Source organism: Aeromonas sp. 6P, assembly GCF_051919525.1.
Taxonomy (GTDB): Bacteria; Pseudomonadota; Gammaproteobacteria; order Enterobacterales; family Aeromonadaceae; genus Aeromonas; species Aeromonas veronii.
The window spans coordinates 2,601,052-2,658,722 of the sequence record NZ_JBQBEO010000002.1 but is presented as its reverse complement, the minus strand read 5'-3'; the positions used below and the strand labels follow the sequence as shown (position 1 = coordinate 2,658,722).

The window sequence follows — 57,671 nt, the reverse complement described above, 5'->3', positions numbered from 1 at the left end:
GGCGAAACGCGTGGCGGTTGAGTAGCTGAGTCAGCTCGTCGGTGGTGGCCAGGTTGCTGAGCTCGGTCAGCTGGCGATGAGCGCTCTGCTCGGCGCTTTCGAACTGCTCCAGCAGCTGTTGCAGCACCTCCCGGGAGGCGGGCTGATCGAGTTGTGAGGGGTCCCGCCCCCTGATCGCCTTGACCCAGGTGAGCTCCTGATGCTGGAGCATGCCATCCATGGTGCGGATGGCCAGCATCAACAGCAGGATCATGCCAAGCAGTGTGGTGGCCAGAATAATGGCCAAAGTGAGCGGTGTGCTCTGCAGGGCTAACCAAACTGCTTGCAGGAGCAGCAGGGGTATGGTCACTATGGTGGCGATCAGAAAGAGGGTACGTCCGAGCTTGTGAACCATCTTGTCATCCTTGAAGTGGCTGCTTTGTGGGGGAATTTTAACCAAGCTGGCGGAGCAAAGCATGCTATTCCTCGCAACTCGGTGAAAAGGGTCAATTGAGATCGGTTAAATGTGAGTGAAACCACTTTCACAGGTGCCGAAACAGGCGAAGATGAGTTGAAAATAGATCAAACAAGGCAGAGGTAAATCATGTTGTTAGAGCCCGAAAATAGTGCCAAAGCACGACAATTATTGAACCAGAGTATGGCACTGGTGCTGGCGGGTGGACGTGGTAGTCGCCTGAAGCAGTTGACTGACAACCGCGCCAAGCCTGCCGTCCATTTCGGTGGCAAATTCCGGATCATTGATTTTGTGCTCTCCAACTGTATCAACTCGGGGATCCGCCGCGTTGGTGTAGTCACCCAATACAAATCTCACAGCCTGCTGCGTCACCTGCAATCGGGCTGGTCCTTCCTGCGTTACCAGATGAACGAATTCATCGACCTGCTCCCTGCCCAGCAACGGGTGGACGAGGTGCACTGGTATCGCGGCACCGCCGATGCCATCTATCAGAACGTCGATATCATCCGTGACTACGGCCCCAAATACCTGGTGGTGCTGGCGGGGGATCACATCTACAAGATGGATTACGCAGCCATGCTGCTCGACCATGTGCGCCTTGGCGCCAAGGTGACTGTGGCTTGTATCGAGGTGCCGCGGGCCGAGGCATCCGCCTTCGGGATCATGGATATCGACGAGCAGCGCAAGATCCGCGCCTTCGTCGAAAAACCGGCCAATCCGCCCGCCATGCCGGGTTGCGAAGATCGCTCGCTGGCCTCCATGGGGATCTATATCTTCGAGGCGGAGTACCTCTACCAACTGCTGGAGGAGGATATTCACAATCAGGACTCCAAACACGACTTCGGGATGGATGTGATCCCCCGCATCGTGGAGGAGGGGATGGCATTTGCTCACCCCTTCAACATGTCCTGTGTCGGGGCGCGCGAGGGGCAAAAGCCCTACTGGCGTGACGTGGGTACGCTGGACTCTTTCTGGGAAGCGAACATGGATCTCGCCTCCGTGCTGCCCGAGCTCGATATCTACGATCAGAACTGGCCCATCTGGACCAGCCAGACCCTGACGCCACCGGCCAAGTTTGTGCAGGACCGCAACGGTCAGCATGGCATGACCATCAACTCCATGTTCTCGGGCGGTACCATCGTCAGCGGGTCGTTCGTGCTCAACTCGGTGCTCTTTACCAATGTGCGGGTGCACTCCTTCTGCACCCTGGATCAGGCCATCATCTTCCCCGGGGTCGAGATCGGCGCCGGTTGCCGTCTGCGCCGTGTGGTGGTGGACAAGGGATGTGTGCTGCCCGATGGGCTGGTGGTGGGCGAGAATGCCGATGAAGATAACCGCCGCTTCTACCGCTCCGAGCAGGGGATTGTACTGGTGACCAAGGAGATGCTGGACAAGCTGGTTTGAGGAAGGCCCTTGAAACTGTGTCAGACGCTGTAATGCAAAGGGAGCCAAGTTGGCTCCCTTTTTCATGCTGGTGAATGGCGAGGATTATTCGCTAACCACCGCTTTGGCGGCCATCACCATGGCGATGCCGTGCTTGCCACCTGCGGCGGTCACTTGCGGTACGCCATCTTCGTCGGTGTCGCTGCCGGCACCTTCGATGATGTTCTCGCCGGAGTCACCGATCCACTCGGCCATTTGCATGCCACCGTTGACGGTGCCACGGAACCAGCTGACGTACTGACCGGTCAGCTTCGCCAGCTCCAGCTCGGGCGCCTTCTCGGCCCCTTCGTTGCGCAGGTTCAGCATGGCAGAGCGCAGGGCGCCGGAGATGGCTGCTTGGGTCCAGGGGGTGTATTCACCCTGTTTACCCGCCAGCCAGGTGCCCGCTTTGGCATTGAAGTAGGCCTTGTCGACGGCGATGAACAGTTCGCGCGCCGCGGTGCGGTACTTGGCATCCGAGGTCGCCAGGAAGGCGGCGGTTAGGCCGCGGATGGCGGCAAACTGCGCGTCGATGGAGTGGCCGGCATCGAGCTTGCCATCTAGCGTGATGCCGTCATGCACCAGACCATTTTTGCCCTTGAGGTTGGCAAGGATGAAATCGGCCTGTTTGCGGATCAAGTCGAGCGCCTCTTGACCCTGCTGGGTCTTGAGGTTCAGCTCGCCATTGTCACCGGCGGCGTAACCGACCGGCAGCGCATCCTGAGCGCGCTGGAAGATCTGCAGGGCGACCAGTGCGTAAGCAGCGTCAAAGGTGGTGACGTGCTTGCCCTGTTTGCCTGCCTGCCAGCTGTCGACCAGGGTACCAGCCTTGGCATCAAAGTGCAGGGCCGCCAGGTTCTTGAAGGTGAGGTTGGAGAGATTGATCGCCAGCGAGAAGGCATCGCTGCCCGCGACCGCTTTGCCCAGGTCATTGGTCTTGTTGGCAGCCGGTGCGGCGGCAAACGGCGCGCCGTCAAACACGGCGTGGAAGGCCGGGTTCTGGTTGGTGTTGGCGCTGCGCTGATCGCTGAAGGCATAGAACTCGGAGAGCGGCCACAGCATCATCCAGGCATCGCGCAGCTGAGCGGAGCCATCCACCACCTCCAGCTTGCCGATGGCACCGGCATCGTTGTTGCTGGTTTCGGTCACTTTCACCTGATGGGGGAAGTAGACAACGCCCTTGGCCGGATCGTACTGCGGGGTGATCTTGGCGCCCAGTTGCTTGCCATCGAAGCCAAGCTGGTTCTGCATGATGGCCAGCTTGTCGATGGATTGCTCGGTCAGCATCATGCCGTTGAAGCCATCGGCGGCAGAGACGCCCAGCTTGTGCTTGCCATCCTGATCCATGGTGGCGGAGGCGGCTTCTACCTCTTCATCGGTCTCGGCTACGTGCATGCCGCCGAGGAAGTCCTGCGACCACATCACCTCTTTGAGCAGGATGCCGCCTACCGCTGCGGGCACCAGCAGGTTGTCACTGCCGCTCCAGCGCAGGGTGCTGTAGTCACGGAAGTAGGCGGGCACCTGGGTCTTGACGGTTTTCTCGGTCCCTTTGGCGGTCTTGATGGTGATCTGGTCGCCATTGACCGGGGTGGCGTTGACGGCCTGGGCAAACTCCGGATTGGCGGAGGCGTAGGGCAGGGAGAGGGGATACATGCCCTGCGGCACTTCATCCGCCGGGAAGCCAACGGCATCGGCCATGGCCAACACCCGTTGCCCCAGAGATGCCATGGTGCCGCCACGGGCCAGGTTTTGCGGCCCGTTCACCAGATGCGGGCCCATGCCGGATTGGTAGTTGAGGGCGTACATCGCCTCTTCGGAGTATTCGTAGGATTCGATGCCGGCAGCGAAGTCGAACGAGGTCGGCTCATCGGCACGGTTGGCATCCAGCACATCCAGATCCAACCCCAGCGCTTCGGCCAGCGGCTCACCGGAGAGCTCGAATTCGGTATAGGCCAGCATGTTGGCGGCGGTATTGAATGTCTTGTCTTCGACTTTGACGGCAGCGTGTGCGGCGCCGCTGATCAGTGCGCAGGCAATCGCCTGAACCAGTACGGTTTTTCTCATGTCCCTTCTCACCATTGGTTTTATTATTGACGCTTCTCATAACGAATCTAAATGAGAATGGTCTGCATTATGCTGTGTTGCAGGGGACTTGAGAAGTAAAAAACCGCCCCATTCGGCTGCACGTTAAACCGGATGTGCGCTGTCGAAGAGGACGGTTATCTGTTTATTGCGATGAAAGTGCCAGTGCGGCGGCGATCAGAGCACCTTGAACGGGATCACCAGACGGCCCGGCTCTACCTTGAGGGCTTCTACCTTCTCTTTGATCCTGGCTTCGTTCTTTCGGCTGCTGTCGAGACGATAGACCGGGGTTTGCGACAGGAACAGGGAGAGCGACTGATTGAAGGTGGGCAGGATGGGGGTCAATGCGGCACCTATGTTGGCCGGATCGGTCTGAACCGAGACCAGTTCGAGATCACGCAGGTAGATAGCGCCCTGATCGGCCACATAGTCCGGGCGGGCACTCAGGGCAAAGCGGATCTTCATCTGCTGGCTGCCAAGGGGACTGCTCACCTGCAGGTCGCCAGCGGCATCCAGCTCGATGCGATCCGGTTGCTTGCGGCCGATACGGCTCTGCATCTCATCCAGACGGATCTTGCTCGACATGATGCCGGGGATCCCCAGCTGTTTTTCAAAAGAGACCTGCTCTTTGAGGTACTGGTTGATTTCGGCCTCGCTGACGTTGTACTGGGTCAGGGAGCAGGCCCCCAGCAGCAGGGCGAGGGGGAGTAACAACAGCTGTTTCAACATGATGGATTCCGCGTGGGCAAATTTGATGGCGCTATCTTACGCGATAATGGGCGTGGAATGAGAGCCTCATACCGTGGGAAAGCACGGGGTTGCTGCATTCCCGGTTGTTTTTTGGCAACCGTCGGGTTCATCATCGACGGGTTAACTGAGTAGGACAGAGCTGTTGGCAACGGGAGTTGGCCCACGCCTGAGCAAAGCGTGAGTAGAGCACAAGAAGAGAGCGAGGAGAGGGCAATGGAGCGGATGGACAAGGTTGGCCGCAGGGTGCTGCTGTGGTTTGGCTGCATGATGGGACTCTGGAGCTCGTCGCTGTGGGCCGATGTGAAAGTGATCCCGGTCTTCGAGGCGCAGGCGGCTGTGCAGACCCTCAAGGAGATCTATCCCCAGCTTGGGGTGAGTGCCATGGGCAACCAGCTGGTGCTGAGCGGAACGCCAGCCCAGTTGCAGGAGGCCGAAGCCACGTTGGCCCAGATCAACCAGCCGCCGCAAAGCCTGCTTATCGAGTGGCGGGTCGATGGGGCCGCCAGCGGCCAGCAACTGGGGGGCTCAATCAGTCGCGACGAGGCCAAAAGGCAGTGGCTGCTCGATGGCAATGCAGAGCAGTATCAACGCAGCCAGAACGACAGCTGGCAGGTGCGTGGGCTTTCGGGTCGCCCCGTGCTGTTGCAGATGGGCTCCTATCAGCCGGTGACCTTCTATCAATGGAACGGGGGCGCCGTGGTGGGGATGATGCCGCTGGTGAACGGCCTCTATGCCACGGCCACCTTGATTGGCGATCGGGTGCAGATTGCGCTGAGCAGCGAGCAGGCGAGGCTGGAGCAGGGCACCATCAGCACGGGACAGAGTGCCACCGAAGTGAGCGGGGCCCCGGGCCAGTGGCTGACGGTGGGGGAACTTTCGACCAGTTCAGCAGATCAGGGGAGCCGCCTTGGCACCCAGCTACAGGTAGGGCGAGGCAGCCAGAGCGAGCGCCAGACCCTGCAGATCCGGGTCACTCGTCAATAGGTGTCAGCCCCGTCAGTGGGGCTGATCTGCGGCATATTCCCGCAGTTGGCGACTGCGCAGCAGATACCATAGTGACCAGAGGCTGGCGACCAGCACCAGTGCGGTGGGCCAGCTGAATGACCACTTCTGCAGATTGAGGCTGTGCAACTGCATCAGCAGGCCGCTGACGGCAGAGCAGAGCAGCAGCAGCGGGCTGTGGCGCCGGAGTCTGGCGCGAATGCTCTGGGTCTGCTGATAGGTGCCCCCGCAGGCGAGCAACGCCAGCATGGCGGGCACGTCGGTCAGCAGGCTGATGTAGAGGGTGATCTTGTCCGGATAAAAGAGGGTCAGGATCTCGCTGCCGCTCTCGCGGGTCACTCCCGCCATCAGAAAGAGCCAGACCGAGCGGGTCAGCAACAGGGCGATGGGCCAGAACCAGAGGGGCGGGCGCAACTGGCCGTGATCGTCATATCGGTGTTCGGGGTAGAGGGTCATGGTTGCCCGTTATCCACTTGAATTGAGTGATGAAGGGGATATGGGGCGACGAAGCGTCCTTTGCAAGGCGTTGGGTGTGGCGCAAATTAATCGGGGGGCCATGCCCCCCAATCCGTTTCTTCAGATATCGCAGCGCGCGTCGGCGGCGTTACAGCCAGCCTTTGCGCTTGAAGAAGAGGCCGGTACCGAGCGATGACATCACCATCAGCACCAGTGACATGGGATAACCATACTCCCAGGCGAGCTCCGGCATGCGGCCGAAGTTCATGCCGTAGATACTGGCGATCAGGGTCGGCGGCAGGAAGATCACGGCGGCTACCGAGAAGATCTTGATCACCTTGTTCTGCTCCAGATTGGTCACCCCCATGGAGGCCTCCAGCTGGAAGTTGATCTTGTCGAACAGGAACTGGGTGTGGGGCAAGAGAGACTCCACGTCGTGCAGCATCTCGTCGATCCACTTGTTCTGCTCAAGGCTCATGCGCTGGCGCAGGCTGCGTTTGAGGAAACGCAGGGCGCGGCGGGTATCGTGCAGAGAGAGACGGATCTGGCCGTTGGCCTCTTCCTGTGCCATCAACTCTTTCAGCATGGGGTTGATCTGATCCGGCTCGAAGATCTGATCGGCGGTGTTTTCCAAGGTCTTGTAACCATCTTCGATAAGGTCGGAGAGGTACTCCACCTTGAGGTTCTGCACCTCCAGCAGGATGTCGAGGGCATCCTCCACCTCCAGCCGATCCTGGCGCATATAGTGGCGCAGCAGGCGCACCAGCCCGATGTCATCTTCACGAATGCTGATCAGCAGGTTGTTGCGCAGGGTAAAGGAGACGTGGACACCCTTGGTGTCACGACCGATCCGCTGGGGAAACAGGGAGTGAATGTGCAGACCATCGGTATCCCAGTAAAAACGGGCGGATGCTTCGATGTCGTCGAGCTCTTCCTTGTCGGGGACCTCTTCCAGGAACAGGCCCGTCAACCATTCTCGCTCTGCCGTGTCCGGCTTGTAGGCATCCAGCCAGACCGTGTTGTCAGGTACTATGTCGTCAGGCCCGAGCGTGACTATGTCCAGCACCTTGTTGTTGAGAATGTAGGCGGTGATCATCTGTCCCCCCTTAAAAAGTCATGGGTAATCAGGGATGGTTGCACAGGTCATGCGACCTTAGATCGCTGCAGAAGGCGATCCCGTGGATAAGCAGATCGGGCCGATGGAAAACCTGAATGCGGCGAACTATACAGGGGCGGGCCGCGCTTGTCAGGGGCTATTCATCAGGGATTCAGCCTGTTTGTTCAAAAAAACAGCGAGGTCGGATCACCTGAGCGGCTATGCGGGGCAGAACCCGGCCTTTGGCTGGAGGAGGGCTAGCTGGGGCTGCTTGCTGCCGCTGCCCCGCTTCATCACATGTTCGGATAATTGGGCCCGGAGCCCCCCTGTGGTGGCGTCCAGACGATGTTTTGGTGAGTATCTTTGATGTCACCGCATCTTGGCATCGCCGTTCGATCACATATTCGGATAGTTGGGCCCGGAGCCCCCCTGTGGTGGTGTCCAGACGATGTTTTGGGACTGGGTATCTTTGATGTCACCGCGTCTTGGTATCGCCGTACTTCATCACATATTCGGATAATTGGGTCCGGAGCCCCCCTGTGGCGGCGTCCAGATAATGTTTTGACTGGGATCTTTAATGTCACAGGTCTTGCAGTGAATGCAGTTGGCGGCATTGATCTGCAGTTTGGCCGCACCTTCCATTTCCAGTACTTCAAACACCCCGGCCGGGCAGTAGCGTTGGGCGGGTTCGGCCCAGGTGGGCAGATTGACCTCGACCGGAATGCGCTCGTCCTGCAGCTTGAGGTGACAAGGCTGATCCTCGTCGTGACTGGTGTTGGCCAGATACACAGACGAGAGTTTGTCAAAGCTCAGCTTGCCATCGGGTTTGGGATAATGGATGGGCTCGCAGCGGCTGGCCACGCGCAGCTGACGGTAATCGTGAGCCTTATCGAGCAGCTTGAAGGGCGAGTTTGCGCCAAACAGCCGTTGCTCCAGCCAGTTGAAGGCACCGCCCAACCAGGGACCATAGCGATGAAGCGCCGCGCCGAAGTTGCGCGCCGCCTTGAGTTCGCGGGCCAGCCAGCTCTGGTGCAGCTCGTCACCATACTGGGCCAGATCCCGGCCCCCTTCATCACCACCTCGCAGCGCCATCGCGACGGTTTTTGCCGCCAGCATGCCGGACTTCATGGCGGTGTGGATCCCCTTGATGCGGGAAAAGTCGAGAGTGCCCGCATCGCAGCCGATCAGCAGGCCGCCCGGGAAGTGCATGCGGGGCAGGGCGTGCCAGCCCCCCTTGGTGATGGCGCGTGCGCCATAGCTGATGCGCTCCCCATCTTGCAACACGCCAGCGATAAGCGGGTGATGTTTGAGGCGCTGGAATTCGTCAAACGGGCTGAGCCAGGGATTCTGGTAGTTGAGATCGACGATCAGCCCGACCGCCACCTGATCCCCCTCCATGTGATAGAGATAGAAGCCACCGTGGCTATTGCCGCCCCCCTGCTTGCCAAGGGGCCAGCCACTACCGTGCAGCACCTGTCCTGCTTTGCCTTGGCCAGCAGGCAGTTGCCACAGCTCCTTGAAACCGATGGCATAGTGCTGGGGCTGGGCAGGGCTTGCCAGGTTGAAGTCGGCGATCAGCTGCTTGCCGAGATGACCTCGGGCACCCTCGGCAAAGAGGGTGTAGCGGCCGAGCAGCGCCATGCCGGGCACATGATCAGCTTTTGGATTGCCCGCCCGATCCAGCCCCAGATCGCCGGTGATGACCCCCTTGACCCGGCCCGCTTCCATGATAAGTTCGCTGGCGGTAAATCCCGGGTATATTTCGATTCCCAGTTTTTCCGCCTGTTGGCCAAGCCAGCGGCAGAGATTGCCGAGGCTGACGATGTGACAGCCCTCATTGTGCATCCGGGGCGGCACCGCCCAGGCGGGGAGTTGCAGGGAGTGTTGCTCGCTTTGCAGCAGATGAACCTGATCGTCGCTGACCGGCACGCCGAGCGGCGCTTGCTGCCAGCCATCCGGCAGCAGTTCTTGCAAGGCGACGGGATCAAACAGGGCGCCGGAGAGCAGATGGGCGCCAATTTCCGCCCCTTTCTCCAGAAGACAGACGGAGAGAGTGGCATCCTGCTGTTTCAGGGCGATGGCTGCACTGAGCCCCGCCGGACCGCCGCCGACGATGACGACATCAAATTCCATTGCTTCCCGTTCCATCTTGCCTCTGCGCTCTGGTTGGCCTAGGGTAATGCTGGTAGTTTACGTAAACGTAAAGCGGTTGTAAGCAAAACTGAGCAAGAAAAAGCAAAAAATCAGGGAAGAGCGTACTGCAACAAACGCAGAGGCACACTAATGAATTCAATCCAAAGAGACGAGGCATGACCCCATGAAGCTGCTGGTCGCGATCAAACGGGTAGTCGACTACAACGTCAAGATCCGGGTGAAGGGAGACGGTTCCGACGTGGAGCTGGCCAATGTGAAGATGGGGATCAACCCCTTTTGTGAAATTGCGGTGGAGGAGGGGGTCAGGCTGCGGGAAGCGGGTATCGCCAGCGAGCTGGTGGTGGTGACCTTTGGCCCTGACGCTGCCGCCGAGCAACTGCGCCATGGGCTGGCGCTGGGGGCGGATCGGGCGCTGCACTATATAACCGGTGAGAGTGTCACCGATGAGACGCTCACCCCGCTGACTGTCGCCCGCGCCTTGCACAAGGTGTGTGAGCAGGAGCTGCCGGATCTGGTGCTGCTCGGCAAGCAATCCATCGATTCAGACAACAATCAGGTGGCCCAGATGCTGGCTGCCCTCAATGAGTGGCCGCTGGCGACCTGCGCGTCAGCCCTCAAGGTGGAAGCGGGGGAACTGCTGGTGACCCGCGAAATCGACGGTGGCCTCGAGACCCTGGGCATGCCGTTGCCTGCGGTGGTGAGCGCCGATCTGCGTTTGAATGAACCGCGCTTTGCTTCGTTGCCCAACATCATGAAGGCCAAGCGCAAGCCGCTTGATAGCGCCCCGTTCTCGACACTCGCCGTTGAGGTGGCCAATCAGACCCGCTTGCTAGGGGTGATGGCACCGCCAGCCCGCAGCGCCGGGATCAAGGTGGGCTCGGTGGACGAGCTGGTGGACAAACTCAAACACGAAGCGAAGGTGCTGCCATGAGCGTGCTGATCATTGCCGAACATCATCAGGGCCATCTGGCCGACAACGTGGCACAACTGGTCACCGCCGCCGGATCCATCGGCGGTCAAGTTGACCTGCTGTTACTGGGTCAGGGGCTGACCGAGGCGGGTGAACAGGCGGCTGCCCTTGGCGGTGTCGACAAGGTGTTGCTTGCCGAACATCCCCGCTTGGCCGACGGGCTGCTGGATGGGGTGGACAAGCTGCTGGCCAGCTGGTGCGAAGGTTACAGCCACTGCCTGATGGCGGCGAGTGCCATGGGCAAGGCGCTGCTGCCACAGGTGGCGGCCCGGCTCGGGGTGGAGATGCTCTCCGAGGTGACGGCTATCGAGAGTAGCGACACCTTCCTGCGCCCCATTTATGCGGGCAATGCCATTGCCAGAGTGGCAAGCTCGGCACCCGTCAAGGTGATGACAGTGCGGGCCACCGCGTTTGCCAAGGCGGCGACAGGCGGGCAGGCTCTCATCGAACGCTTGGCCGTGCCCGAATTCGCTGGTCGTACCCGGTTGGTCGAGCGCCGCGCGGTGCGCTCCAGCAGGCCCGAACTGACCGCCGCCCGGGTGGTGGTCTCCGGTGGTCGGGCTCTGGGGTCCAAGGCGCAGTTTGCCCTGATTGAGGCGCTGGCCGACAAGCTGGGTGGGGCGGTGGGGGCATCGCGGGCCGCCGTTGATGCAGGATATGTCGCCAACGATCTGCAGGTGGGGCAGACCGGCAAGGTGGTGGCGCCCGAGCTCTATATCGCGGTCGGCATTTCGGGCGCCATCCAGCATCTGGCGGGGATGAAGGAGTCGAAGGTGATCGTGGCCATCAACAAGGACAGCGACGCCCCCATCTTTCAAGTGGCGGACTACGGGCTGGTGGGGGATCTCTTCACTCTGCTGCCGGAGCTCACCGCCAAACTGTAAATTTGTCAGAAACGGCACCGCAGTGGTCGTTTATGCGCTCTGCCCGCCATTTCTGTGCATGTTCCCTGCAAGCCCTGACCCGTTCAGGGCTTTTTCTCCTGCAAGGGGGTCGCAGAGTGACGGTAAAAGGCTGAGCCAGCTCCCAAAAAGCCTTTGATCCGCTGGCTGCTCTTGTGTAAAACCTGACAAGTCATCGATTACTCTCATCCACTCACGGAAAGCGTCATGAGCAAACAGATTTACAACTTCTGCGCCGGCCCCGCCATGCTGCCGGTTGAAGTCATGGAGCGCGCCCAGCGCGAATTTTGTAATTTTCAGGGGCTGGGAGCCTCGGTCATGGAGCTTTCCCATCGCGGCAAGCCCTACATGGCGGTTGCCGAGAAGGCCGAAGCGGATCTGCGCGAACTGCTGGCGGTGCCGGACAACTACAAGGTGCTCTTCATGCACGGTGGCGGCCGCGGTCAGTTCTCCGCTGTGCCCATGAACCTGCTGGGCGGGGCCAACAAGAAGGCGGACTTCCTGCTGACCGGTGTCTGGTCCCAGAGCGCGGTGGATGAAGCCAAAAAGTATGGCGATATCCAGACCTTCCAGGGGGTTGCCAAGAACGAGCAGGGGATCTCTCACCTGTTGCCGACCCCGGCGTTTCGCGCCGATGCGGCTTATGTTCACTACTGCCCGAACGAAACCATTGACGGCATCGAGATGTTTGACATCCCGGCCACTGGCGAGGTGCCGCTGGTGGCGGATCTCTCCTCCACCATTCTCTCCCGTCCTCTCGATGTGAGCCGCTTTGGCATCATCTATGCTGGTGCCCAGAAGAATATCGGGCCGTCCGGGCTTGCCATCGCCATCGTGCGCGATGACCTGCTGGATCAGGCCCGCGCTGATGTACCGTCGATTTTTGACTACCAGCTCACCGCCAAGAACGACTCCATGTTCAACACGCCGCCCACCTACGCCTGGTATCTGGCCGGTCTGGTGTTCGAGTGGCTCAAGGAACAGGGTGGCCTCGAGGCGATGGAAGCGCGCAACAAGGAGAAGGCCGACTTCCTCTACGACTATCTCGATCAGTCGAGCTTCTATGGCAATCAGGTGGATGTCAGCTGCCGTTCGCGGATGAACATCCCGTTCCAGCTGAAAAATGCCGAGCTGGACAAGCAGTTCCTGGCCGAATCGGAAGCCGCTGGCCTGCTGGCCCTCAAAGGGCACCGCATCGTCGGTGGCATGCGCGCCAGCATCTACAACGCCATGCCGCTGGAGGGAGTGAAGGCCCTGGTGAGCTTTATGGATGGCTTTGCCAAGCGCAACGGCTGAGAACAGAGCCCCTATGTGTTTGCTGGTGGCCTCTCGTGACAACCAGTGAGCCGCTTCCAGCTATTGCAGTGATTCAAGACGCCGGGGATACCCCGGCGTCTTTTTTTCAACAGAACCAGCGCGCTGGCGTTTGCCGTGCGATTTCCCCTGAAAGTGCCCTTGCCGAGCGGGACGCAGGCTGTTAACGTCCGGACAGGCGTTTATTTTTGAGATAGCACAGGAAGTCTATGAATTCGTTGCGTTTGGAACCCATTTCTCGTGTAGCCGGTGAGGTCAATCTGCCCGGATCCAAGAGTGTCTCTAACCGTGCGCTGCTGCTGGCGGCGCTGGCTCGTGGCACCACCCGTCTGACCAACCTGCTCGACAGCGATGACATTCGTCATATGCTGGCTGCGCTGACCCAGCTCGGGGTCAAGTACAAGCTCTCCGCCGACAAGACCGAGTGTACGGTGCAGGGCCAGGGCCGCAGCTTTGCGGTAAAAGAGCCGGTCAATCTGTTCCTCGGCAACGCCGGTACTGCGATGCGACCGCTCTGCGCCGCGCTATGCCTCGGCTCCGGTGAATATACCCTGGGTGGCGAGCCGCGCATGGAAGAGCGTCCCATCGGCCATCTGGTGGATGCTCTACGTGAGGCGGGTGCCCATATCCAGTACCTGAAACACGATGGTTATCCGCCGCTGGTGGTGGATGCCAAGGGGCTGTGGGGCGGTGACGTGCACGTCGATGGCTCCGTCTCCAGCCAGTTCCTGACCGCGTTTTTGATGGCGGCGCCAATGGCGGCCGGTGATACCCGGATCCACATCAAGGGGGAGCTGGTTTCCAAGCCCTACATCGACATCACCCTGCACATCATGAAGCAGTTCGGGGTGGTCATCGAGCACGACAACTACAAGCTGTTCTACATCAAGGGCAACCAGACCTACATCAGCCCGGGTGATTTTCTGGTGGAAGGGGATGCCTCCAGCGCCTCCTACTTCCTCGCGGCGGGTGCCATCAAGGGCAAGGTACGGGTCACCGGTATCGGCAAGCACAGCATTCAGGGTGATATTCACTTCGCCGATGTGCTGGAGAAGATGGGCGCGCGCATCACCTGGGGCGATGATTTCATCGAGGCGGAGCAGGCGCCGCTGCACGGAGTGGATATGGACATGAACCATATTCCCGATGCGGCCATGACCATCGCCGTTGCCGCGCTGTTTGCCGAGGGGCCGACCTCCATTCGCAATATCTACAACTGGCGGGTGAAGGAGACCGATCGTCTGCACGCCATGGCGACCGAGCTGCGCAAGCTGGGCGTCGAAGTGGAGGAGGGGCATGACTTTATCACCGTGACCCCGCCGACCCAGCTCAAGCATGCCGAGATCGATACCTACAACGATCACCGTATCGCCATGTGCTTCTCGCTGGTGGCGTTGTCGGATACCCCGGTCACCATCAATGATCCCAAGTGCACGTCGAAGACCTTCCCGGATTACTTCGACAAGCTGGCCAGTATCAGCCAGCGTGGCTGATCACTGACAAACCCGTCATCACCGACGCTTCGGGCCCGCGCTGAGCGGGCCTTTTTGCCTTCCTCACCAGCATCGTCATTTCGCTTAGCATCATTTCAATAACTTGCAAGATTGCCATATAAAATAGTTTTGTAATTGCTGTAATTTCCTATTTACACATGCGCGGTCGCGGGCTATGTTGAGATTTCCTAATCGCAGTCATCTAGCAGGAAGCCTTGTCATGCAGCATCAAACCGACGACGTTCGTATCAGTGAAATCAAAGAGTTATTACCCCCGGTTGCGGTGCTTGAGAAGTTTCCGGCTACCGAGGTGGCCTCGTCCACCGTTTTTGAATCCCGTCAGGCCATTCACAATATCCTGGCTGGCGAAGATGATCGTCTGCTGGTGGTGATTGGCCCTTGCTCCATCCATGATCCGGTTGCCGCGCTGGAGTACGGCAAGCGCCTCAAGGCGTTGCGCGACGAGCTGAAAGGTCAGCTGGAGATCGTGATGCGGGTCTACTTCGAAAAACCGCGCACCACAGTGGGCTGGAAGGGGCTGATCAACGATCCGTACCTCGACAATAGCTGCAAGATCAACGACGGTCTGCGCATTGGTCGCAAGCTGTTGCTGGATCTCAACGACATGGGGCTGCCGACTGCCTCCGAGTTCCTCGACATGATCACCCCGCAATATGTGGCGGATCTGATGAGCTGGGGCGCGATCGGTGCCCGTACCACCGAATCCCAGGTACACCGCGAGCTAGCCTCCGGCCTCTCCTGTCCGGTGGGCTTCAAGAACGGCACTGACGGCACCATCAAGGTCGCCATCGATGCCATCGGGGCTGCCAGTGCGCCGCACCACTTCCTGTCGGTCACCAAATACGGTCACTCCGCCATCGTGGCGACCCGTGGCAACCCGGATTGTCACATCATCCTGCGTGGTGGTCGTGAGCCGAACTACAGCGCCGCACATGTCAGCGAAGTTGTGAAGGGGCTGGAGAAGGCTGGTCTGCCACAGAAGGTGATGATCGACTTTAGTCACGCCAACAGCAGCAAACAGTTCAAGAACCAGATGGTGGTGGCTGAAGATGTAGCCGATCAGCTGCGTGCCGGCAGCAAGGCGGTGTTTGGTGTGATGGTGGAGAGCCATCTGGTAGAAGGCCGTCAGGATCTGGTGGAAGGGTGTGAACTCACCGTCGGTCAGAGCATCACCGATGCCTGCATCGGTTGGGCTGATACCGAAGTGTTGCTGCGCAACCTGGCGGATGCAGTCGCAACCCGCAACGCCCGCTAAAGTCATCCCGGCGGCGTAGTTAATAGTCAGCGCGCCGCTGGAACAGCAACGATGCCATTCGGCCAAATCGAATCCATAAAGCAAAAACGCGACCCTCGGGTCGCGCTTTTTCATATGTGAAGTGGATTACCAGCGGTAGGTTTTCAGCAGCGCCTCCAGTTTCTGGCACTGCTCTACCAATTGGATGCTGGCGAGGTTGGCGGCGTGCGCTTGACCCAGGGTGTCGTTGGAGGTGTTGCGAATGTCGCTCACCGAGCTGTCTACCTCATGGCAGACCCTATCCTGCTCTTCGGCCGACTGGGCCATCTGGGCGTTGAGGTCATTGATGCGGGCGATGCGCTCGATGATGTTCTGCATGGCTGCCAGAGTCGCTTCGGTCTTGCTGATGCTCTCATCGGCTTTGCTTTTTGCATCCCCGATCACCGTAACTGCGCTCTGGGCCTCATTTTGCAGGGCGGCGATCATCTGGGAGATCTCTTCGCTAGCGGTGCGGCTGCGGTTGGAGAGGGCCCGCACTTCATCGGCCACCACCGCAAAGCCACGGCCTTGCTCGCCTGCCCGGGCCGCTTCAATCGCAGCGTTGAGGGCCAGCAGGTTGGTCTGATCGGCAATCCCCTTGATCACCTCGAGCACATCGTCAACCGCAAGACAGCGACTGTCGAGTTGCTGGATTACCTGATCCACCCGATCGATCTCTGCCGACATCTCGCCCATATCGGTGATGGAGTGCTGGGCGAGGCGACTGGTGTCAGCGGCATCCTGATTGGTGAGGGCGGAGAGCTCGGCGCTGTGGCGGGCATGTTCGCGCACCTCATGAGAGCTGGCGGCCAGCTCGCTGACGGCGGCGGCAACCTGGGTGGTCATCCCCTCTTGCTGGCGGGCCGAGTTTTCGGTCTGGGTCGCCACCTGACGGATCTGGTTCGACTCCTGATAGAGCTGGTGGGTTGCCCCTTCCACCTCCTGCAGGCTGTGGCGGAATCCCTGCACCATGTCATTGACGGCGCGGGTCATCTGGCCCAGTTCATCCCGGCTGTGATTGACCAGGGGGAGGGCGAGGTCGCGCTCTTTGGCCATCCGGATCATGGTGAGCTGCAGCTGGCGCAGAGGGTGTTTCACGTAGCGTTGCAATACCCACCAGAGCAAGCCGAAGCCGAGGCTGAAGACGGCGGCCAGGCTGCCGCTCAGGATCAGGTTGTTGTGGCGGATCTCGCCGAAGGTGTGGCTGAGGTCATAACTGATCCGCACAGCCCCCATCACGGTCCCCTCATTGACCTGATGACAGGTGAGGCATTGGGTGCCGCGATACTCCTTGTAGGCTTTGAACGGTTTGATCAGGGTGAGCCGGTTGCCCTGCTGCTCCAGAATGGCTTCGCCCTGATTGATGGCTCGCTCATCGAGGGGATCCTGCGCTTTCTGATCCGGGTGACCCGGGCCAAACAGGTTGCTTACTGCTGGTGCGCGCACCAGACGGGCCTCAACGATGCCCGCTTCACTCTTGAGTTTGGTCTGCACTATCTGCCGGTTGGCCATGCCACCAGTCATCATCAGCACGTTCACCTGATCCATATAGGTGTTGGCCATGCTCTCAACTTTCTCCTCAGCCAGCCGGATGGCGAGATCCCGTTGCAGCCATGCGGAGAGTTCGAAGCAGAGGCCAAAGGTGGTGCTGATGACCAGCGCAAGAGGGAGGAATATTTTCCAGTTCAAGGAGAGGTTATGCATTTTGGGCAAGTTCCATGCGCTTGGTGTTGTTATGTGATCCCGTATCATCTTGATCGTAGACGAAGAAACGGCGGGAGATGGTTCTCTATCGGCACACGATAACCACTCTTGAGTAAATAATCTGTTAAGCAGATCGGTAATGCAGGTTGCCAAAATGCCTTTCGGGAGGGGGGCTGCTCCTCGGGTTGATCCAGAACAAATTGCTAGTAACGATAATCGTTATCATTGTCATTATTTGCTGATAATAGTGACCATCATGAATCTGACCCCTTCCATGACCGGTATTGCCACGCCGGATCCCCTCAAGTTTGCTTTTAGCGCCAAGACCTCGGCTCACGCCAGTCGGGGAGGGATGCGCCCCTTCCCGCTGGATGAGGCTGGCTGGCAGAGCTGGTGGCAGCGAGAGAGTGAAGCTGAGGAGCGCGCCCTCTACATCCATATTCCGTTTTGCCGCAAGCGCTGCAGCTTCTGCAATTTCTTTGAAAATGGCGCCAACCCGGCGCGGATCAACCGCTATGTCAACGCCTTGTGCGCCTCCCTTGCGCAGGCGGCTGACACCCCGCTGGCGCAGAGCATGCCGTTTTCAGCCGTCTATGTGGGGGGCGGTACGCCGACCGACATGAGCGCCGACGAGCTGGCCATGCTGGCCGCCGTGATCCGCCGTTTTCCGCTGGCGGCCGATGCCGAGGTGACGCTGGAGGGGCGACTCAACGGCTTTGACGATGAGAAATGGCAGGCGGCACTGGCGGGGGGCTTCAACCGCTTCTCGTTCGGGGTGCAGAGCTTCGATACCCGGGTGCGTCAGCAGGCGGCCCGTTTCGATGACAGGGAGACCTTGCTGACCCGTCTGGGTGAGCTGACCCGGGATGATGCGGCTGTGATCGTGGCGGATCTCATCTTCGGCCTGCCCGGTCAGGATGATGCCGTGTGGCAGCAGGATATCCGCGATGTGATGGCGAGTGGTGTGCACGGGGTCGATCTCTACCAGCTCATCGCCATGCAGGGCACCAATCTGGAGCGAGCGCAGGAGAAGGGCACCCTGGATTGGCTCGCCGATGGCCAGCAGCAGGCCGCCATGTATGCCTATGGCGGAGCGCAACTGGAAGCCCACGGCTGGGAGCGTCTCTCTTGCAGTCACTGGCGGCGCAGCCCGGCCGAGCAGAGTCGTTATAACCAGATGGCCAAGCGCGGTGCGGAGATCCTCCCCTTTGGCGCCGGTGCAGGAGGCAACATTCTTGGCCATGGCTTGATGTATGGACGGGATCTGGCCCCCTGGCACGACGCGCTGGCCAGTGGCAAGCGAGCGCCCGGGATGGTGATGGGGCGCAATCCCAATGCAAGGATGGACGGTCTGCTGCGTGGCGCCCTCGATAGCGGTGTGCTGGCGCTGGATCGTCTGCCAGCGCCTTTGCTGACCCATCTGATGCCGCTTTTTTCCGCTTGGCAGCAGCACGGGCTGGCCGAGATAAGCCATGAGCGACTACAACTCACCCTCGCCGGACGCTTCTGGAACGTCAATATGCAGGCTGGCTTGTTCGAGTTCTTGCAGCTCAATCCGCTCGATGGTTCTGCGCCGCCCAGCCATGGTACTGCCGCGGTGCGCCATTCGCTGGTTTGAGCCCGAGCGGAGCATTTGCAAGGAGCACTTGCACGGCTCCGAGCGATCCATAACGAAAGAGGGAGCCTTGCAGGCTCCCTCTTTTGGCTTGGCAGTTAGCGTCGCGCGAGCTTACTCGTCGCTGCTCTCCTGATAGCTGTCGCGCATTGCTTTGGGCAGACGGCGCATCGGCGCAAAGCCGATATCCTCGCCCACTACTTCCCGCTTGCGGGACTTGTTTTGAGGAGACTGGGCCGGTTTTTTGCTTGCCTCTCCCTTGGTTTTGCCCTTGCCTGCGGCTGGTTTGCCCTTGGCATTGCTGCTCTTGGCGTTGGCATGGCCGCGAGCCCGAGGCGGGTTCTGCACCGGCTTGCTGCCCGGCAGAGTCTGGCGACTCGGCTTGCCGCTTGGCTCATACCCTTCCAGGATCTCCACGGTCAGGGATTGGCCGATCAGGGCTTCGATCGCCTTGAGCTGACCCAGCTCGTCCTGACTGACCAGCGAGATGGCCTCGCCGCCACGACCGGCGCGGCCGGTACGGCCGATACGGTGGATGTAATCCTCCGCCATCTGGGGCAGTTCAAAGTTGATCACGTAGGGCAGTTGATCGATGTCCAGACCGCGGGCGGCGATATCGGTCGCTACCAGCACCCGCACCTCGCCACTGCGAAAATCGGCCAGCGCCCGGTTGCGGGCTCCCTGGCTCTTGTCACCGTGGATCGCCACGGTATTGAGGCCATCTTTTTGCATCTGCTGGGCGAGGCGGTCGGCGATCTGCTTGGTGCGGACAAACACCAGCACCCGCTGCCAGTTGCCACGGCCAATCATATGGGAGAGCAGCTCGCGGCGGCGTTCCCGATCTACCTGAATGATGCGCTGGGTCACCTGCTCGGCGGCAGTATTGCTGGGGTCCACCTCGATCAGGGTGGGGTCGTTCAGCAGATCATCGGCCAGCGCCTTGATGTCGTTTGAGAAGGTGGCAGAGAAGAGCAGGGTTTGCCGCTCTGCAGGCAGCGCCTTCATGATGCGGCGGATGTCGACGATAAAGCCCATGTCGAGCATGCGATCCGCTTCATCCAGCACCAGCACTTCCAGCTGGCTCAGGGTCAGGGCGCCCTGGGTCAGCAGATCCAGCAGACGGCCCGGGGTGGCGACAAGAATGTCAACTCCCAGCTTGATGGCGTCCAGATTGGGCTTGATGCTGACACCGCCATAGGCGATCAGCGTCTTGAACGGCAGGTGGTGGGCATACTTGATGATGCTCTCGCCAACCTGGGCCGCCAGTTCGCGGGTCGGGGTCAGTACCAGTGCGCGCACCTGACGACGGCCACGACCGTGGTTGGCCAGCAGACGCTGCAACATCGGCAGGGTGAAACCGGCCGTTTTACCTGTGCCTGTCTGAGCGCCGCCGAGCACATCCTGACCGGCCAGAATGGCCGGAATCGCTTGCTGCTGGATGGGGGTTGGCTGTTCGTAACCCAGCTCCTTGACGGCCCGCAGAATATGCGGAGACAGACCCAGTTCGTTGAATGACATGTTCGAGAGAAACTCCTGAGATTAGCCTTTGGCTCAACGGGCAGCCGGCGTGTTGGGGCCAGCCACGATATGGAAAAGATAGTGGGGCCGTAATATAGCAAAAGAGCGGCCGATGCGCAGTAGCTGTCGCACCGGCCGCCATACAATCGTTCAACGCAGTGGCGTAAAACGGTGCGGGAGCATCAGAGCATCTCGCGGATCTGCTCGGCCAGACTCTCCGGTTTGGCCTGGGGGGCGAAACGCTCTACCACATTGCCATCGCGGTCGATCAGGAACTTGGTGAAGTTCCATTTGACGTTTTCCAGCCCAAGAAAGCCCGGTTTCTGTTGCTTGAGCCACTGATAGAAGGGGTGGGCATGCTCACCGTTGACATCGCACTTGGCCATGATGGGGAAGGTGACCGGATAGTCGAGGGAGCAGAAGCGGGCGATCTCGTCCGCATCCCCCGGCTCCTGATTGCCAAACTGGTTGCAGGGGAAGCCCAAAATCACCAGCCCCTTGGGGCCGAGCTCCCGATAGAGCGTTTCCAGCCCTTCATATTGGGGAGTAAAGCCGCAGCGACTGGCCACATTGACCACCAGCACCACCTTGCCCGCCAGTTGAGTCAGCGGGTAGGGGGTACCATCCAGTCGTTGCAAAGTGAGATCGGGCAGAGGCATAAGAAGATCCTTTCGTGGGTGATGCGCGGGTTGTGCCGTGAGTGGTTCGGTCGGTGACAGAGACAAGCGCCGGATGAACAGCAACATGGCGATGCGGCTACGGTATCGGTTGGCTCTTGGCACCGCAAGGAGGCCGCGGCGCCTCCTCGTCCCGATTGCAAGGGCCATCACAGTTTCGACAGCCAATACGCTCTTTGGCAGGGCGGGATCACAACTGGCGACAAAAATGCGGGGCGGCGGGCAGCAACTCGCGTATTGATGTTGGGACTTCTCAAGAGAAGCAAACCGGTTTGTGACTTTGCCGGTAAGTCGCTACAAAGCGCCCTCTTTCCACTCATTGTGAGCCAATCTTGGACTATCAAGCTGCCATGGATGCCATTTACACCCGGGGATGGGTGATAGTGGATGATTTTTTGACCGCCGCCGAGGTGGATGCCCTCAAAGCCTGTTTGCCAAGCGAATGGCAACCGGCCGGGATCGGCCGTGACGCCCTGCACCAGGGCAATCCCGATATTCGCCGTGACCAGATCCACTGGCTGGAGCCCTCCCTCGGTGCGCCGGTGGCCGACTACCTCGCCCGGATGGAGTCCCTGCGTCTTGCCGCCAACCGGATGCTGATGCTGGGATTGTTCGACTACGAGGCACACTTCGCCCGCTATCGCAGCGGGGATTTTTACGCCACCCATCGGGATGCCTTTGCCGGTCGCTCCAACCGCCGTCTTACCACCGTATTTTACCTCAACAACGACTGGCTGCCCGAAGCGGGTGGAGTGCTGCGCATGTATGACGACAAGGAGCAGTTTCTGATGGATGTCAGCCCCAAGGGGGGGCGGCTGGTCATGTTTCTCTCCGAGGAGTTTCCCCACGAGGTGCTGCCTGCCAATCAGGAGCGCTACAGCATTGCCGGCTGGTTTCGGGTCAATGGCAACGGCATGGGAAGGGTCGATCCCCCGCGCTGAGGGGCAATGTGTCCCGATTTTGACACAGGGGAGACTTTTCACTGCAAGAAGTGGGGTCATGGGTCTCCCATCAGCTGACAAGGGTTGAGCTCCCTTGCTACACTGGCGCGCACTTATGTTCGTATCTGGCTTCGTCCGGTTTTTATGGTGGTTGGCTTATCAAATGGTCATGACGAGGCCGCTTTTCCCAAGGGATCACATCTAATGAAGAACATGCATGTCTTGCTGCTGTGCGGCGGCGGTGGCTCAGAGCACGAAGTTTCTCTGCGCAGCGCCAATTTCCTCGAGCAACAACTGGGCCTTCTGCCCGGTGTCGAAGTGACCCGCGTCGAGATGTTCGCCGATCGCTGGCTCAGTGCCGATGGCCGCGAGTGCAAGCTGGGGCTCGACAAGCTGCTTTCGTTCGACAGCGTGGCCCGTCCGGTGGATTACGTGGTGCCCTGCATCCACGGCTACCCGGGTGAGACCGGCGATCTGCAATCCTTCCTCGAACTGGCCGGATTGCCTTATCTCGGTTGCGATGCCGAGGCGAGCAAGATCTGCTTCAACAAGATCAGCACCAAGCTGTGGCTCTCCGCCATCGGCATTCCCAACACCCCGTACCTGTTCCTAACCGAGCAAAATGAGGCGGCGCTGGCCGAGGCCAAAGCCGCGCTGGCCAAGTGGGGCAAGGTCTTTATCAAGGCCGCTTCCCAGGGCTCTTCCGTTGGCTGCTACTCCGCCAGCAACGAAGCGGATCTTGTGAAAGGTATTGCCGATGCATTTGGTTACTCCGAACAGGTTCTGATCGAGAAAGCGGTCAAGCCGCGTGAGCTGGAAGTGGCGGTTTACCAGTATGGTGACGAGCTGGTGGCGACTTATCCGGGCGAGATCTGCGTGCCGCAGGACAAGTTCTACACCTATGAAGAGAAGTACAGCAGCGCCAGCCATACCGAGACGGCACTGCGTGCCGAGGGACTGACCCAGGCGCAGGCCGATGCGATCCACGAGTATGCCCTCAAGGCGTTCCGTCAGCTGAAACTGACCCATCTCTCCCGCATCGACTTCTTCCTGACCGAGGAGGGGGAGATCCTGCTGAATGAAATCAACACCTTCCCGGGCATGACCTCCATCTCCATGTTCCCGAAACTGTTGGAGCATCACGGTCACCGCTTCGCCGACTACCTTGAGCAGATCCTGCGCAAGGCCAGCTAAGCGTGCTCTCCCGCTCGCGGGATGAAGCAGGACCCAATAAAAAATCCCCGCCAATCGGCGGGGATTTTTTATGTCTTTATCAAGCGGGGCAGGCCAGCTTGAAGGGATAAACAGGCGGGGATGACTCTTCCCCGCCTGTTGCTACCTGTGGGTGTTACCGGCGGTTAGCCGCGAGCCACCCGAAAGCGCACGCTGCGGGAGTGGCACGGCGCCAGCTCGCCAAACTCGCCAGCGGCCAGTTCAAGGGGCAGGGGCTGCTCGTCCATCCGCACCGCTTGCCAGTCGTGCAGGGCGTGTTCGCAGCTCACTTTGCCACCCTCCAGTACCGCCTGCTCGCTCGGGTTGTAGACCCGGATCACCAGCGCCTCTTCATCCTCGGCCTTTTTCAGGGCGCTCAGCACCGGACCGGACGGGTCCATGGAGAACAGACTGAAGTGCAGCGGGGTGGTGAAGCTTGCCTTGTTGAGCTTCATGGCATCGAACGGGATCTTGTTGTAGCAGCGCACCGGGGTGAGGTAGCTGCGCGCCGCCTGCATCACGTTGGCGCTGATGTGATCGCCAGCAAACGCCAGCAGGCTGAAACGGCAGCTGAGTTTGCCACGCACCTGGGAGTCCGGGGTGGGCAGCTTGATGCCGGAGGGGCGACCCGGGCGCAGCAGCAGCTCCTCTTTACCTAGTACGCCGACCCCGCGCAGCAGGGTGAGAGCCAGGGTGTCGCACTGCTCACCGATCACTTCAAACTCGCGCAGACCGTCGCTCAGCACCGCCAGCCCCTGCTTGCCATCTTGCAGGGCGACGAAGTTCATCAGTTGCCAGACCGGAATGGGGGCCTCTTTCCACCCCTCCGCTTCCCAGTTCGCCATGGCGCTGTCGCGGGTGGGGCGGGTGATGCAGCCAAACTGGTTATCGGATACCACTGTGTCGCTCGGGAAGGGGGTGGGGATCAGCACCCGCACCCGGTGATCATCGGCCTGATTGTCGAGCTCCAGCTCGATGTCGATCCGTGGGCTCTGGTGCGCCAGCGTGATGCGGCAGGTGACATCGAGATGGCCGCTGCACTGGCGGTTGGCACGCTCGGTGAGGTTGGCAGGCAATGCCATACGCAGTTTGAGCGTAGCGATGCTCTGCCACGCCTGATGGGTGACCTCGCGGGTCACCGCAAACTCGGTGGAGTAGCGCAGCCACTCGTCGCGCGATGGCGAGTAGTCATACTCGTCGCCATCATCGGAGCCCTCTTCCAGCGTGAGCACCTGATCGAAGGTGGTGCCGCGCAGCTTGTCCAGGATCTGCAGGGTGCCGTTGTCATTGAGGGCGATGCGGTAAAAATTGTTCTCCAGCAGATCGTCGCTGGCCGTCACCGGCTGCTCCAGTCCCGGCTGGTTGCCCTCAATATGGAGGGTGCAGTAACCCATGGCCGGCAGAGGATGGCAGAGCTGGATGTCGTACTCCATAAAGGGGTCGTAGTTGCCGTAGTGAACGATCTGTCTGTCCACCAGACCCGGGTCAATCTCGCGTCTGGCGCGGATGAAGTAGGGGACCGGCTGGCCCGCTTCATCGCGCAGGGCAAAGGATTGAGCGCGAATGCGGATGCTGGTGTTGATCACCTCCTGACGGGGGAAGGGCATCAGGTTGAACAGGCAGAGCTTGTCGGCTACCTGCACGCCGTCTTCGCACAGCGCCACCGGCATGTTGTCGACAATCTTGCGCATGTAGAAGCGGATCAGGTTTTCGGCCATGTCGTCGGCCAGAATGAAGCGGGTCATCACCTCCTGATGCACCTTGTCGCTGCAGCAGCAGCCGATGCTGTCGTGGGCGTGGTTCTTCATGATCTCCTTCCACATCTTCTCAAGCAGCCCATGGTGGTACTCGAAGCCGAGTGCCCAGGCGATGCTCGCCAGCGGCTCGAGGATGTTGACGATCTTGTTCTCGATGGCGGCGTGGGCCAGCTTGATGTCCATCCGGGTGGAGGAGATGGTACGGTGTACCCGCATGTATTTGCCGTCGTTGAACTCCCCCTTGAGGGTGGCCAGTTGGTCGCGGCACGCCTCGATGCGCTCGAAGACCTGCTCGAAGCGGCTCATGTGGAATTCACGCTGGGGGTAGATCTCGCGCAGCTTGTCGATGATGGCGAAGATGTTCTGTTGCAGCGGCATCTGATCGTGGCCGTTGGGCAGCAGGATATCCTGGGTCACCGAGGCCTTCTCCAGCACCTCGAAGTAGGATTCGAGCCGCTTGCGCAGGCCCGCTTCATCTTCCGGCAGGTACTTGCCGATGGCGTAGCCAAGCGGCAGCACCTGGGCGGTCACCTCGCTGCCATCGTTGCTCTGCCAGAGGAACTCGGTCTTGTCGGTGCCGTGGCGCTCGGAGCAGCCGCGCCAGAACATGGCCCGATCGATCCCGAAGCCGTTGAAGATGTGGGGCAGTTGGGAAGACATGCCGAACGAGTCGGGCAGGTAACCGATCTTCATCGGCTCGCCAAGGCTAAGGCAGTCGCGCATCCCGTAGAGCAGGTTGCGCAGGATGGACTCGCCGCTCACCTGCATGGTGTCGGTCTGGGTGTACCAGGGGCCGATGATAGCTTGCCCGCTTCCACCAGCGCCTTCACCCGGGCTTTGTTCTCGGGCTGGATGGCGAAGTAATCCTCCAGCACCGCAGTCTGGCCGTCCAGCACATAGAACTTGTAGTCGGGGTCGGATTCAAGACGCGCCAGGATCTCAGCCATGTTGTTGACCAGCAGGATGCGGGACTCCTCGGTGGTGAAGTACCACTCCCGATCCCAGTGCATGTGCGGCGTGATGTGAACTCGTGAAACAGTCATGACAATGATCCTTTGTTGACGCACGGCGGCCCTTGCCTGCCGTGCGGAAAAATAGTCTGTTGAAAAAGTGGTGGTGAAGATAAGCCTTACTCTGCGGCAACCACCTGATAAGTGCCGCGCTGCATGGCGTGACGGCGCCAGCCGATCAGCACCACAGTGGAGATAAGGGTGCCCACCAGCGCCGCCCCGAGCCAGACGGCGGCAGCCATCAAGGCGCCGTGGCCGCCATCGTGGAGCAGGAACAGGGAGAAGATGCCGGCCCCCGGGGTGGAGAGACCAATTCCCATGGCACCCACCATGGCGCCGGTGACCACCGATCCTGCGAGGAAGGAGCCGATCACCCGGATCGGATCTTCGATGGCCATCGGAATGGCGCCCTCTGTGATCCCCGCCAGCCCCAGCAGCCAGGTCGATTTGCCGGTCTCGATCTCGAAGGTCTGGAACAGGCGTGGCGCCAGCAGGGTGGAGAAGGTGACGGTAAAGGCCGAGACCATCTTGACCGCGCCGAAGATGGCGTAAGGGCCGTAGACCCCGTTGGCCATGGCGCCGAGGCAGAAGGCGTAGGCCGCCTTGTTGACCGGGCCACCCAGGTCAAACGAACACATAAAGCCGAGCAGGGCACCCAGCACCAGCGCATTGGTGCCGGAGAGGCCGTTGAGCCACTCGGTGAGGCTGTTGTTGAGCCAGGCCACCGGCTGGCCGATGACAAACAGCATCAGGCTGCCCGCCACCAGAGTGCCGATCACCGGATAGAGGTAAAAGGTGAGAAAGCCGTTGAAGTTGGGGCTCAGGCGCACATGCTGCTTGACCCAGCGCATCAGGTAACCGGCGATAAGACCACCGACCACGCCGCCGAGAAAACCGGAGCCAATCATGTTGGCGGCCAGTCCCGCTGCAAAGCCCGGGCCCAGCGCCGGTTTGTCTGCCAGCGAATAGGCGGTATAGGCCGCCAGCACCGGCACCATCAGGGTGCCCAGCATGCCACCGCCGAGTTTTCGGTACATCCAGAGCCAGGAGTTCTCGGTATCAAACAGATGTTGCAGGCCGAAGATCTGGGCCAGCAGCACAGAGACGGCGAGCACGGTACCGCCCGCCACGATGAGCGGTACGGCAAAGGAGATGCCGCTCAGCAGCGCCTGCTTGAGCTCGGTCTTGAGGCTCACCTTCTTGCCGGTCGGCGCGTCGCTCTGGCTGGGGTTTGGCGTCGGGGCGGTGCGACCGGCCTTGGCCGCTTCCAGCGCATCATTGAGGATCCGCTCGGCATGGCGAATGGGCTCGGCCACCGGCGTCTCGATCCGGGGGATACCGGCAAAACGCTCCTGCTCCTTGATGGCCACCTCGGCGGCGAAGATGCAGGCCACCGCAGCATCGAGCGCCTCTTGCGGCAGGCGATCCTCGATGCCGTTGGCACCCTGCTTCTCGACCAGTACCCGAATGCCCAGCTTGCGCCCCGCCTTTTCCAGATACTCGGCAGCCATATAGGTGTGGGCGATCCCCGCCGGACAGGCGGTGACACAGACCACTGTGGGTTGATTTGTATCTAAGTTGTCTTCTTTTGCTGGTTGCTTGCCGCTATCCCCTTCACCATCGAGCAGCGCCATCAGCTGCTCGGCACTCTGGGCCGCCAGCACTGCCTCGCGGGTATCGTCATCCACCAAGGCTGTAGTGAGGGTGGTGAGCAGCTGCATATGGGTCGAGCCCGCCTGATCGGTCGGGATCGCCAGCATGAAGATCAGGTTGACCGGCTCGGGGCCGTCGATCCCCTCCCAGCCCAGCTCCTCGCTTAAGGTTGCGACGGCAAAGGCCGCTTCGCGCACCGCATCGCACTTGCCGTGGGGCACCGCCAGCCCTTCGCCAAGGGCGGTGGGGCCCTGTGCCTCGCGGGCCATGACCGCGGCCAGAAAGGCGGCCTTGTCGTGCAGCTTGCCGGCCTGATCGAGCCGATCAGCCAGGGCATGAATGGCCGCATCCCGATCGGCAAACCGGGTTTGCAGCGTGATGAGATGGGGGCCGGTAAGACTGGTCAGATTCATGATGATCCTCTGTCAGGTTGGCTTGCCAGCAAGCCGTCATGGTGAAAGTGACAGCGATGCTAACAAACCGGCCGACTGATTTTTGTGAGTGGTATCATACAATTCATTATTTGTATTGTTTTTGTATTGTCTTGCCAAGGTGATTTGTTAGGTCAAATGGAGCGAGCCGTTTTGTCTGCCGGGCAACTGGGGTAGAATGGCGCCTCTTCCATTTATCATGGCGCAGAGCCGACGAGGTGGCCTTTCGTGTCGAAAAAACCCATGTACCGCCAGATAGCCGACACCATCCAGCAGTGGATTGCGCAAGGGGAGCTGGCCCCCGGCGATGCCCTGCCCACCGAAGCCGAGTTGCGCGAGCAGTTCGGGGTGAGCCGGGTGACGGTGCGTCAGGCCCTCAAGCAGCTGACCGAACTCAACGTCATCGAGAGCATTCAGGGCAGCGGCAGCTACGTGCGGCAGGAGAAGGTGAACTACGACATCTATCAGCTCACCAGTCTCTACGAGAAGGTGACTGATCCGGCGGCCGAGACTCACAGCGACATTCTTGCCTTCGAGGTGATCAAGGCGAGCCGCGAGCTGGCCGAGCGGCTCAATCTGCTGGAAGGGGCGCTGGTCTACTACGTCAAGCGGGTGCGCTTTATTCGCCAGATCGCGGTAACGCTGGAGGAGACCTGGATGCCGCTCGCTCTCTTCCCCGATCTCAGCTATGCGGTGATGCAGGGCTCCAAGTACCACTACATCGAAGAGGTCAAGCAGCTGGTGATCGACCGCAGCGAGCAGGAGATCATTCCGGTGCTCCCCTCGGCGCAGGTGGTGGAGGCGCTCGGTATCGATCCCGCCAAACCCATTATCGAGAAGGTCTCCCGCGGCTTCTTGCAAGATGGCACAGTGTTCGAGTTCAGTCGCAACTTCTTCAAGAGCGATGATTACAAGTTCACTCTGGTCGCCCGCCGCACCAAGGGGTGAGCAGGCGGCAGCACCCGAGATAAAAAAGGCCACCACCCTGTTTGCGGTGGTGGCCTTTTTGTTTGACCGATTAACGGGCCAGCAGCTGGGCTGGATAGTTCGTTGGCTGGTCGTTTGACTCAGCCGATCTACTGCGCAGAGTCCTTGACGATCCCCTCGACCCGCACCTGCAGGCTCCCTTGTGCCAGGGTGGTGACGAGCTGGTCGCCGCTGCTGACCTGATCGGCGCGGCTAATGACTTCGCCGCGTGGAGTGCGGGTGATGGAGTAGCCGCGCCCCAGAGTGGCAAGCGGGCTTACCCCGTCGAGGCGGGCGGTGAGCATCGCGAGGCGGTGACTGGCAAGGTCTTGCCGCTTGGCAATCAGGGCATGGAGCCGCTCCTCGGCCAGCTGGTGGCGGCGCTTGCCAGCTGCCAAGAGGCGCTCCGGGCTCTTGCCCTGCAGGCGCAGCTCAAGGTTGGTGAGGCGCCGCTCACCCTGATGCAGCCGCTGGCGCAATAGCTGTTGCAAACGGGTGGAAAGCTCGTCGAGGCGCTGGGACTGCTGCTCCAGCCGCCGCTTCGGATCCTGATGGTCGAGCCGCTTTTGCAGCAGGATGAAATCGTGGCGGGCGGCGGTCTGCTGGCGACTTATCGCCTGCAGCAGTCGCTGCTTGAGGTGGGCGAGGCGCTGGGCACGGGCGCTCTGATCCGGCGCCACCAGCTCGGCGGCGGCCGACGGGGTAGGGGCGCGCAAGTCGGCGGCAAAGTCGCTGATGGTGACATCCACCTCGTGGCCCACCGCGCTCACCACAGGTATGGCGGAGTGGGCAATGGCGCGCGCCACCGCCTCTTCGTTAAAGCACCAGAGATCTTCAAGCGATCCACCGCCGCGCCCGACGATCAGCACATCCACCTCGGCGCGTCGGTTCGCTTTGGCGATCGCCGCGACGATCTGGCTGATGGCGGCGCTCCCCTGCACCTGAGTCGGGTAGATAAAGACCGGCAGATCCGGCGCACGCCGTTTGAGCACGGTGAGCATATCGTGCAGGGCGGCGCCGGTGGCGGAGGTGATAAGGCCCACCGCCCGCGGTTCGCGGGGCAGCGGCCGCTTGCGGCTTTCGTCAAACAGCCCCTCGGCGCCGAGGCGGCGCTTGAGCTCTTCAAAACGCAGGGCCAATACGCCGTCGCCCGCCGGCTGCATCGACTCGATGATCAGCTGGTAGTCGCCGCGCGGCTCATAGAGAGAGACCCGCGCCTGCACCAGCACCTGCATGCCATCCTGCGGGCGGAAGGCCACCCGTCGGTTGTTGCCCTTGAACATGGCGCAGCGCACCTGCGCCGACATGTCCTTGAGGGAGAAGTACCAGTGGCCGGAGCTTGGCATCGCCAGATTGGAGAGTTCGCCGGTCAGCCACACCAGCCCCAGATCCTGCTCCAGGATCATGCGCACGGCGCTGTTGAGGCGGGTGACGGTAAAGACCTGCTGCTCGCGGCCGCTTGCCGCACTGGATGGGGTAAATCGGTTCAATGGTGTACCTGTGGTCTGCTCCGGCGGGGCCGGGATAAAACAATGGCCGCTATCTTAACCCGAAACAGGGAGAGGGCGTTAAGCAGGAGGCGTCAGCAGCAGAAAAGCAAGATTGGAAACGCTGCCGTTTATCCGGGCAGGCAGTATGGCTCCCGACAAAGCCCTCGCGCTTGCCCGCATCTGGCCGCGTTGCAGCTTGTCTCGATGCCGTTGATATCTCAGGTGCTGCTGATATTCACGGCGCCACCATCTTGACCAGCGTTTACTTGCCCCCTGTTTGGAGTTGCTTATGAATCCCTCAACCCACTTAAGTTTGACGACCCGTTTGCTGCACTGGTCGGTTGCCTTGCTGATGATTGGCCTGACCCTTGTGGGTTATCTGATGGTGAAATTTGAAATATGGGATCTCTATGCCCTGCATAAATCCCTAGGGGTGATTGCACTGATCTCGATCCTGCCCCGCGCCATTCTCCGCCTTGTTAAAGGGTGGCCTGAGCCTGTGCGTCAATATCCTGTTTACGAGGCATTGGCAGCCAGGGCGATCCACTGGGGTTTGCTGATTTCAACGCTGCTTATTCCGGTGTCCGGTCTCTGTTATTCTGCTGCGGCTGGCCGAGGTGTTGCGATATTTTGCTGGTCTATTATTCCGATGAATCCAGATATCCATGATCCGGCCAATGTGATTCCATTCAGTGAATCCGTTCGGGATATTGCCCACACAATCCATATTTATTTGCCATATGTCATGCTGGCATTTTTGCTAGTGCACATTGTCGGGGCGTTGAAACATCATCTGCTGGATAAAGATAATACCTTGCTGCGGATGGTGGGGCGAAAATAATAAAGAGAGGCAACCCTTGTTGTGCCAGAAAATATATATTGGCAGCGGGCTAAATTTATTATCCAGACCGAGTAAAGGACATTGAGAAGATAATGATACCGGTGCGAGTGGTCGCCGCGAGGGCAAGAGACAATACAAGGACACAAGACAAGGGGAGGGGGGCAGAAGCCGTTTGCCCCTGAGCCCCTGTCGACCATCCCTTTGCATGGGGGTTGCGCCGCGTCGGCACCTACCGGTTTTGCATAAATCACCGGTTAGCCAACTCTTTTGCCCCGAAATGGCGCTTTTCGTACTGATAATCTTGGTTTTTTGGCGTTTTGGCCGCCTAAAAGAGGGCTATGCCATAAAAAATTCAAAAAACTTCTTTACCAGTGACCAATGCGTGAGTAAACTTCGTCGGCAATATTTTACACCCCCACTTCCTCAACGGTGAGATATTGCCATGCTCAGGATTGCCAAAGAAGCGTTAACCTTCGACGATGTACTGTTGGTTCCCGCCCACTCCGAAGTTCTTCCCAATACTGCCGATCTGCGTACCAAGCTGACCTCCGCCATCAGCTTGAACATCCCGATGATCTCCGCTGCCATGGACACAGTGACCGAAGCCCGTCTGGCTATCGCACTGGCCCAGGAAGGCGGTATCGGCTTTATCCACAAGAACATGTCCATCGAGCAGCAGGCTGCCGAAGTGCGCAAGGTCAAGAAGTACGAGAGCGGTGTGGTCACTGACCCCGTCACCGTGCGCCCTGACATGACCATCGCCCAAATCAAGGAGCTGAGCCACAAGAATGGCTTCGCCGGTTACCCCGTGGTGACTGACGGCAATCAGCTGGTCGGTATCATCACCGGTCGTGACGTGCGCTTCGTGATTGACCTCTCCCAGACCGTTGAACAGATCATGACCCAGAAAGATCGTCTGGTCACCGTGCGTGAAGGGGCCCCTCGCGAAGAGGTGGTTGCCCTGATGCAAAAGCACCGTATCGAAAAAGTGCTGGTGGTGAACGCCGACTTCAAACTCAAGGGCATGATCACCGTTAAAGATTTCCAGAAAGCCGAGCGCAAGCCCCACGCCTGTAAAGATGACAAGGGTCGTCTGCGGGTCGGTGCTGCGGTCGGTGCCGGTGCTGGCAACGAAGAGCGCGTCGCTGCGCTGGTGGAAGCCGGTGTTGACGTGCTGCTGATCGACTCCTCCCACGGCCACTCCCAGGGCGTGCTGGATCGCATCAAAGCCACCCGCGAAGCCTATCCGGATCTGCAGATCATCGGTGGCAACGTCGCGACCGCCGCGGGCGCCAAGGCGCTGGTTGCTGCCGGCGTCAACGCCGTCAAGGTTGGTATCGGCCCGGGCTCCATCTGTACTACCCGCATCGTGACCGGCGTGGGCGTGCCCCAGATCACCGCTATCTCCGACGCCGTTGATGCGCTGGAAGGCACCGGTGTACCGGTTATCGCCGACGGCGGCATCCGCTTCTCCGGCGACATCGCCAAGGCCATCGCCGCGGGCGCCAGCTGCGTCATGGTCGGCTCCATGTTCGCCGGTACCGAAGAAGCGCCGGGCGAGATCGAGCTCTATCAGGGGCGCTCCTTCAAATCCTACCGTGGCATGGGCTCTCTGGGCGCCATGTCCAAAGGCTCCAGCGACCGCTACTTCCAGACCGACAACGCCGCCGACAAGCTGGTACCGGAAGGTATCGAAGGTCGCGTGCCTTATAAAGGTCGCCTCAAAGAGATCATCCATCAGCAGATGGGCGGCCTGCGCTCCTCCATGGGCCTGACCGGCAGCGCCACCATCGACGACATGCGCACCAAGGCTGAATTCGTGCGCATCTCCGGCGCCGGGATGAAAGAGTCCCACGTCCACGATGTGACCATTACCAAAGAAGCCCCCAACTATCGGATGGGCTGATAAAACGGGGCCCTGCGCCCCGTTTTTCCACCCTTTTTTTATCCCGTGCCCTTTGTGACAACATCAGCCTGATGCAGGAATAAAATGACTAAAGACATTCACCAGCACCGTATCCTTATCCTCGACTTCGGTTCCCAGTACACCCAGCTGATCGCCCGCCGCGTGCGCGAAATCGGCGTTTACTGCGAACTGTGGGCCTGGGACGTAACCGAAGAGCAGATCCGCGAATTCAATCCGAGCGGCATCATCCTTTCCGGCGGCCCCGAGTCCGTCACCGAAGCGGGCAGCCCGCGCGCCCCCGAGTATGTATTCAACGCCGGTGTCCCTGTGTTTGGTATCTGCTATGGCATGCAGACCATGGCCGAGCAGCTGGGTGGCAAGGTGCAATCCTCCACCGAGCGTGAATTCGGTTACGCCAAGGTGGAAGTGCTGGGCGAGGCTGGCAAGAGTAGTGCGCTGCTGCGCAACATCGAAGATGCCATCGCCGACAACGGCAATGCCCTGCTGGATGTGTGGATCAGCCACGGTGACAAGGTCACTACCATTCCGGCCGACTTCACCACCATCGCCCAGACCCCGACCTGCCCGCACGCGGCCATGGCGTGTGAGGCCAAGCGCTTCTACGGCGTGCAGTTCCACCCGGAAGTGACCCACACCCGTCAGGGTGCCCGCATGCTGGAGCACTTCGTCAAAGACATCTGTGGCTGCGAATGCCTCTGGACCCCAGCCACCATCATCGACGACGCCGTTGCCCGCATCCGCGAGCAGGTGGGGGACGATGAAGTGATCCTCGGCCTCTCCGGCGGTGTCGACTCCTCCGTGGTCGCCATGCTGGTACACCGCGCCATCGGCGATCGCCTGACCTGCGTCTTCGTTGACAACGGTCTGCTGCGCCTGAACGAAGGCACCCAAGTGATGGAGATGTTTGGCGATCACTTTGGCCTCAACATCGTCAAGGTCGATGCCGAAGAGCGCTTCCTCTCTGCCCTGGCCGGTGTTGACGAGCCGGAAGCCAAGCGCAAGATCATCGGCCGCGTCTTCGTCGAAGTGTTTGATGATGAAGCGAAAAAGCTGAAAAACGCCAAGTGGCTGGCACAAGGCACCATCTATCCGGACGTTATCGAATCCGCTGCCAGCAAGACCGGCAAGGCCCACGTCATCAAGTCTCACCACAACGTCGGCGGCCTGCCGGAAGAGATGAAGATGGGTCTGGTCGAGCCGCTGCGCGAACTGTTCAAAGACGAAGTGCGCCGCGTTGGCCTCGAGCTGAGTCTGCCCTACGACATGCTCTACCGTCACCCGTTCCCGGGCCCGGGTCTGGGCGTGCGCGTCCTTGGCGAAGTGAAGAAAGAGTACTGCGATATCTTGCGCCGCGCCGATGCGGTCTTTATCGAAGAGCTGCGCAAAGCTGACCTCTACAACCAGGTCAGCCAGGCGTTCGCTGTGTTCCTGCCGGTGCGCTCCGTTGGCGTCATGGGCGATGGTCGTAAATATGACTGGGTTATTGCGCTTCGCGCCGTTGAAACCATCGACTTTATGACTGCCCACTGGGCTCACCTGCCGTACGACTTCCTCGGTCACGTATCGAACCGCATCATCAACGAGATCAACGGTATCTCCCGCGTGGTGTACGACGTCTCCGGCAAGCCGCCTGCAACCATCGAATGGGAATAAGCGGCTCGCGCCCTTCTGCCCTTCGAGCATAAAAATGCAAAAAGACGCCCTTGAGGCGTCTTTTCTTTTCTCAATCGTTTGCGCCACACATCTTCTTTTTCGAGCAGCTTTTTTGCCACCTTGCCCCTGTCATATGTGACAGGGGCATTTTTGCCATCCCGCACTAGGCTCTCTCATGCCAATTGAGCCCGCTGTCAACAGTGGCTTGTGGCTGGGGGGAGGGCTGATCCAGTTGCAGATAGCTGCGCAAATTTGCTCATCGTCATCGCGCCAACTGGCAGTGACGACACCCCGGTGGAGACCGGAAACCACTTGAATCAACGGGGCGCAGCCCGAACGGCCAAACGAGTCGGGATCATAGAGCACGGAGAGTTTGATATGTCAGAACAAGCAGTGTTGGTGGGTGGATGGACCGCATATCACAAGCTGACCGCCGAAGATCAGGCAGTGTTCAACCAGGCGATGAAAGGATTTGTCGGGGTACAGTACACCCCCTTTGAAGTCTCCACCCAGGTGGTGGCTGGCACCAACTACCGCTTCAAGTGCAAGAGCACTGTGCCGCTCGCCCAGCCGATCCATGGCGAAGCCGTGGTGCAGATCTTCCAGTCTCTGGATGGCTCGGCCCATATCACCTCCATTACCCCGATCTGATAGGGTTGCGGGCAAGATGGGGAGGGGGAGATCTCCTAACCGGTTTGCTACAGACTCCAGATAAAGAAAGACGCCTTAGGGCGTCTTTTTAATTCTGATGCACCTTCATGTTTATCTGCGGCCTATTGCGTAGTTAATTTATTTTTGCTCCAGAACAAAATTTTATGCGATCGGTTTGGGTATTTCTCTATAGGGAGTGGCACAATGTGATGTCCTGAATGGAGAAAATGTGCGACATGATGGTGTGCCAAAAAAATACTTCGTCTGAACCTTGGAATCTAGTACCTCTTACGCCCGAATACCTCGAGGCTGAACATGGTGAGTATGTTGCGGCAATTGAATCAGCTTTTGCTGACGAGCAAATCCGGAATATAGCCTTGTCTGGTAATTATGGGGTAGGTAAAAGTAGCATCCTGCGAGAGGTTGCTCGCAGACAGAAAGACCGAGTGGTTGAGCTATCGTTGTCGACCCTTGCTCCAATCGAAATGTCACAACTCGACGAATCTGTGCCAAAACAGGCAACTACCCAGACCAATCGTATCCAGCAGGAAATCGTCAAACAGTTACTCTACCGAGAAGAGCCAAGTAAAACGCCAGGTTCGCGGTTTCAACGTATTCAGCGCTTTCGATGGCCACGAGAAATTGGGATGGCGATAGTACTTGGATTTGTTTTTGCGATCATTTTCTTACTGACCGGATGGACAAATCAGATTATTGCCTCGCTGACAATGTTAAAAGGTGTCGGTGATTGGGCTCACGCTGGAGTTTTAGGGCTAGGTGCGGGGGCTGCGCTTCTGGTTCGCTGGTGGTTCTATGGGAAATTTCACATCAAGCAGTTTTCAGCTGCTTCGGCAACTGTGACTCTTGACGACCATTCTGTTTCATACTTTGATCAGTATCTTGATGAGATCGTCTACTTTTTTGAAGTGTCAGAACATGATGTTGTGATCTTCGAGGATATTGATCGCTTCAACGACTCATATATTTTCGAAACCCTCCGAGCGTTAAATACATTACTTAACACCGCACCTCAGATAAAAAACTCAATTCGTTTTATCTATGCCATTAAAGACAGCATCTTCGACCAGATTGGATTAGAAGCAGAAGGTCGAAAGCTTGAGATGGGTATAGTTACAACCGATGATCCTGCACTGGTTGAGTCCGCACGAGCAAACCGTACTAAATTCTTTGACATGGTTATTCCCGTTGTCCCATTTATCACTCACAGAAGTGCTCGCAATCTAGCAACACAACTGCTGGGGAAAATAGATCATGACGTAGCTCCTGCTCTGCTAGATTTAGCTGCACAATATGTCCCAGACATGCGATTGCTAAAAAACATTCGAAACGAGTTTATTGTTTTTCGTGGTCGGATTTTTTCGGGTGACGGTGAGCAGCTCCAGCTAAGTGAAACCGATCTTTTTGCGATGATGCTATACAAAAGTACTCATTTGACAGACTTCGAGTATATCCGGCTTGGCAAGAGTAATCTTGATATTCTTTACAAATATAGTCGCGAAATTGTAAATTCGAACATAACTAAACTTGATAAGAAATGTATAGAGTTACGTCAACAGCTCGCACGGCGAACTGGTGCTGAAAGACGCAACAATAAATTAGGTGAGAAGCTAATTGCACATGTAGAGCGGACGCTAGAATCAATCGGCACTCAGTGGAAAAATGGTTCTTTAAATTTTAAACAAGAAGCCTTGTCTAAGGATGAACTTAAGCAACCAAGTTTCTGGGCTAGTTTCGTCGCGGCAGATTCTAATACTGCTGTACTTCAATGGCACAGTAACAGTAATTATTACAATAAAACTTCACTGTCATTCACTCGTAATAATCTCGCAGGTGCTCTAGATGATCCTCTAGATGCTGAAAGTTGGAACGAAGAGGATCACAGATTTTTAACTGAACAGATTGAGGATAAGCAGCAAGATATAAGATTCTTGAGAACTGCTGAGCTTAATGAGTTAATTAAACGACCTGATTTTATTGTGATGTATGAGGGGGTTGAACAGCCCTTCGATACAATTGCGAAGTCTCTCCTGAAACCTGGTTTAGCTTATCAGCTTGTCTGCGCAGGATACCTCAACAGAAATTTCACTTTATATACGTCAACCTTTCATGGAGATCGAGTAAGTCCTGCAGCGACTAACTTTATCATTCATCATGTTGAAAGAGGCCTGATGGATGAGTATTTTGAATTATCTCCAGATGATGTTGATGCCGTCGTTCGTGAGCGAGGTCGAAGCTCACTGAAAGAATCCGCATTGTATAATATAGCCATCCTTGACCACCTTTTGGTGACTGATATCAATGGATCAGATATTATGGTTCGTTCCCTTGCGGAGCTTGGGAATAACCAGACGCGTTTTTTACAGTCATATCTCTCTGCAGGAACACAAAGCGCAGCCTTTATTAAGCAATTTACAGCTGTTTGCCCGAGGGTACTTGTTTATCTGATCACTCAAGTCGAATTGGAAGAAGGATTACGGTTGAAATTGGTCGATATGACACTGGCTAATCTTACATCATTAAAGCTTCGTGCTGATTCGGCGGTAGCTAAATATCTCTCAACATACTATTCAGAATTCATATCGTTGACTTCTGACTCTACTGAATCTGCCATAGCAGAGCGTATAGGTAATCTTTATGCTGATTCGAGTATCAAGGTGTTTAGCCTCAAGCATCTTGGCAAATCTGTTTGTTCATCATTTGTCTCACGTAATGTGTATGAGATCACTCATGAGAACCTCACTATTGCGATCAGCAACACAAATACAGTAGCACTTGATGTCATTCGTACAGCAAACAATACAACTTACGAGTATGTACTTGCGCATTTAGGTGCTTATTTAAAAAATACGAAAGGACTTACCACGACAATTGATGCAAATGAGCACTTCAACATAGTGATAGAAGATGTGCTTGGGCGAGAAGAATCTCTCCTTGGTGATGTGATCGAGCGTGCAGCGTCAAATTGTATAATCACAGATTTGAATGACGTGTCTGATACCGCGTGGCCTGCTTTGGCAGAGCATTTGCGTTTCCCTGCTACCTTTAATAATGTCAGTTGTTATTTCGATGTGTTTAATTCGATTGATTCACACTTGGCAAAGGTGCTGACTCATGCAGGATGTATCACCGAGAATAAAAAAAATGAAGATAAGATAAAGGAAAAATTAGCTGTCGCTGTACTGGAGGCGAAGGTAGATATCCCATCACCAATATTACGTGTAGAACTTGTCACAAGCTTGGATTTGGGCGAATTCCTAAATGTTGAGGATGTTGCACCGGAAGCTGGGGAATTATTCCCTCTGCTGCTAAAAAACAAAATTATTGCGGACGAGTTTGAAACTTACGCGTATCTTGCTACGTTGGATTGGTCGACGCGCCATCAATTTATTTGTGCATCGGAGAAATTTGTCAATTACATGTCGCCAGAGCTAGTGGGTACAGATTTGGCTAGGCTTTTGACCAGCAATGATATTGATTCAGTGATCAAAATGGTGATTATCGAGCAGTCTGTTGAATATGTAGAGGTGGGTGGTGCTCAGGGGCTTGAGGAGTTGGCTCAGTTTGCAGCTATCAATCGACATCAACTACCGTCGATAGTTTTGCATAAAATGGCACAGGCAGGTATTGATGCTCAATTGCTCGTACAGTTACTCGAACCTAATCTGGTATCAATCCCAACTGAACAGTTATTCAAAATTTTAACTTCAGTCGGTGGCGATTATGCGAAGCTAACTACGGTCGGATATGACAAACCTAGGATTCCAAATACATCAGCCGATCGTGCGCTGCTTGATCGTCTCAAACAAGATGGGATTGTCGGAAAATATGACGAACAGGGTGGGTTGATAAAAGTAAATAAGAGATACAAATAAGTAGGGTGCAATGAAATTGCACCTCTACTTTTGTTCCTCATACATTGCACAAAAGCCGCTCAGTAAACGGTGCAATGCGCTGCGCTTATTGCACCCTACTTCTCGTCGTCAATTCGCCGGGGTGGGGCGGCTGAGCGCCGAGCCTTGCCAAAGCAACAAAAGGGGCGATCTGCGCCCCGAATTCTTTATAATGCCCCCCTTTAAAATCGCCGGACCCGGGTTCGGCGCGCGCTGATGGTCGCTGTGCCATCAGGCAGATCATCAGGATTGAGAAACGGTTATGCATACTCTGGAACAGCTGCGCGCGGGTGAACTGTGCGGTGCCCGCCATTTGAAGCTCTCTGAAAATCTGACGGAGTTCCCCCACGAGATTTTGAGCCTGAAAGAGACGCTGGAGGTGCTGGATCTCACCGGCAACCAGCTAAGCACGCTGCCGGACGAGCTGGCCGGGTTTGGCAAACTGCGCATCATCTTCTGCTCCGAAAACCGCTTTACCGAGCTGCCCGAGGTGCTGGGGCGCTGCCCGGCGCTTACTATGGTGGGCTTTAAGGCCAACCAGATTGCCACCGTCTCGGCAAAAGCACTGCCCGCCGGTTTGCGCTGGCTGATCCTGACCGATAACGCAATTGAGCGGCTGCCCGATGAGTTGGGCCAGTGCGACGCCCTGCAAAAGCTGATGCTGGCGGGCAACCGCCTGCGCGAGCTGCCGGAAAGCCTTACCAACTGCCGCAAGCTGGAGCTGCTGCGCATCGCCGCCAACCGCATTGAGCGCTTCCCCGAGTGGTTGCTCTCGTTGCCGCGCCTTGCCTGGCTTGCCTACTCCGGCAACCCCTTTAGCGAGGGGGCGGAGGCGCGCGCCATCAGCGATGAGCAGGTTGCCACCCTGCCGTGGCAGCGCCTTGCGCTCGGCGAGCTGCTGGGGCAGGGGGCCTCTGGCGTTATTTATCGCGCGGCCATGCGCAGTGAGCCGCTGATGACTGAGCGTATGGCCGATGAGTCGAGCGATGCCATTGGCGCGAGTGAGGTTGCGGTCAAGATCTTCAAGGGGGCGGTGACCAGCGATGGCTTGCCCCAGTGCGAGATGGCGGCGTCGCTGGCGGCAGGCGCCCATCCCAACCTGATCCCCGTGCTGGGGCGGGTGGCCGCTCACCCCTCCGGTATGCCGGCGCTGGTGATGGCGCTGATCGACCCGGCCTTTGCCAATCTGGCGGGGCCGCCGAGTCTGGCCTCCTGCACTCGAGATGTCTATGACGACGGGCTGCGCTTTACCCTGGCCGAGGCGCTGACATTGGCTCTGGGGATTGCCTCGGTGGCGGGTCATCTGCACCAGGCCGGCATCATGCACGGGGATCTCTACGGCCACAATATCCTCTTTACCCGCGGGCCCTCTGCCCACGCCCTGCTCGGTGATTTTGGCGCCGCCTCCCTCTATGACCTGCATGATCGCGAGCTGGCACAGGGGCTGGAGCGACTGGAGGTGCGCGCCTTTGGCTGCCTGCTGGAGGAGCTGCTGGCACGCTGCGATGGCGATGTTGATGACGCGCAGCTTGCCGGTTTGCACCAGCTCACGGCGGCCTGCCTCTCTGAACTTCATGGCGAGCGGCCCGCTTTTGCCGAGATCGGCCGTCAGCTTGCGGCGGTGCGCAGCACGCTGTTGTGATCTTGCGGGCCTCTTCGGCCCGTTAAATCCTCCTCTTTTGCTCATTAATCATCACCAACCCATGCCGTTTTGGCATGGGTTTAAGCCCCTGTTTGCCTGCGGGAGAGGCCAGAGTGTCCCGCAGGCCATCACAGGAGAGGCGGTGAGGGGCCGCCCGATAAAAAGGGTGGGCAGAGGGTTGCGTGGTGTCGGTTAAGTTGTGATATTGAGGCATCTTTTAGTAAGCAATTTTTCGTAAGCAATTTTTCGTAAGCAATGGGGAATCATGATGGAAGCTGCGTTTTGGCATCAGCGTTGGGAAGAGAACCGAATTGGCTTTCATCAGGCAGATTTCAACCGCTGGCTGCAATCCTGGTGGTCGGCGCAGCAGCCGGATCAGCCGGTGCTGGTGCCCCTGTGCGGCAAGTCCCGCGACATGCTCTGGCTGAGCGGGCAGGGTCATCCGGTCGATGGCTTCGAGCTCTCCTCCGTCGCCATCGCCAGCTTTTTCAGTGAAAACCACCTGAAGGCGGCGGTGAGCGAGGTGGGCCCCTATCAGTGCCATCAGGTCGATAGCCTGCGCATCTTTGAGGGGGATTTCTTTGCCGCCCCCGAGCTTGGCCGTCGCTATCGGCTGGTCTATGACCGGGCGGCGCTGATCGCCCTGCCAACCGCCATGCGCCGCCAGTATGCGGCGCTGATGAGCCGGTTGGTGGAGGAGGGGGGCCAGATCTTGCTGGTGACCCTTGAATATCAGCCGGAGCAGCAGAGCCAGCCGCCCTTCTCGGTGGGCGAGATGGAGGTGCGGGCGCTGTTTGAACGGGACTTTCGGGTTGAGGTGCTGGGGCGGGCTGCCGAGGTGGATCACCCGCGGGTGCTCTCCGGTCAGCTCTCCTATTTTGACGAAGTGGCCTATCGCCTGATCCGCCGCGCCTGAGAGGCAGCTGGCGGGCGCCAAAGAGTGATCCGGCAGGGCAAATGAGTCGTCAGGTGGACTCTTCGCTACCTCCTTTGACGTAGATCAACGTGGTTTTCGGGGGGAGTGCCTAAGATGTGGCTGTTTCTCAATCACTGTTGGCATTGTACGGCGAGTTCAAGGGGTTTCCTGCTTGCCTGTCATCAACTCAGTGTCTGATTTTCACGCTCATGTTCACTTTTGGCGGCTTTGTCGCAATTGTTATGGTTTTTCCAGCCGACCCTCGTGGGTCGGCTTTTTATTGGCTGCGATTTGCCGTGGAAGGAAAAACGGGGAGATGCGAGGCCTGATCAGGCCTCGAAGGTGGCGGCATTGAGCCGGAAGGCCCGCGGGTCGTCGATAAACTGGCCGGTGATCCGCTCCTCGTGCTCGTGGCCCTGCCCGTAGCTGCAGAGGATCAGCCGATCGGAGGTGCGTGAACGCAGCTGGGTGATAAAGCGCACCAGATCGGCGCGCGTCAGCTTGCCGACCTCCTCGCAGACCCGTTCCCGTTGGTCGAACCCCAGATCCTTGTTGCCGATGCTGACCCACAGCCGCTGGCCGCGGCTGCGCAGATTGGCGTCGCGCTCGCTGAGCTGGGCCTGCAACCCGGCCTTGCTCTCCTGCCACTGCTGCTCGGTAAATTCGAGCATGGCCAGCGGGAAGAGGTCGATAAACTCCTCCACCGCATCGAGCAGATGCTGGGGCCCCGCCACCGGCGACTGGATATAGAAGATGAGACCCGGGTGGCGATTGAGCGGCAGGTTGCCAGCCCCCACCACATAACCGAGCTGCTGGCGGGTGCGCAGCTCGTGGAAGAAGGTGGAGGACATGATGTGGTTGGCCAGGGTAAAGCAGGCGAGATCCCGTGCCCGGGTGGTGCGGGACTGGTAGTAGACCAGGAGCGCCGAATCTTCGTGCTCGCAGCCCTGCTCGCGAATAAGGGTGCCCCTGTCCTGAATCGAGATAAGCGGGCGGCGGGTCTCGCCACTCGGTTTGCTGCTGGTGCCATTGATGTCGCTCAGGTGGCGCTCCATCAGGGCGGCCAGCTCCAGTGCTTCGGCGGCAGTCCAGTCGCCATGCACCAATGCCTCGACATGCACCTCGCCAAACAGCTGGGCCACGAAGCCGGGCATCTCCTCCAGCTCGACGGTGCGCAGGTGGCGCAGCAACTGCTCGAACGGCGGGTTGTTCGGTTGCAGCAAACTGGTGAGCTGGTTAAAGAGCTGGGAGATGGGGCGCGCCTTGGACTGGTTATCCCAGTTGCGAATGAGCTGCTCCTTGATCTCGGCGAAGCGACCCGGATCCGGATACCCCAGGGTGCGGTTGCCGAGGATCATGTCGAGCAACAGCGGCTGCTTGTCGGCAAAGCCGCTCAGGTTGATGGTAAAGCCCCCCTGATGGGCATAGATCTGGTAGCCAAGCCCCGCCAGCTCCGCCGGATAGGTGAGGGCATTGAGGTGGTCGGCCAAAAGCTCCACCGCTAGGCGCGCCATGGCGATGTGGCGCGGGCTTTTGACCGCGTGTTCGCTGTCGATGGAGATATAGAGATTTCCCTTGGGCACACTGAACAGGTGCTCATGGAGGTGCCAGAGGCGAAAGCCGGGGCGATCGATAAGACAGGCTGGCATCTCGGCGGCGATCTCCGGCGTGCGCGGATCGAGCCGGCTGCTGATAAAGGGGTTGGGTTTGGGCAGCGCCAGTGCCTTGTCCGGTTCGCTCTGCTGCCAGCGGATCTTCTCCGCCTCGGTGATGGTCGCCACGCTGTAGGGGGTCTGATACCAGCGGGCCAGCCGGTCGGTGGTTACCTCCGGCGCCGTGATGGTCATGCGCAGGTTGTGCGGGGTGAGTTTGGCGAGGAAGCGACGGATCAGCGCCTCGTCATACTCCCGCATCATGTAGTCACCGTGCAGCAGATCCTCCGGCTGGTAGCTAAAGAGGTTGAGCACCAGCCCCGAGACGGTATCGAGCGGGCGGCCGCGCTCCTGAAAACGGAACGCCGATTCGAGCACGGTGCGCTTCTCGTCGTAGCGCCAGGCCTCCAGCCCTGCACGGTCGATAAGCTTGAGGTAGCCAAACAGGAAGGCCACGATCTCGTCCACATGCTCAAGGCCCAAGGGGGTCAGGCCAAAGTTGACGCCAAAATCCTTGAAGTTGGCGCCGCTGATGCCACCACCTGCCGAGAGCTGGTTGACCCAGCCTTTCGCCTTGAGCAGGGAGAGCAGGCTGCCATCCCCCTCGTAGCCAATCAGATGGCTCAGGAAGGTGAGGGGCTTTTTGTCGTAAAACTCGTCCACATTGGGCAAGGGGAAGCTCAGCGACAGCTTGCGGGTCTCCTTGACCGGATTGATGTGGATGCGCACGCCGAGATCATCGAGCCGATAGAGCGGCATGGTGAGGGTCGGGGTTCCCAAATTGCGATTCAAAATGGGAGCAAAGTAGCGACAGCACCACTGCAACTGGGTATCGATGGATTCCGGCGAGATCATCACCAGCGCCATGCGATCCGCGCTGTAGTGGCTTTCGTAAAAACGGATAAGGTCGGAGCGCAGATCCCGTCCCGGCAGATCGGCCAGGGTATCAAGGTTGCCCACCGAGAACTTGGAGAAGGGGTGCGCCGGGTTGACCGTCTCTTTATGCACCTGATAGCTGCGGCGCATGTCGTCCTGCAGCTTGAGGCGATACTCGGAGTCGACCGCGTTGCGCTCCTTGTCCACCCACTCCGGATCAAAGGTGGGGCAGATAAAGAACTGGGAGAAGCGATCCAGCCCCGCTTCGAAGAAGCCGTTGTCGATCTCGAAGAAGAAGTTGGTGAACTCGGTGCCGGTCCAGGCGTTGTTGCTGCCGCCATGACGGCTCATAAATTGCTGGTACTCACCAGGCTTGGGGTAGGTGCAGGTGCCGAGAAACAGCATGTGCTCCAGAAAATGGGCCATTCCCTGCCGGTCGGCGGGATCGTCAAAATGGCCGGTATTGACCGCCAGCGAGGCGGCAGATTTGTCGGTGTCGGGATCACAAATCAACAAGACCCTGAGCCGGTTGGCCAGCTCCAGAAAATGGTATTGCCGATGGTCATTGGGACTGGCATATGGGCTCATTGGCGTGTGACTCACGTTGGATTTATTTGAATTTAAACATGATTATCGACCCCGCTATCCCGTCAGGCAAACCCTTTTCTGAGAGGTAGCGCAATTGTTTCCACTCCCGTGGCGGGGTAAGATTCCCCGGCTATCAAAACAGGCCCGTTGGGCGAGGTTGTAATGAAGATCTATATCATGCGTCATGGCCAGGCTGGCATGAATGCGAAAACAGATGAACAGCGTCCATTGACCGAGCAGGGTATTGAAGAGTCTATCCAGATGGCCCGCTGGCTGGCGCCTCAGCTGATTGGCCCGCTGGATCGGGTGATCCACAGCAACTATCTGCGGGCACGTCAGACCTGGCAAGCCATATGCAGTGAATTACCTGACGCAGCAGCCGTTGAAGAGAGTGGCGACATTACCCCTTACGGTGATCCCGCTTTCGTGGCCAGCTACCTCACCACTTTGGCGCAGCAACATGACCAGATCCTGATGGTCAGCCATCTGCCGCTGGTGGGTTATCTGGTGCAAAGCCTCTGCCCGGCCGCAGGAGCACCCATGTTCGCCACCTCGGGGATCGCTTGTATCGAGTGGCACGATGGCAAAGGAGCCTTGCTCTGGCTCGAAGGGCCGCATACAATAGGCTAAAAGTTAATAAAAAGTTATAGATTGAATTTTTTGGGAAGAGATGGGCGAGTTTTCCGGATTTTTATAAATACTTTACGGAATTAATTCGCAGAAGCTGCTGTCATACGGATACAACTGCAAGAGGTTGCAAACGATGAGAGTGTTCAAGAAGTACCTGCCACTGATGGTGGCAAAGCATGTCAAAACCTTCTTTAAAGGTCGGATTTACATCCATGGTCGGGGGCGGTTTGATTTCCAATCCGGTTTGTTGCTGATGCCGAATCCGGCGGATATTCCCCATCGCCAGACAGTCACCGAGGTCAACGAGCTGATCTCAAGACTGCACATGGATGCCGCGTGATGCGCTTCTGAACCTGTTTCTGCACTGATATGCCCGCACTTTTGCGGGCATATTTGTTTCTGGCGACTGGCGTTCACCATGTGGCTGTTCAGGCCCACACCTTTGTTTATCTCCCATCGCCCCCTATACTGGCCCGCTGTTGTCTCTTCGGTCTGGATCTTCTCATGCCCCTTGCCTTTCTGTTTCCCTTCTCCTGCATTGCCATCTGGGCTGGCAATGGCATCGTCAGCAAACTGGCGGTTGGCGTTTTGTCTCCTGCAGCCTTGGCCTGGTCGCGCTGGGTGGTGGCTGCGCTGGTATTAAGTCCGTTTCTGGCCCGTCGGGTATGGCGTGCGCGTGCCCGCATTCGTGCCGGCATTTGGCAGATCGCCATGCTGGCCTCGCTGGGCATGGTGCTCAACCAGACTTTTGGTTACTACGCGGCGCAAACCCTGGGAGCCACCGAGATGGGGTTGATGATGGGTCTGACGCCGCTGCTGACCGTGTTGTTCAGCATCTGGCTGCTGCGCGAGCGGCCCACCTGGGGCGCTGTACTGGGGGCGCTGCTTTCCATCCTTGGCTTGTCTATCTTGCTGGGGCAGGGGGATCCTACCCGGCTGTTCACCCAAGGCATTCATATTGGCTCTGTCTATATGCTGATTTCGGCGGGAACTTACGCCCTTTACAGCGTGCTGCTCAAGAAGTGGGATCTTGGGCTCGACAACTGGTCGTTGCTCTACGGTCAGGTGATCTGCAGTGTGGTGATCCTGACCCCCTTCTTTTTGCTGGTGGATGGCCAGTGGCCGGATGGTCGGGCCCTGTGGCTGATCCTCTATGCCGGTATCCCCACCTCGGCACTCTCGCCCTGGCTCTGGATGCAGGGCATCGCCCTGCTCGGCGCCAACCGTACCGCCATCTTTATGAACCTGCTGCCGGTGATGACGGCTGGCCTTGCCATCACCCTGCTGGGTGAGCGGCTGACCAGCTATCACCTGATCGGGGGCGGTCTGACCCTGCTGGGTGTCTTGCTGGCACAGTTGCTGGTGCGTCCGGTGGTGATGGGTCGTCGCCGGGTGGTGCTGGCACCCTGTCCCGAAGAGTAATCTTGCGCGAAAGCGTAGATGGGCCCAATGGCCTGCTTGGCCGCCAATGAAAAGCGCCTGCAGCAATGCAGGCGCTTTTTTATGGTTACATCTTCCTAGCTGGTTACTGGGCAACCAGATAGAGCTCCTTGCTGTAGACCACATCCTGCGGGTTAAGGTGGGGGTAGCCTTTCACGAAAGGCTTGAGCAACCTGGATTTGACCGAGAAATAGATAGGGGCGATGGGGGCATCCGCATCAATGAGCGCCTCTGCCTGTTGATACAGGGCATTGCGTTCAGCGGGATCCAGCGAGTCGTGGGCCTTGGCCAGCAGGGCGTCATACTCCTTGTTGAACCACTTGCCGCTGTTGGCACTGCTGCTGGAGGTCATTATGTCGAGGAAGGTGGAGGCATCGTTATAATCCCCGTTCCAGCCATAGCGGCTAACCCCGAAATCCCCCTCGTTGAGTGCCGAGACCATGGTCTTCCACTCCATGTTGTTGAGGGTGGCGGTGACCCCCAGGTTGTGTTTCCACATGGAGGAGACGGCCAGCGCAATCTTTTTGTGGCTCTCGTTGGTGTTGTAGAGAATGTCCACGGTGAGTGGCTTGTCCGGGCCATATCCCGCTTCGGCCAACAGCGTTTTGGCCTGCTTGATCCGCTCCTCTTTGCTTTGCTGCTGACTGGCCGGTTTTTTCAGGTCAAAGCCATCGACACTCGGTGGGGTCAGGCTGAAGGCGGGCAGTTGCCCTTGTCCCAGGATCTTGTCGGTGATGGTCTCCCGGTCGAGGGCCAGCGAGAGCGCCTTGCGCACTTTCGGATCATCGAACGGTTTGCGGTTCACGTTGAACACATAGTAATAGGTGGCGAGCATGGGGGCGCTGACCAGATCTTGCGGGCTCTGGCTCTTGATGTGCTTGTACTGCTCCAGCGGGTAGGTGGTGTAGTGCAGCTCGCCGGTGCGGTAGCGGTTGTAGGCGGCGGTTTCGGAGACGATCTCCAGATAGACCACCTTATTCAGGACGGTGTGCTGGTTGTCCCAGTAGTGGGTATTGCGCTCGGCACTCAGCCGTTCGTTGGGGGTCCACTCCTTGAGTACAAAGGCTCCGTTGGAGACGATATTGCCCGGTTTGACCCAATCCTTACCGAATTTTTCAATGGTGGCCTTGGGGGCCGGGAACGTGGTGTAGTGGGCCAGCATCTTCAGGAAGAAGGGGACCGGATTTTTCAGGGTTACCTGCAGGGTGTGGTCATCGAGCGCCTTAATCCCGAGCTCTGACGGGCTCTTCTTGCCCTGGATCACCTCGCTTGCATTGACCACACCGGTCAACTCGATAAACCAGGCGTAGTTGGAGGCGGTCTTGGGATCGGCTGCCCTTTGCCAGCCGTAGACATAATCGGCGGCAGTGACCGGTTCACCGTTAGACCATTTGGCCTCGGGCCTCAGCTTGAAGGTGTAGACGGTACCGGTTTTGTCGACCTCGTAACTGACGGCACCAGCTGGCTGGGTTTTGCCCTTGCCATCCAGTACATAGAGCCCTTCAAACAGATCGTTGACGATCTCGCTACCGGCACTCTCTTCCACCAGCTGGGGGTCGATGGTGGTGGGTTCGGTGCCGATATTGGTCACGTAGATTTGTTGGGCATCCGGCAGCAGCTTGGTACCGGCAGGCACCTGGGCAGCCCAGGCGGGAAGGGCAAACAGTCCGGCTACCATGCCGGCAATGAGAGTCTTGTTCATTGATAATCCTTGAGTTTTATTTGCTTCCAAAGCGAAATCAGTGTGCTGGATTGGCGATCGGATCTCAAGAGGCAATGGCTGAGGGAACGGCAGGCCCATCAGACTCCATTTTTAATGGCTCAAGGTCAGTCAACTCATGGCTTGCAGCAGGTTATTGCCACGAATTAAGGGGCCGAAAGTTATCGAATGAAACCGAATAAAACGCGTTTTTTACCATAACGTTAGGCGAGATAGCCTATTTAATAGGCCGCTTAATTCGCTGCAAAAACAAAAAACAGACGTTACATTAGGTTACAAATCAAGGCCGCCGGTGATCGGCATTTTTTTTTGCTGACGCCTGCAAACGTTTTCAATGCCAACGGATGCGATCTAAAGGAACAAAAATGCGAAACATGATCACCATGGGTGAGTTCATCGTCAAAAAGCAGGCGGATTATCCTACCGCGACCGGCGAGCTGACCTCGTTGCTCAGCTCGATCCGCCTTGCTGCCAAGGTGGTGAACCGGGAGATCAACAAGGCGGGACTGGCGGATATCATCGGTTCCATGGGCGCTGAAAACGTACAGGGCGAGGTGCAGCAGAAGCTGGATGTTTATGCCAACGAACGCTTCAAGGCGGCGCTGGAAGCGCGCGGCGAGGTGTGCGGCATGGCTTCGGAAGAGGAAGAGGACTTCGTCGCCTTTGACTCGCCGCTCTCCAAAAACTCCAAGTATGTGGTGCTGATCGACCCGCTCGATGGCTCCTCCAATATCGACGTCAACGTCTCGGTCGGGACCATCTTCTCCATCTACCGCCGTTTGAGCCCGCAGGGTTCGCCGGTGACGCTGGAGGACTTCCTGCAACCGGGCAACCGTCAGGTCGCCGCCGGTTATGTGGTCTACGGCTCCTCCACCATGCTGGTCTACACCACCGGTTTTGGCGTCAACGGCTTTACCTACGATCCCTCTATCGGCTGCTTCTGCCTCTCCCACGAGAACATCCGCATTCCGGAAGAGGGCAAGATCTACTCCATCAACGAGGGCAACTACATCAAGTTCCCGGACGGGGTGAAGAAGTACCTCAAATATTGCCAGGAGCGTGATGAGGCGACCCACAGACCCTACACCTCCCGCTATATCGGATCCCTGGTCTCCGATTTCCATCGCAACCTGCTCAAGGGTGGTATCTACATCTATCCGTCCGGCACCAACTCGCCAAACGGCAAGCTGCGCCTGCTCTATGAGTGCAACCCGATGGCGTTTCTGGTGGAGCAGGCTGGTGGCAAGGCCTCCGATGGTTTTGGCCGCATCATGGATATCCAGCCCACCGCGCTGCACCAGCGTACCCCTTACTTTGTTGGCTCGACCAAGATGGTGGAGCGCGCCGAGGCCTTTATGCGCGAGTTCTCCGCCCATGAGGATCCAGCCAACCAGGGCTGATCGTCAGAGGTGTAGGTTGGTGCTGAGCGCAGCGAAGCCCAACATTTACCGATGCGATTCCCTCTCCCCCAGGGATAGGGCAGGGTGAGGGGAATGGTTTTCACTGCCCCCCCTCATCCCCGACCCTTCTCCCACAAGGGGAGACGCTAGTCACCAGCCAACATAAACAAAACGGGAGCCAATGTGGCTCCCGTTTTAGTTGGCATTATCTCTCTGGCTCGCCGCCAGCGTTGCAGAGACTCACAGGCTGTTGTTGGCCAGATCAGCCAGCAAACCATCCACCAGTTTCAGGCGCATGGCGCGATCCTGGGTCGGCACCTGGAAGCGCAGCCGGGTCGGCCCGTCCATCTTGTAGACCCTTGGCTGGCTGGAGAGCAGCTTGACCAGATAGGCCGGATTGACCTTGGTCTCCTGGGTGAAGTCCAGATAGCCGCCGCGCTCGCTCATCTCCACCCGGCGAATGCCAAGGGCGGTGGCGCGCTGGCGGAAAGCGGCCAGCTCCAGCAGGGTTTTGGTTGCCTCCGGCAAGAGGCCGAAGCGGTCGATCAGCTCCACTTTCAGCTCGCGCAGCTCCTGCTCGTCCGCCGCACTGGCGATCCGCTTGTACATGGAGAGGCGCATGTTGACGTCCGGAATATAGTCATCCGGCAGCAGTGCAGGCAGGCGCAGCTCCACCTCGGTGTGCTGGCTGATCAGCTGCTCCAGCGACGGCTCCTTGCCATTTTTCAGCGCCTCGACCGCCTGCTCCAGCATCTCCATATAGAGGGTGAAGCCCACCGATTCAATCTGGCCGCTCTGATCGTCGCCGAGCAGTTCGCCTGCGCCACGGATCTCCAGATCGTGGGTCGCCAGCGCAAAACCGGCGCCGAGATCTTCAAGCGAGGCGATCGCCTCCAGCCGCTTGGCCGCATCCTTGGTCATCAGCTTGGGATGGGGGGTGAGCAGGTAGGCATAGGCCTGATGGTGGGAGCGGCCAACCCGGCCCCGCAGCTGGTGCAGCTGGGCCAGACCCAGGTGATCCGCCCGATCCATGATGATGGTGTTGGCGCTCGGTACGTCGATACCGGTCTCGATAATGGTGGTGCAGACCAGCAGGTTAAAGCGCTGGTGGTAGAAGTCGGACATGATCCGCTCAAGGTCGCGCTCGCGCATCTGGCCGTGGGCGATGCCGATGCGGGCCTCTGGCACCAGCTCCGCCAGGTCGGCTGCGCACTTCTCGATGCTCTCGACATCGTTGTGCAGATAGTAAACCTGACCGCCACGCTTGAGTTCCCGCAGTACCGCTTCGCGCACCACCGCCGGTTCGTGCTGGCGCACGAAGGTCTTGATGGCGAGCCGCTTGGCGGGTGGGGTGGCGATGATGGAGAGATCCCGCATGCCCGACATCGCCATATTGAGGGTGCGCGGAATAGGGGTGGCGGTGAGAGTGAGGATATCCACATCGGCTCGCAGTGCCTTGATCTTCTCCTTCTGGCGCACCCCGAATCTGTGCTCCTCATCGACGATGAGCAGTCCCAGATCCTTGAAGGTGAGTTCGGAGCTGAGCAGCTTGTGGGTGCCGATGATGATATCCACCTTGCCCTCCGCCAATTCCTTCATCACAGCGCTCTGCTCCTTGGCTGAGCGGAAGCGGCTCAGCACCTCGACCCGCACCGGCCAGTTGGCAAAGCGATCGCGGAAGTTGTCGTAGTGCTGTTGCGCCAGCAGGGTGGTGGGCACCAGCACGGCGACCTGCTTGCCGCCGTGGACGGCCACAAATGCCGCCCGCATCGCCACCTCGGTCTTGCCGAAACCCACGTCGCCGCACACCAGTCTGTCCATGCTCTTGGCCTGACACATGTCCCCCAGCACCGCATTGATGGCGTTGAGCTGATCGTCGGTCTCCTCGAACGGGAAGCTGGCGGCAAACTGGCGATAGGCCTCTTTGTCCTGCTTGAAGGCAAACCCGGCGCGAGCGGCGCGGTGGGCATAGACATCGAGCAGCTCGGCTGCCACGTCGCGCACCTTCTCCGCCGCCTTGCGCCGCGCCTTGCTCCAGGCTTCACCGCCGAGCTTGTGGCTGGGCGGGTTATCAGAACCGGTGTAGCGGCTGATAAGGTGCAAACTGGTAACCGGCACGAACAGCTTGTCGCCGCCGGCATATTCGAGGGTCAAAAACTCGGTGGGCAGACCACCGGCGTCGATGGTTTCGAGCCCCAGATAGCGGCCGACCCCGTGATCCAGATGGACCACCGGCTGGCCCTGGGTCAGCTCGCCCAGGTTTCTGATCACTGCATCGGAGCTTAAGTTTTTGCTCTTCTCCCGCGCTCGCTTGCTGCGCACCTTGCCGCCCAGCAGCTCGGTCTCGGTGATCAGCGCCAGTGGATCCTGACCGACCTCCTGCCACAGGAAGCCACGCTCAAGGGGTGCAACCAGCAAGCCGTGTCGAACCGGGCTCGCCATAAAGGCGTCAAGGGAGGGGAACTCCTTGGGTTGCAGCGAGATACGCGCCAGCAGATCGCCGAGCACCTCCCGTCGCCCTTCGGATTCCACCGCAAACAGGGTGCGCCCGGCAAAGCCTTGCAGGAACTGGTTGAGCGCCAGCAAGGGTTGCTCCTTGCTGTGATCGAGTTGCAGGTCGGGCAGCGCCTCGATGGGCAGATCGTGCTGACCTGCATCACCGGCGGTAGCGGCCTCTTGCAGCCGCACCGCGCCATATTGGCCCAGAGAGGCAAAGAGCTGCTCCACCGGCAGATAGAGCTGGGCCGGTGGCAGCAGTGGGCGGGTGTTGTCCCAGCGTCTGTCTTCATAGCGCTGGCCGATGTCGTTCCAGAAGCGCTGGGCGGCGGGGTAGATGTCCCCCACAGTGAGCAGCAGTGTATCTTCCGGCAGGTAGTCAAACAGGCTGGCTGTCTGGTTGAAGAAGAGCGGCAGATAATACTCGATGCCGGCGGGCCAGCGTCCCTTGCTCACCTCCTGATAGACGGAACCCTCGGCCCGCGACAGCTCGAACTGCTCGCGGAACTGGCCGCGAAACAGCTCGATGGCCGCCTCGTCGGTAGGGTATTCCCGGGCGGGCAGCAGGCTGACTGTCTTGACCGGTTCGCTGGAACGCTGGGTCTCGGGATCGAATGGGCGGATGGAGTCCACTTCATCATCGAAGAAGTCGATGCGATAGGGGCTGTTGCTGCCCATCGGGAAGAGATCGAGCAGGGAGCCGCGAGCGGCAAATTCGCCATGTTCCAACACCTGATCCACCGCCACGTAACCCGCCTCGGCCAGCCGCCCGCGCAGCTGTTGCAGGTTGAGGCGCTGACCGGCCTTCACCATCAGGCTGTATTTGTCGAGATAGACCTGGGGGGCGCAGCGCAACATCAGGGTGGAGATGGGGACAATCAGCACCCCCTTGCTCATCTGCGGCAGCTTGTAGAGAGTCTCGAGCCGCTGGGAGATGATGTCCTGATGGGGGGAAAAGGTGTCGTAGGGCAGGGTCTCCCAATCGGGGAACAGCAATACGGGGACGGACTGATCGGCTTGCTGCTTGCCTGCCAGCAAATACTGCAGCTCCTGTTCCAGGCGCAGGGCGCTCGGGGTATCTGCGGTGATAAGCAGTACTGGCCCCTTGGCTTCACTGGTGAGACGGGCTGCAATCAGCGAGAGGCTGCTGCCGACCAGCTGGCCGAGCGTGATCTTTTGGCCCGCTTTGGCGGGCAAGGCGGGGAGTGTCATTGGCATGATTCGATTCTTTTAACGTTGACGTTATCTATCGCGACGTTCGCTCTGGTTAGCGCTGACGTTCTTGGGCGCGCAGCTTGAGCTGCTTCGATTGCACGTGGAGGCTGGCACGAACCAGCAGTTCACGGTCATCTTCGCGGATCCGCACATAGTCGAGCTGCACATGGGTACCATGTTCACCGCCGTCGAGCTGTTTGACCTGGCCATAGCAGTAGATGGCGGCCGCCTCTTCCCGCAGGAAGAGCTTGAGACGCACGATCTGGTGCAGGTGCGGCGCATCCCCGTGACCATGATAGGGGTGCAGGTAGGTGAGTTGACCAGCCCCGAAGCGTAGGGTGTGAAAGCGCTGCTCCGGATGGTCCTGCAGGGAGAGCACATAGCCCATGATCATGTCGATCTTGCGGGACTGTTGATTGACGATCTCGATCAGATCGTGCATCGACTCGTTTTGGTTGCGCAGCAGGCGAGTGGTCACCAGATCGATGGAGGTAATGGCCGAAGAGATCCGAAAGGGCTCCGGCAGCTCAGCGTCCAGCTCCTCCAGCGAGGGGAGGTGGAAGTCGGCCGGCATGGGGATCACATTGACCGGCATGGCATGAGTGACGCTGAAGAACTGTTCCTGCATGGAGGCTATCCCTTGTTGTCATGGACGGTTTCCCTTTATTATCCGGTATCTTATTTTGTTGGCAACGTACATATCCTTGAAGACCGGACTTTTTCAGCCCCTTTCGCTGGCCATCGGCCTGCGTTATGCAGGCTCGAAGCGCAGCAATCGCTTCGTCTCATTTATCTCCCTGTTCTCTACCTTTGGCATCGCCATCGGGGTTGCCGCCCTGATGGTGGTCATTTCGGTAATGAACGGTTTCGAAGGGCAGCTCAAAGGGCGCATCCTCGGGGTGATCCCCCATGTGGTGGTGACCAATCAGGCTGGCCGCATTGATGCCGACCCGCAAGGCTTGCCGGATCTGGCCAAATTACCCCATGTGGTCGCCTCGGCCCCCATGCTCGACAGCGAAGGGATGCTGCAAAGCCCCGGCCAGCTGACCGGGGTGAGCGTGCAGGGGATTGACCCTGCGAAGTGGCCCAAGGATGACATCCTCCACAGCCAGATGCTGGGGGGGCGCCTCGATACCCTGCAGGCGGGTCACTACCGCATCGTGCTGGGGCAGGGGGTGGCACGTCGCCTCAATGTCTCCATCGGCGATCAGGTTCGCCTGATCCTGACCGAAGGGACCCGCTTCACTCCGTTTGGTCGGGTACCGGCCCAGCGCCTCTTTACCGTCTCCGGCATCTTCGGGGTCGGCGCCGATGTGGATAACCAGATTGCGCTGATCGCCCTGGGGGATGCCCAGCGGCTGCTGCGCCTGCCGCCAGAAACCGTCGGTGGCATTCGCCTCTGGCTCGATGATCCCTTTGCGGCCGACGAGGTGATCAAGACGCCGCTGCCGGATGGGCTGCTGTGGCAGGATTGGCGCCGCGAGCGGGGCGAGCTGTTCCAGGCGGTCGCCATGGAAAAACGGATGATGGGGCTGATGCTGGTGCTGATCATCGCCGTCGCCACCTTCAACATCCTCTCTGCGCTGGTGATGGTGGTGACGGACAAGGAGGGCGAAGTGGCCATCCTGCGCACCATGGGTATGAGTGAATCAGGGATCGTTAAAATCTTCATGGTGCTCGGCGCCTCCAGTGGTGTAATTGGTGCCCTGTTTGGCGGACTGGCGGGCCTTGCGCTCTCCCTGGGTCTCAACCCTCTGCTCAATGCAGTGGGGCTCAACCTCTATATGGCGGCTGGCGGCAGTGGCTTGCCGGTGATTGTCGAGCCGGCTCAGGTCATCACCATCTTGCTGGGCGCCGTGCTGCTGAGCTTCAGTGCCACCCTTTATCCGGCGGCCCGCGCCGCACGGGTGAAACCGGCCGAGGCGCTGCGTTATGAGTAATGCCGTGAATAATACATCTTCTGTTGTTACCTCCGGTGCGAGTACCGGCGTTGTTACTGGTGCCTCTGTGGTCACTGGCGTAAGTGGAGCCCCTGTTATGAATGAAGCCGTATCCCGTGAACCTCTGCTGCGCTGCCAGGCGCTCAACCATGTCTATAAAGAGGGGGAGCTGGAGACTCAGGTGCTCAAGGGGATCGATCTCTGCGTCGCGCCCGGTGAAATGCTGGCGGTGGTGGGGAGCTCGGGCTCCGGCAAGACCACTCTGCTGCATCTGATGGGGGCGCTGGACAACCCCTCCAGTGGCGCTGTGCTGTTCAAGGGGGAGGATATTCACCATTGGGACAGCCGTACCCAGGCCCGTTTTCGCAACCGCGAGCTGGGCTTTGTCTACCAGTTCCACCACCTGCTCTCCGAGTTCAGTGCGCTGGAAAATGCGGCCATGCCGCTGCTGATCGCCGGTGAGTCGGTGGCGGTTGCCACCGAAAAGGCAACCAAGATGCTGGGGCGGGTGGGGCTCTCCCATCGCTTGAACCACCGTCCCTCCGAGCTTTCTGGTGGCGAACGTCAGCGGGTGGCGATCGCCCGAGCACTGGTCAACGAACCGAGTCTGGTGCTGGCGGATGAACCTACCGGCAATCTGGATCACGCCAGTGCCACCGCGGTGTACGAACTGCTGTGTGAACTGAATCGTGAACTGGGCACTGCGTTTGTGGTAGTGACTCACGACTTGAGCCTCGCGGCCAAGCTCCATCGCCGGGTGACCCTGGTGAGCGGCGTGATGGCGGAGGTTGCCTGATGTTCAAACCGCTGCCCCTCTTTCTGGGCCTGCGTTACAGCCGCTCCCGCCGTCGCAACGGGTTTATCGCCTTTATCTCTGCCTCTTCCCTGATCGGTATTGCCCTCGGGGTGATGGCGCTGATCCTGGGCCTCTCTGCTATGAACGGTTTCGAGCGGGAGCTTAAAGATCGGGTGCTCTCGGTCGTGCCGCAAGGTGAGCTGGACGCCGTCGAGCGGCCGCTGCCGGATTGGCCACGTCTGCGTGACTATCTGCTGGCCCAGCCGGGCGTTGAGGCGGCCGCGCCGGTCATTCGCCTCAATGGCCTGCTGGAGCATGGCTCTGCCCTCAAGGGGGTGCAACTGCGCGCTGTGTTACCCGATCTGGAAGCCAATCTGTCTGATGCCGGCAAATACATGACGGGCCGTGGTCTGCGTGAGCTGCAACCGGGTGAACGTGGGGTGATCCTTGGCAAGACCATCGCCGACAAACTGGGCGTCAAGGTGGGGGATTCTGTTGCCCTGCTGCTGCCGCAAGGGGGCGATCAGGCGGGGATCAAGAATCCCCGCCGCGAAGCCCTGACCGTGGTGGGGCTGCTGGAGATCGGCGGTCAGCTCGACGGCCTGCTCGGCTTTATGCATCTGGCCGATGCACAAGGGATCACCGGCATGGGCAGTGATGTGGAGGGTTTCAGCCTGCGGGTGAGCGATGTGCTCAAGGCGCAATCCATCACCGTAGCCGCCGCACAGCAGTTCCCTCATCACGTCTATATCCGCAGCTGGATGAACAGCCAGGGCTACCTCTATCAGGACATCCAGATGGTGCGTACCGTCATGTATGTGGTGATGCTGATGGTGGTGGCCGTCGCCTGCTTCAACATCGTCTCCACCTTGGTGATGGCGGTGAACGAGAAGCGCAGCGAGATCGCCATCCTGAAGACCATGGGGGCGAGCCCCGGTCAGATCCGGCTTACCTTCGTCATTCAGGGGATGGTCAACGGCGTGGCCGGTGCCCTGCTTGGTGCCCTGCTGGGCG

The 57,671-nt window shown here is 58.9% G+C and carries 39 protein-coding genes and 3 pseudogenes (2 of these 42 only partly in view); 25 read left to right on the top strand and 17 right to left on the bottom strand.

What is annotated here, in order from left to right:
* On the bottom strand, nt 1-394 hold the 5' end (the start) of the coding sequence (locus tag ACTG2J_RS12345; protein WP_439997532.1) for an EAL domain-containing protein. It extends 1,247 nt beyond the left edge of the window; only the first 394 of its 1,641 coding nucleotides appear in the window; the start codon lies at nt 392-394; its stop codon lies beyond the left edge, outside the window.
* Between the two features lie 189 nt (nt 395-583).
* On the opposite strand from ACTG2J_RS12345, the gene glgC reads away from it, so the two are divergent.
* Nucleotides 584-1,858: a glucose-1-phosphate adenylyltransferase gene (gene glgC / locus ACTG2J_RS12340; RefSeq protein WP_201989305.1), complete on the top strand. Its 1,275-nt coding sequence runs from the start codon at nt 584-586 to the stop codon at nt 1,856-1,858.
* An 84-nt stretch (nt 1,859-1,942) separates the two neighbouring features.
* On the opposite strand, the gene ACTG2J_RS12335 is transcribed toward glgC, so the two are convergent.
* Together ACTG2J_RS12335 and ACTG2J_RS12330 are read right to left on the bottom strand one after the other, a co-directional pair.
* Nucleotides 1,943-3,940 carry a hypothetical protein gene (locus ACTG2J_RS12335; RefSeq protein WP_201989307.1) on the bottom strand — a complete coding sequence of 666 codons (1,998 nt, stop codon included), beginning with the start codon at nt 3,938-3,940 and terminating at the stop codon, nt 1,943-1,945.
* Nucleotides 3,941-4,135: 195 nt separating this feature from the next.
* Nucleotides 4,136-4,687 (bottom strand): lipoprotein, encoded by a 552-nt coding sequence (locus ACTG2J_RS12330; protein ID WP_033138307.1) that lies wholly within the window; start codon nt 4,685-4,687, stop codon nt 4,136-4,138.
* Between the two features lie 285 nt (nt 4,688-4,972).
* Between ACTG2J_RS12330 and ACTG2J_RS12325 the strand changes: the two genes are divergently transcribed.
* On the top strand, nt 4,973-5,692 hold the full coding sequence (locus tag ACTG2J_RS12325; protein ID WP_234923090.1) for a hypothetical protein: 720 nt from the start codon (nt 4,973-4,975) through the stop codon (nt 5,690-5,692).
* Between the two features lie 12 nt (nt 5,693-5,704).
* On the opposite strand, the gene ACTG2J_RS12320 is transcribed toward ACTG2J_RS12325, so the two are convergent.
* The 4 genes and pseudogenes from ACTG2J_RS12320 to ACTG2J_RS12305 form a co-directional block, all read right to left on the bottom strand.
* On the bottom strand, nt 5,705-6,166 hold the full coding sequence (locus tag ACTG2J_RS12320) for a DUF2919 domain-containing protein (protein ID WP_042657897.1): 462 nt from the start codon (nt 6,164-6,166) through the stop codon (nt 5,705-5,707).
* A 148-nt stretch (nt 6,167-6,314) separates the two neighbouring features.
* On the bottom strand, nt 6,315-7,262 hold the full coding sequence (gene corA, locus ACTG2J_RS12315) for a magnesium/cobalt transporter CorA (protein WP_005337059.1): 948 nt from the start codon (nt 7,260-7,262) through the stop codon (nt 6,315-6,317).
* 293 nt (nt 7,263-7,555) lie between these two features.
* Nucleotides 7,556-7,633: pseudogene (locus ACTG2J_RS12310) on the bottom strand (4Fe-4S dicluster domain-containing protein); the annotation flags it as partial.
* Between the two features lie 25 nt (nt 7,634-7,658).
* Nucleotides 7,659-9,410: pseudogene (locus ACTG2J_RS12305) on the bottom strand (electron transfer flavoprotein-ubiquinone oxidoreductase).
* A 169-nt stretch (nt 9,411-9,579) separates the two neighbouring features.
* On the opposite strand from ACTG2J_RS12305, the gene ACTG2J_RS12300 reads away from it, so the two are divergent.
* The 5 genes from ACTG2J_RS12300 to aroG all read left to right on the top strand — a co-directional run bounded on the left by ACTG2J_RS12300 (nt 9,580) and on the right by aroG (nt 15,371).
* Nucleotides 9,580-10,347 (top strand): electron transfer flavoprotein subunit beta/FixA family protein, encoded by a 768-nt coding sequence (locus ACTG2J_RS12300; RefSeq protein ID WP_113739373.1) that lies wholly within the window; start codon nt 9,580-9,582, stop codon nt 10,345-10,347.
* Entirely contained in the window at nt 10,344-11,270 is a 927-nt protein-coding gene (locus ACTG2J_RS12295; RefSeq protein ID WP_111900017.1) for an electron transfer flavoprotein subunit alpha/FixB family protein, read from the top strand. The genes ACTG2J_RS12300 and ACTG2J_RS12295 overlap by 4 nt, the downstream gene beginning before the upstream one ends.
* A gap of 225 nt (nt 11,271-11,495) precedes the next feature.
* Nucleotides 11,496-12,584 (top strand): 3-phosphoserine/phosphohydroxythreonine transaminase, encoded by a 1,089-nt coding sequence (gene serC, locus ACTG2J_RS12290; protein ID WP_058057450.1) that lies wholly within the window; start codon nt 11,496-11,498, stop codon nt 12,582-12,584.
* Between the two features lie 227 nt (nt 12,585-12,811).
* Nucleotides 12,812-14,095: a 3-phosphoshikimate 1-carboxyvinyltransferase gene (gene aroA, locus ACTG2J_RS12285; protein WP_113739374.1), complete on the top strand. Its 1,284-nt coding sequence runs from the start codon at nt 12,812-12,814 to the stop codon at nt 14,093-14,095.
* Between the two features lie 220 nt (nt 14,096-14,315).
* Complete coding sequence (aroG, locus tag ACTG2J_RS12280) at nt 14,316-15,371, top strand: 3-deoxy-7-phosphoheptulonate synthase AroG (RefSeq protein ID WP_139708301.1); 1,056 nt, start codon at nt 14,316-14,318, stop codon at nt 15,369-15,371.
* 126 nt (nt 15,372-15,497) lie between these two features.
* Here the strand turns inward: aroG and ACTG2J_RS12275 are convergent, their stop codons facing one another.
* A complete protein-coding gene (locus ACTG2J_RS12275; RefSeq protein WP_439997531.1) occupies nt 15,498-17,093 on the bottom strand; it encodes a methyl-accepting chemotaxis protein in 1,596 nt (531 codons plus the stop codon).
* Between the two features lie 256 nt (nt 17,094-17,349).
* Between ACTG2J_RS12275 and hutW the strand changes: the two genes are divergently transcribed.
* Nucleotides 17,350-18,711 carry a heme anaerobic degradation radical SAM methyltransferase ChuW/HutW gene (gene hutW / locus ACTG2J_RS12270; protein ID WP_113739377.1) on the top strand — a complete coding sequence of 454 codons (1,362 nt, stop codon included), beginning with the start codon at nt 17,350-17,352 and terminating at the stop codon, nt 18,709-18,711.
* Nucleotides 18,712-18,822: 111 nt separating this feature from the next.
* Here the strand turns inward: hutW and ACTG2J_RS12265 are convergent, their stop codons facing one another.
* Together ACTG2J_RS12265 and ACTG2J_RS12260 are read right to left on the bottom strand one after the other, a co-directional pair.
* Nucleotides 18,823-20,226, bottom strand: coding sequence for a DEAD/DEAH box helicase (locus ACTG2J_RS12265; RefSeq protein WP_113739378.1), 1,404 nt, complete (start codon nt 20,224-20,226; stop codon nt 18,823-18,825).
* A 182-nt stretch (nt 20,227-20,408) separates the two neighbouring features.
* Entirely contained in the window at nt 20,409-20,885 is a 477-nt protein-coding gene (locus ACTG2J_RS12260) for a glutathione peroxidase (protein ID WP_042080383.1), read from the bottom strand.
* Between the two features lie 350 nt (nt 20,886-21,235).
* On the opposite strand from ACTG2J_RS12260, the gene ACTG2J_RS12255 reads away from it, so the two are divergent.
* Together ACTG2J_RS12255 and ACTG2J_RS12250 are read left to right on the top strand one after the other, a co-directional pair.
* Nucleotides 21,236-21,844 (top strand): 2OG-Fe(II) oxygenase, encoded by a 609-nt coding sequence (locus ACTG2J_RS12255; protein WP_005344994.1) that lies wholly within the window; start codon nt 21,236-21,238, stop codon nt 21,842-21,844.
* 204 nt (nt 21,845-22,048) lie between these two features.
* The gene (locus ACTG2J_RS12250) at nt 22,049-23,038 is read left to right on the top strand and encodes a D-alanine--D-alanine ligase (protein ID WP_058057457.1); all 990 of its coding nucleotides are present in this window, start codon (nt 22,049-22,051) and stop codon (nt 23,036-23,038) included.
* 164 nt (nt 23,039-23,202) lie between these two features.
* Here the strand turns inward: ACTG2J_RS12250 and mngB are convergent.
* A pseudogene (mngB, locus tag ACTG2J_RS12245) lies at nt 23,203-25,823 on the bottom strand (mannosylglycerate hydrolase).
* Between the two features lie 119 nt (nt 25,824-25,942).
* Nucleotides 25,943-27,889, bottom strand: coding sequence for a PTS 2-O-a-mannosyl-D-glycerate transporter subunit IIABC (gene mngA / locus ACTG2J_RS12240; RefSeq protein ID WP_439988562.1), 1,947 nt, complete (start codon nt 27,887-27,889; stop codon nt 25,943-25,945).
* 246 nt (nt 27,890-28,135) lie between these two features.
* Here mngA and ACTG2J_RS12235 point away from each other — a divergent pair, with 246 nt between their 5' ends.
* Nucleotides 28,136-28,855, top strand: coding sequence for a GntR family transcriptional regulator (locus ACTG2J_RS12235; protein ID WP_047438273.1), 720 nt, complete (start codon nt 28,136-28,138; stop codon nt 28,853-28,855).
* 128 nt (nt 28,856-28,983) lie between these two features.
* On the opposite strand, the gene xseA is transcribed toward ACTG2J_RS12235, so the two are convergent.
* Nucleotides 28,984-30,363 (bottom strand): exodeoxyribonuclease VII large subunit, encoded by a 1,380-nt coding sequence (gene xseA, locus ACTG2J_RS12230; protein ID WP_439997530.1) that lies wholly within the window; start codon nt 30,361-30,363, stop codon nt 28,984-28,986.
* 289 nt (nt 30,364-30,652) lie between these two features.
* Between xseA and ACTG2J_RS12225 the strand changes: the two genes are divergently transcribed.
* The 7 genes from ACTG2J_RS12225 (at nt 30,653) to ACTG2J_RS12195 (ending at nt 41,904) form a co-directional block, all read left to right on the top strand.
* Nucleotides 30,653-31,204 (top strand): cytochrome b, encoded by a 552-nt coding sequence (locus ACTG2J_RS12225; protein ID WP_439988564.1) that lies wholly within the window; start codon nt 30,653-30,655, stop codon nt 31,202-31,204.
* Nucleotides 31,205-31,646: 442 nt separating this feature from the next.
* Entirely contained in the window at nt 31,647-33,110 is a 1,464-nt protein-coding gene (guaB, locus tag ACTG2J_RS12220) for an IMP dehydrogenase (protein WP_041207517.1), read from the top strand.
* A gap of 84 nt (nt 33,111-33,194) precedes the next feature.
* Nucleotides 33,195-34,784, top strand: coding sequence for a glutamine-hydrolyzing GMP synthase (guaA, locus tag ACTG2J_RS12215; RefSeq protein WP_439997529.1), 1,590 nt, complete (start codon nt 33,195-33,197; stop codon nt 34,782-34,784).
* A 378-nt stretch (nt 34,785-35,162) separates the two neighbouring features.
* Nucleotides 35,163-35,435, top strand: coding sequence for a hypothetical protein (locus tag ACTG2J_RS12210; RefSeq protein ID WP_033115211.1), 273 nt, complete (start codon nt 35,163-35,165; stop codon nt 35,433-35,435).
* Between the two features lie 236 nt (nt 35,436-35,671).
* Complete coding sequence (locus tag ACTG2J_RS12205; RefSeq protein ID WP_439997528.1) at nt 35,672-39,328, top strand: YobI family P-loop NTPase; 3,657 nt, start codon at nt 35,672-35,674, stop codon at nt 39,326-39,328.
* 280 nt (nt 39,329-39,608) lie between these two features.
* Complete coding sequence (locus ACTG2J_RS12200) at nt 39,609-40,988, top strand: leucine-rich repeat-containing protein kinase family protein (protein ID WP_439988566.1); 1,380 nt, start codon at nt 39,609-39,611, stop codon at nt 40,986-40,988.
* A gap of 268 nt (nt 40,989-41,256) precedes the next feature.
* The gene (locus tag ACTG2J_RS12195) at nt 41,257-41,904 is read left to right on the top strand and encodes a thiopurine S-methyltransferase (protein WP_439997913.1); all 648 of its coding nucleotides are present in this window, start codon (nt 41,257-41,259) and stop codon (nt 41,902-41,904) included.
* Nucleotides 41,905-42,233: 329 nt separating this feature from the next.
* Here ACTG2J_RS12195 and ACTG2J_RS12190 read toward each other — a convergent pair whose 3' ends face one another.
* Nucleotides 42,234-45,020, bottom strand: coding sequence for an insulinase family protein (locus ACTG2J_RS12190; protein ID WP_439988567.1), 2,787 nt, complete (start codon nt 45,018-45,020; stop codon nt 42,234-42,236).
* A 162-nt stretch (nt 45,021-45,182) separates the two neighbouring features.
* Here ACTG2J_RS12190 and sixA point away from each other — a divergent pair, with 162 nt between their 5' ends.
* The 3 genes from sixA to ACTG2J_RS12175 all read left to right on the top strand — a co-directional run bounded on the left by sixA (nt 45,183) and on the right by ACTG2J_RS12175 (nt 47,072).
* A complete protein-coding gene (gene sixA, locus ACTG2J_RS12185; RefSeq protein ID WP_005351311.1) occupies nt 45,183-45,650 on the top strand; it encodes a phosphohistidine phosphatase SixA in 468 nt (155 codons plus the stop codon).
* A 133-nt stretch (nt 45,651-45,783) separates the two neighbouring features.
* Nucleotides 45,784-45,990, top strand: a complete 207-nt coding sequence (locus ACTG2J_RS12180; protein ID WP_005336998.1) for a DUF1107 domain-containing protein — start codon at nt 45,784-45,786, stop codon at nt 45,988-45,990.
* A gap of 164 nt (nt 45,991-46,154) precedes the next feature.
* A complete protein-coding gene (locus tag ACTG2J_RS12175; protein ID WP_075115921.1) occupies nt 46,155-47,072 on the top strand; it encodes a DMT family transporter in 918 nt (305 codons plus the stop codon).
* Nucleotides 47,073-47,175: 103 nt separating this feature from the next.
* On the opposite strand, the gene ACTG2J_RS12170 is transcribed toward ACTG2J_RS12175, so the two are convergent.
* Nucleotides 47,176-48,792: a peptide ABC transporter substrate-binding protein gene (locus ACTG2J_RS12170; RefSeq protein WP_439988568.1), complete on the bottom strand. Its 1,617-nt coding sequence runs from the start codon at nt 48,790-48,792 to the stop codon at nt 47,176-47,178.
* A 383-nt stretch (nt 48,793-49,175) separates the two neighbouring features.
* On the opposite strand from ACTG2J_RS12170, the gene fbp reads away from it, so the two are divergent.
* Complete coding sequence (gene fbp / locus ACTG2J_RS12165; protein WP_005336993.1) at nt 49,176-50,210, top strand: class 1 fructose-bisphosphatase; 1,035 nt, start codon at nt 49,176-49,178, stop codon at nt 50,208-50,210.
* Between the two features lie 240 nt (nt 50,211-50,450).
* On the opposite strand, the gene mfd is transcribed toward fbp, so the two are convergent.
* Together mfd and ACTG2J_RS12155 are read right to left on the bottom strand one after the other, a co-directional pair.
* Nucleotides 50,451-53,918 carry a transcription-repair coupling factor gene (gene mfd / locus ACTG2J_RS12160; RefSeq protein ID WP_439997912.1) on the bottom strand — a complete coding sequence of 1,156 codons (3,468 nt, stop codon included), beginning with the start codon at nt 53,916-53,918 and terminating at the stop codon, nt 50,451-50,453.
* A gap of 55 nt (nt 53,919-53,973) precedes the next feature.
* Nucleotides 53,974-54,549 carry a PilZ domain-containing protein gene (locus tag ACTG2J_RS12155; RefSeq protein WP_113739392.1) on the bottom strand — a complete coding sequence of 192 codons (576 nt, stop codon included), beginning with the start codon at nt 54,547-54,549 and terminating at the stop codon, nt 53,974-53,976.
* Between the two features lie 76 nt (nt 54,550-54,625).
* Between ACTG2J_RS12155 and ACTG2J_RS12150 the strand changes: the two genes are divergently transcribed.
* The 3 genes from ACTG2J_RS12150 to lolE form a co-directional block, all read left to right on the top strand.
* Nucleotides 54,626-55,861 carry a lipoprotein-releasing ABC transporter permease subunit gene (locus ACTG2J_RS12150; protein ID WP_005345085.1) on the top strand — a complete coding sequence of 412 codons (1,236 nt, stop codon included), beginning with the start codon at nt 54,626-54,628 and terminating at the stop codon, nt 55,859-55,861.
* A 97-nt stretch (nt 55,862-55,958) separates the two neighbouring features.
* A complete protein-coding gene (gene lolD, locus ACTG2J_RS12145) occupies nt 55,959-56,657 on the top strand; it encodes a lipoprotein-releasing ABC transporter ATP-binding protein LolD (protein WP_005336988.1) in 699 nt (232 codons plus the stop codon).
* Nucleotides 56,657-57,671: the 5' portion of a lipoprotein-releasing ABC transporter permease subunit LolE gene (lolE, locus tag ACTG2J_RS12140; RefSeq protein ID WP_439988569.1), read on the top strand. Its footprint extends 227 nt past the window's final position; the window shows 1,015 of its 1,242 coding nt (coding positions 1-1,015); the start codon lies at nt 56,657-56,659; its stop codon lies off the right edge, out of view. Before lolD ends, lolE begins: the two co-directional genes overlap by 1 nt.

Coding starts and splice junctions, on each gene's coding strand:
- ACTG2J_RS12330 (WP_033138307.1), bottom strand. CDS start 4,687: ATGTTGAAACAGCTGTTGTTACTCCCCCTCGCCCTGCTGCTGGGGGCC.
- ACTG2J_RS12325 (WP_234923090.1), top strand. CDS start 4,973: ATGATGGGACTCTGGAGCTCGTCGCTGTGGGCCGATGTGAAAGTGATC.
- ACTG2J_RS12200 (WP_439988566.1), top strand. CDS start 39,609: ATGCATACTCTGGAACAGCTGCGCGCGGGTGAACTGTGCGGTGCCCGC.
- ACTG2J_RS12250 (WP_058057457.1), top strand. CDS start 22,049: ATGAAGAACATGCATGTCTTGCTGCTGTGCGGCGGCGGTGGCTCAGAG.
- ACTG2J_RS12320 (WP_042657897.1), bottom strand. CDS start 6,166: ATGACCCTCTACCCCGAACACCGATATGACGATCACGGCCAGTTGCGC.
- serC (WP_058057450.1), top strand. CDS start 11,496: ATGAGCAAACAGATTTACAACTTCTGCGCCGGCCCCGCCATGCTGCCG.
- ACTG2J_RS12205 (WP_439997528.1), top strand. CDS start 35,672: ATGATGGTGTGCCAAAAAAATACTTCGTCTGAACCTTGGAATCTAGTA.
- ACTG2J_RS12300 (WP_113739373.1), top strand. CDS start 9,580: ATGAAGCTGCTGGTCGCGATCAAACGGGTAGTCGACTACAACGTCAAG.
- aroG (WP_139708301.1), top strand. CDS start 14,316: ATGCAGCATCAAACCGACGACGTTCGTATCAGTGAAATCAAAGAGTTA.
- lolD (WP_005336988.1), top strand. CDS start 55,959: ATGAATGAAGCCGTATCCCGTGAACCTCTGCTGCGCTGCCAGGCGCTC.
- aroA (WP_113739374.1), top strand. CDS start 12,812: ATGAATTCGTTGCGTTTGGAACCCATTTCTCGTGTAGCCGGTGAGGTC.
- mfd (WP_439997912.1), bottom strand. CDS start 53,918: ATGACACTCCCCGCCTTGCCCGCCAAAGCGGGCCAAAAGATCACGCTC.
- corA (WP_005337059.1), bottom strand. CDS start 7,262: ATGATCACCGCCTACATTCTCAACAACAAGGTGCTGGACATAGTCACG.
- sixA (WP_005351311.1), top strand. CDS start 45,183: ATGAAGATCTATATCATGCGTCATGGCCAGGCTGGCATGAATGCGAAA.
- glgC (WP_201989305.1), top strand. CDS start 584: ATGTTGTTAGAGCCCGAAAATAGTGCCAAAGCACGACAATTATTGAAC.
- ACTG2J_RS12335 (WP_201989307.1), bottom strand. CDS start 3,940: ATGAGAAAAACCGTACTGGTTCAGGCGATTGCCTGCGCACTGATCAGC.
- guaA (WP_439997529.1), top strand. CDS start 33,195: ATGACTAAAGACATTCACCAGCACCGTATCCTTATCCTCGACTTCGGT.
- ACTG2J_RS12155 (WP_113739392.1), bottom strand. CDS start 54,549: ATGCAGGAACAGTTCTTCAGCGTCACTCATGCCATGCCGGTCAATGTG.
- ACTG2J_RS12210 (WP_033115211.1), top strand. CDS start 35,163: ATGTCAGAACAAGCAGTGTTGGTGGGTGGATGGACCGCATATCACAAG.
- ACTG2J_RS12170 (WP_439988568.1), bottom strand. CDS start 48,792: ATGAACAAGACTCTCATTGCCGGCATGGTAGCCGGACTGTTTGCCCTT.
- ACTG2J_RS12195 (WP_439997913.1), top strand. CDS start 41,257: ATGGAAGCTGCGTTTTGGCATCAGCGTTGGGAAGAGAACCGAATTGGC.
- ACTG2J_RS12295 (WP_111900017.1), top strand. CDS start 10,344: ATGAGCGTGCTGATCATTGCCGAACATCATCAGGGCCATCTGGCCGAC.
- fbp (WP_005336993.1), top strand. CDS start 49,176: ATGCGAAACATGATCACCATGGGTGAGTTCATCGTCAAAAAGCAGGCG.
- ACTG2J_RS12265 (WP_113739378.1), bottom strand. CDS start 20,226: ATGTCATTCAACGAACTGGGTCTGTCTCCGCATATTCTGCGGGCCGTC.
- ACTG2J_RS12190 (WP_439988567.1), bottom strand. CDS start 45,020: ATGAGCCCATATGCCAGTCCCAATGACCATCGGCAATACCATTTTCTG.
- hutW (WP_113739377.1), top strand. CDS start 17,350: ATGAATCTGACCCCTTCCATGACCGGTATTGCCACGCCGGATCCCCTC.
- guaB (WP_041207517.1), top strand. CDS start 31,647: ATGCTCAGGATTGCCAAAGAAGCGTTAACCTTCGACGATGTACTGTTG.
- mngA (WP_439988562.1), bottom strand. CDS start 27,889: ATGAATCTGACCAGTCTTACCGGCCCCCATCTCATCACGCTGCAAACC.
- ACTG2J_RS12225 (WP_439988564.1), top strand. CDS start 30,653: ATGAATCCCTCAACCCACTTAAGTTTGACGACCCGTTTGCTGCACTGG.
- ACTG2J_RS12180 (WP_005336998.1), top strand. CDS start 45,784: ATGAGAGTGTTCAAGAAGTACCTGCCACTGATGGTGGCAAAGCATGTC.
- ACTG2J_RS12175 (WP_075115921.1), top strand. CDS start 46,155: ATGCCCCTTGCCTTTCTGTTTCCCTTCTCCTGCATTGCCATCTGGGCT.
- ACTG2J_RS12260 (WP_042080383.1), bottom strand. CDS start 20,885: ATGCCTCTGCCCGATCTCACTTTGCAACGACTGGATGGTACCCCCTAC.
- ACTG2J_RS12275 (WP_439997531.1), bottom strand. CDS start 17,093: ATGCATAACCTCTCCTTGAACTGGAAAATATTCCTCCCTCTTGCGCTG.